This window comes from Kitasatospora sp. MBT66 (assembly GCF_000710405.2).
GTDB lineage: Bacteria > Actinomycetota > Actinomycetes > Streptomycetales > Streptomycetaceae > Kitasatospora > Kitasatospora purpeofusca.
Genome location: NZ_JAIY01000004.1, coordinates 78,195 through 135,865, shown reverse-complemented (window position 1 = coordinate 135,865; position 57,671 = coordinate 78,195). Strand labels below are relative to the sequence as shown.

The 57,671-nt window shown below is 72.3% G+C and carries 49 protein-coding genes and 1 tRNA gene (1 of these 50 only partly in view); 31 read left to right on the top strand and 19 right to left on the bottom strand.

The features are described 5' to 3' along the window. Positions 1-573, bottom strand: partial view of a peptidylprolyl isomerase gene (locus BI06_RS07350; RefSeq protein ID WP_233290061.1) — the 5' portion only. It extends 147 nt beyond the left edge of the window; only the first 573 of its 720 coding nucleotides appear in the window; the start codon lies at positions 571-573; its stop codon lies off the left edge, out of view. 237 nt (positions 574-810) lie between these two features. On the opposite strand from BI06_RS07350, the gene BI06_RS07345 reads away from it, so the two are divergent. Continuing rightward, on the top strand, positions 811-1,740 hold the full coding sequence (locus tag BI06_RS07345) for a DMT family transporter (protein ID WP_051740413.1): 930 nt from the start codon (positions 811-813) through the stop codon (positions 1,738-1,740). Positions 1,741-1,795: 55 nt separating this feature from the next. Here BI06_RS07345 and BI06_RS07340 read toward each other — a convergent pair whose 3' ends face one another. Next, on the bottom strand, positions 1,796-2,410 hold the full coding sequence (locus tag BI06_RS07340) for a hypothetical protein (RefSeq protein WP_233290060.1): 615 nt from the start codon (positions 2,408-2,410) through the stop codon (positions 1,796-1,798). Between the two features lie 188 nt (positions 2,411-2,598). On the opposite strand from BI06_RS07340, the gene BI06_RS07335 reads away from it, so the two are divergent. The 20 genes from BI06_RS07335 (at position 2,599) to BI06_RS07240 (ending at position 26,657) form a co-directional block, all read left to right on the top strand. Beyond that, complete coding sequence (locus tag BI06_RS07335; protein WP_051740411.1) at positions 2,599-3,675, top strand: sensor histidine kinase; 1,077 nt, start codon at positions 2,599-2,601, stop codon at positions 3,673-3,675. Positions 3,676-3,824: 149 nt separating this feature from the next. Further along, positions 3,825-4,547, top strand: coding sequence for a response regulator transcription factor (locus BI06_RS07330; protein ID WP_030393529.1), 723 nt, complete (start codon positions 3,825-3,827; stop codon positions 4,545-4,547). Between the two features lie 598 nt (positions 4,548-5,145). Further along, entirely contained in the window at positions 5,146-5,505 is a 360-nt protein-coding gene (locus BI06_RS07325; protein ID WP_014137597.1) for an NADH-quinone oxidoreductase subunit A, read from the top strand. Between the two features lie 125 nt (positions 5,506-5,630). Next, a complete protein-coding gene (locus tag BI06_RS07320) occupies positions 5,631-6,185 on the top strand; it encodes an NADH-quinone oxidoreductase subunit B family protein (protein WP_030300882.1) in 555 nt (184 codons plus the stop codon). Beyond that, entirely contained in the window at positions 6,182-6,895 is a 714-nt protein-coding gene (locus BI06_RS07315; protein WP_030393528.1) for an NADH-quinone oxidoreductase subunit C, read from the top strand. The genes BI06_RS07320 and BI06_RS07315 overlap by 4 nt, the downstream gene beginning before the upstream one ends. Continuing rightward, a complete protein-coding gene (locus BI06_RS07310) occupies positions 6,895-8,250 on the top strand; it encodes an NADH-quinone oxidoreductase subunit D (protein WP_030393527.1) in 1,356 nt (451 codons plus the stop codon). The genes BI06_RS07315 and BI06_RS07310 overlap by 1 nt, the downstream gene beginning before the upstream one ends. Next, positions 8,247-9,047 carry an NADH-quinone oxidoreductase subunit NuoE gene (gene nuoE, locus BI06_RS07305; protein ID WP_082558352.1) on the top strand — a complete coding sequence of 267 codons (801 nt, stop codon included), beginning with the start codon at positions 8,247-8,249 and terminating at the stop codon, positions 9,045-9,047. Before BI06_RS07310 ends, nuoE begins: the two co-directional genes overlap by 4 nt. After that, a complete protein-coding gene (gene nuoF / locus BI06_RS07300) occupies positions 9,047-10,408 on the top strand; it encodes an NADH-quinone oxidoreductase subunit NuoF (protein ID WP_030393525.1) in 1,362 nt (453 codons plus the stop codon). The genes nuoE and nuoF overlap by 1 nt, the downstream gene beginning before the upstream one ends. Next, on the top strand, positions 10,405-12,906 hold the full coding sequence (locus tag BI06_RS07295; protein ID WP_030393524.1) for an NADH-quinone oxidoreductase subunit G: 2,502 nt from the start codon (positions 10,405-10,407) through the stop codon (positions 12,904-12,906). Before nuoF ends, BI06_RS07295 begins: the two co-directional genes overlap by 4 nt. Further along, positions 12,903-14,279, top strand: coding sequence for an NADH-quinone oxidoreductase subunit NuoH (gene nuoH, locus BI06_RS07290; RefSeq protein WP_030393523.1), 1,377 nt, complete (start codon positions 12,903-12,905; stop codon positions 14,277-14,279). The genes BI06_RS07295 and nuoH overlap by 4 nt, the downstream gene beginning before the upstream one ends. A 6-nt stretch (positions 14,280-14,285) precedes the next feature. Next, the gene (gene nuoI, locus BI06_RS07285; RefSeq protein ID WP_051740409.1) at positions 14,286-14,897 is read left to right on the top strand and encodes an NADH-quinone oxidoreductase subunit NuoI; all 612 of its coding nucleotides are present in this window, start codon (positions 14,286-14,288) and stop codon (positions 14,895-14,897) included. Then, positions 14,894-15,823, top strand: a complete 930-nt coding sequence (locus BI06_RS07280; protein ID WP_369826062.1) for an NADH-quinone oxidoreductase subunit J — start codon at positions 14,894-14,896, stop codon at positions 15,821-15,823. The genes nuoI and BI06_RS07280 overlap by 4 nt, the downstream gene beginning before the upstream one ends. Continuing rightward, entirely contained in the window at positions 15,820-16,119 is a 300-nt protein-coding gene (gene nuoK / locus BI06_RS07275) for an NADH-quinone oxidoreductase subunit NuoK (RefSeq protein ID WP_030300898.1), read from the top strand. The genes BI06_RS07280 and nuoK overlap by 4 nt, the downstream gene beginning before the upstream one ends. A gap of 13 nt (positions 16,120-16,132) precedes the next feature. Beyond that, positions 16,133-18,028 carry an NADH-quinone oxidoreductase subunit L gene (gene nuoL, locus BI06_RS07270; protein WP_043466596.1) on the top strand — a complete coding sequence of 632 codons (1,896 nt, stop codon included), beginning with the start codon at positions 16,133-16,135 and terminating at the stop codon, positions 18,026-18,028. A gap of 37 nt (positions 18,029-18,065) precedes the next feature. Beyond that, on the top strand, positions 18,066-19,715 hold the full coding sequence (locus tag BI06_RS07265) for an NADH-quinone oxidoreductase subunit M (protein WP_030393519.1): 1,650 nt from the start codon (positions 18,066-18,068) through the stop codon (positions 19,713-19,715). Next, the gene (gene nuoN, locus BI06_RS07260) at positions 19,712-21,349 is read left to right on the top strand and encodes an NADH-quinone oxidoreductase subunit NuoN (protein ID WP_030393518.1); all 1,638 of its coding nucleotides are present in this window, start codon (positions 19,712-19,714) and stop codon (positions 21,347-21,349) included. The genes BI06_RS07265 and nuoN overlap by 4 nt, the downstream gene beginning before the upstream one ends. A 257-nt stretch (positions 21,350-21,606) precedes the next feature. Beyond that, positions 21,607-22,617, top strand: a complete 1,011-nt coding sequence (locus BI06_RS07255; protein ID WP_043467323.1) for a polyprenyl synthetase family protein — start codon at positions 21,607-21,609, stop codon at positions 22,615-22,617. 114 nt (positions 22,618-22,731) lie between these two features. Then, complete coding sequence (locus BI06_RS07250; protein ID WP_030393516.1) at positions 22,732-23,394, top strand: response regulator transcription factor; 663 nt, start codon at positions 22,732-22,734, stop codon at positions 23,392-23,394. 234 nt (positions 23,395-23,628) lie between these two features. Next, positions 23,629-25,608: a 2-oxoacid:acceptor oxidoreductase subunit alpha gene (locus BI06_RS07245; RefSeq protein ID WP_043466592.1), complete on the top strand. Its 1,980-nt coding sequence runs from the start codon at positions 23,629-23,631 to the stop codon at positions 25,606-25,608. Continuing rightward, on the top strand, positions 25,605-26,657 hold the full coding sequence (locus BI06_RS07240) for a 2-oxoacid:ferredoxin oxidoreductase subunit beta (RefSeq protein WP_030393514.1): 1,053 nt from the start codon (positions 25,605-25,607) through the stop codon (positions 26,655-26,657). The genes BI06_RS07245 and BI06_RS07240 overlap by 4 nt, the downstream gene beginning before the upstream one ends. A gap of 178 nt (positions 26,658-26,835) precedes the next feature. On the opposite strand, the gene BI06_RS07235 is transcribed toward BI06_RS07240, so the two are convergent. Together BI06_RS07235 and BI06_RS07230 are read right to left on the bottom strand one after the other, a co-directional pair. After that, a complete protein-coding gene (locus BI06_RS07235; RefSeq protein ID WP_043466589.1) occupies positions 26,836-27,222 on the bottom strand; it encodes a VOC family protein in 387 nt (128 codons plus the stop codon). Positions 27,223-27,335: 113 nt separating this feature from the next. Then, positions 27,336-27,536, bottom strand: coding sequence for a DUF6011 domain-containing protein (locus BI06_RS07230; RefSeq protein ID WP_043466587.1), 201 nt, complete (start codon positions 27,534-27,536; stop codon positions 27,336-27,338). A gap of 43 nt (positions 27,537-27,579) precedes the next feature. Between BI06_RS07230 and BI06_RS07225 the strand changes: the two genes are divergently transcribed. Then, the gene (locus tag BI06_RS07225) at positions 27,580-28,347 is read left to right on the top strand and encodes a TetR/AcrR family transcriptional regulator (RefSeq protein ID WP_030393511.1); all 768 of its coding nucleotides are present in this window, start codon (positions 27,580-27,582) and stop codon (positions 28,345-28,347) included. Here the strand turns inward: BI06_RS07225 and BI06_RS07220 are convergent. After that, positions 28,334-28,735: a helix-turn-helix domain-containing protein gene (locus BI06_RS07220; protein WP_107113299.1), complete on the bottom strand. Its 402-nt coding sequence runs from the start codon at positions 28,733-28,735 to the stop codon at positions 28,334-28,336. The two genes, BI06_RS07225 and BI06_RS07220, sit on opposite strands and share 14 nt — an antisense overlap. 139 nt (positions 28,736-28,874) lie before the next feature. On the opposite strand from BI06_RS07220, the gene BI06_RS07215 reads away from it, so the two are divergent. Further along, a complete protein-coding gene (locus BI06_RS07215; RefSeq protein WP_030393509.1) occupies positions 28,875-29,723 on the top strand; it encodes an SDR family oxidoreductase in 849 nt (282 codons plus the stop codon). Positions 29,724-29,894: 171 nt separating this feature from the next. Continuing rightward, positions 29,895-30,929 (top strand): EamA family transporter RarD, encoded by a 1,035-nt coding sequence (gene rarD, locus BI06_RS07210; RefSeq protein ID WP_043466581.1) that lies wholly within the window; start codon positions 29,895-29,897, stop codon positions 30,927-30,929. Here the strand turns inward: rarD and BI06_RS07205 are convergent. Genes BI06_RS07205 through BI06_RS07195 form a run of 3 tightly spaced genes read right to left on the bottom strand, consistent with a single transcriptional unit; the run spans position 30,919 to position 34,131 of the window. Then, on the bottom strand, positions 30,919-31,833 hold the full coding sequence (locus BI06_RS07205; RefSeq protein ID WP_043466578.1) for an ABC transporter permease: 915 nt from the start codon (positions 31,831-31,833) through the stop codon (positions 30,919-30,921). The two genes, rarD and BI06_RS07205, sit on opposite strands and share 11 nt — an antisense overlap. Next, on the bottom strand, positions 31,820-32,803 hold the full coding sequence (locus tag BI06_RS07200; RefSeq protein WP_051740407.1) for an ABC transporter ATP-binding protein: 984 nt from the start codon (positions 32,801-32,803) through the stop codon (positions 31,820-31,822). Before BI06_RS07200 ends, BI06_RS07205 begins: the two co-directional genes overlap by 14 nt. Positions 32,804-32,859: 56 nt before the next feature. Next, positions 32,860-34,131: a hypothetical protein gene (locus BI06_RS07195; RefSeq protein ID WP_051740405.1), complete on the bottom strand. Its 1,272-nt coding sequence runs from the start codon at positions 34,129-34,131 to the stop codon at positions 32,860-32,862. 188 nt (positions 34,132-34,319) lie between these two features. Here BI06_RS07195 and BI06_RS07190 point away from each other — a divergent pair, with 188 nt between their 5' ends. Continuing rightward, entirely contained in the window at positions 34,320-36,908 is a 2,589-nt protein-coding gene (locus tag BI06_RS07190) for a bifunctional FO biosynthesis protein CofGH (protein WP_030393504.1), read from the top strand. A 210-nt stretch (positions 36,909-37,118) separates the two neighbouring features. Then, complete coding sequence (locus BI06_RS07185; RefSeq protein ID WP_030393503.1) at positions 37,119-38,234, top strand: ADP-ribosylglycohydrolase family protein; 1,116 nt, start codon at positions 37,119-37,121, stop codon at positions 38,232-38,234. Between the two features lie 141 nt (positions 38,235-38,375). Here BI06_RS07185 and BI06_RS07180 read toward each other — a convergent pair whose 3' ends face one another. The 3 genes from BI06_RS07180 to BI06_RS07170 all read right to left on the bottom strand — a co-directional run bounded on the left by BI06_RS07180 (position 38,376) and on the right by BI06_RS07170 (position 40,842). Further along, positions 38,376-38,585, bottom strand: coding sequence for a DUF397 domain-containing protein (locus tag BI06_RS07180; RefSeq protein ID WP_030393502.1), 210 nt, complete (start codon positions 38,583-38,585; stop codon positions 38,376-38,378). Then, positions 38,582-39,445, bottom strand: coding sequence for a helix-turn-helix transcriptional regulator (locus BI06_RS07175; RefSeq protein ID WP_030393501.1), 864 nt, complete (start codon positions 39,443-39,445; stop codon positions 38,582-38,584). Before BI06_RS07175 ends, BI06_RS07180 begins: the two co-directional genes overlap by 4 nt. Positions 39,446-40,086: 641 nt before the next feature. Continuing rightward, positions 40,087-40,842, bottom strand: a complete 756-nt coding sequence (locus tag BI06_RS07170; RefSeq protein WP_030393500.1) for a GPP34 family phosphoprotein — start codon at positions 40,840-40,842, stop codon at positions 40,087-40,089. 298 nt (positions 40,843-41,140) lie between these two features. Between BI06_RS07170 and BI06_RS50410 the strand changes: the two genes are divergently transcribed. Further along, positions 41,141-43,492, top strand: coding sequence for a D-alanyl-D-alanine carboxypeptidase (locus tag BI06_RS50410; protein WP_051740402.1), 2,352 nt, complete (start codon positions 41,141-41,143; stop codon positions 43,490-43,492). A gap of 52 nt (positions 43,493-43,544) precedes the next feature. Here the strand turns inward: BI06_RS50410 and BI06_RS07160 are convergent, their stop codons facing one another. Together BI06_RS07160 and BI06_RS07155 are read right to left on the bottom strand one after the other, a co-directional pair. Beyond that, on the bottom strand, positions 43,545-44,483 hold the full coding sequence (locus BI06_RS07160) for a YhjD/YihY/BrkB family envelope integrity protein (protein WP_030393498.1): 939 nt from the start codon (positions 44,481-44,483) through the stop codon (positions 43,545-43,547). Positions 44,484-44,603: 120 nt separating this feature from the next. Beyond that, positions 44,604-46,169: a glycosyltransferase family 39 protein gene (locus tag BI06_RS07155; protein WP_082558349.1), complete on the bottom strand. Its 1,566-nt coding sequence runs from the start codon at positions 46,167-46,169 to the stop codon at positions 44,604-44,606. 199 nt (positions 46,170-46,368) lie between these two features. Here BI06_RS07155 and BI06_RS07150 point away from each other — a divergent pair. Further along, a tRNA-Arg gene (locus BI06_RS07150) sits at positions 46,369-46,441 on the top strand. A 146-nt stretch (positions 46,442-46,587) separates the two neighbouring features. Here BI06_RS07150 and BI06_RS07145 read toward each other — a convergent pair. Then, a complete protein-coding gene (locus BI06_RS07145; protein ID WP_051740395.1) occupies positions 46,588-47,463 on the bottom strand; it encodes a phosphatase PAP2 family protein in 876 nt (291 codons plus the stop codon). Between the two features lie 397 nt (positions 47,464-47,860). Between BI06_RS07145 and BI06_RS07140 the strand changes: the two genes are divergently transcribed. Both BI06_RS07140 and BI06_RS07135 read left to right on the top strand, forming a co-directional pair. Continuing rightward, entirely contained in the window at positions 47,861-48,832 is a 972-nt protein-coding gene (locus BI06_RS07140) for a sigma-70 family RNA polymerase sigma factor (RefSeq protein WP_030393495.1), read from the top strand. A 205-nt stretch (positions 48,833-49,037) separates the two neighbouring features. Further along, a complete protein-coding gene (locus BI06_RS07135; protein ID WP_030393494.1) occupies positions 49,038-49,304 on the top strand; it encodes a hypothetical protein in 267 nt (88 codons plus the stop codon). Between the two features lie 72 nt (positions 49,305-49,376). Here the strand turns inward: BI06_RS07135 and mscL are convergent, their stop codons facing one another. The 4 genes from mscL to BI06_RS07110 all read right to left on the bottom strand — a co-directional run bounded on the left by mscL (position 49,377) and on the right by BI06_RS07110 (position 54,078). Further along, positions 49,377-49,796: a large conductance mechanosensitive channel protein MscL gene (mscL, locus tag BI06_RS07130; RefSeq protein WP_030393493.1), complete on the bottom strand. Its 420-nt coding sequence runs from the start codon at positions 49,794-49,796 to the stop codon at positions 49,377-49,379. A 669-nt stretch (positions 49,797-50,465) separates the two neighbouring features. Then, entirely contained in the window at positions 50,466-50,792 is a 327-nt protein-coding gene (locus tag BI06_RS07120) for an FmdB family zinc ribbon protein (protein ID WP_030393492.1), read from the bottom strand. A gap of 115 nt (positions 50,793-50,907) precedes the next feature. Beyond that, positions 50,908-52,248, bottom strand: a complete 1,341-nt coding sequence (locus BI06_RS07115; protein ID WP_051740670.1) for an MFS transporter — start codon at positions 52,246-52,248, stop codon at positions 50,908-50,910. 339 nt (positions 52,249-52,587) lie between these two features. Beyond that, positions 52,588-54,078 carry a potassium/proton antiporter gene (locus tag BI06_RS07110; RefSeq protein WP_030393490.1) on the bottom strand — a complete coding sequence of 497 codons (1,491 nt, stop codon included), beginning with the start codon at positions 54,076-54,078 and terminating at the stop codon, positions 52,588-52,590. Positions 54,079-54,399: 321 nt separating this feature from the next. Between BI06_RS07110 and BI06_RS07105 the strand changes: the two genes are divergently transcribed. After that, the gene (locus BI06_RS07105) at positions 54,400-57,120 is read left to right on the top strand and encodes a penicillin acylase family protein (RefSeq protein ID WP_030393489.1); all 2,721 of its coding nucleotides are present in this window, start codon (positions 54,400-54,402) and stop codon (positions 57,118-57,120) included. A gap of 163 nt (positions 57,121-57,283) precedes the next feature. Here the strand turns inward: BI06_RS07105 and BI06_RS07100 are convergent. Next, positions 57,284-57,671: 5-formyltetrahydrofolate cyclo-ligase (locus tag BI06_RS07100; protein ID WP_043466572.1), on the bottom strand; the 388-nt coding region annotated here is incomplete at its 5' end.

Genomic DNA, 57,671 nt, shown 5'->3' with positions numbered 1-57,671 from the left:
GGGGGAGAGCTTGGTGTCCTTCCAGACGAAGAAGAACTGGCTGCCATTGGTGTTGGGGCCCGCGTTGGCCATCGCGACCGTGCCGGCCGGGTAGGTCGCGCCCTCCAGGTTCTCGTCCGGGAAGGAGTAGCCGGGGCCGCCGCTGCCGGTGCCGGTCGGGTCGCCGCACTGCAGGACGAAGATCCGCTGGGTGGTCAGCCGGTGGCAGTGGCTGCGGTCGAAGTAGTCACGCTCGGCAAGGAAGCGGAAGGAGAAGGTCGTGCAGGGCGCCTTGTCGGTGAGGGCCTGGAAGGTGATCGACCCCTGGGAGGTCTTCAGGGTCGCGCTGTAGGGCTTGGCGGCCTTCTTGGCGTCGAAGACCGGGATGCCCTTGAAGTTGTCGGCGGGAACCGCCGGGCTGTAGGTGCAGGTGGTGCCGGCCGCGCCGATTCCGGCCCCGGTCGACGGGGTGTCCGCGACGGCGGTGCCGGTGCTCACCACGATCGGCAGAACGGTGGCTGCGGCGATCAACGCCCAGTGCTTCCGGGTCACTTGGCTGGCCTTCCGGTCCGTGGGGGACAACTGCATTGTCATGGCGACATCATCCACGCCGGGGTGGAGATCCGGTAGGGGTCGGTGGGAAGGGTTCGGTGGGCGGGGTTCGACAGGCAGGGTGCGGCAGGAGCGACGTGGCAGGCGGGAGTCGAAAACCGTTGATCGGGAACGGTGCGGTGCGCGAGGATGACGGGCGCCTGCTCAACTCCGGGATCCGTCCGACGACGTGCGCGACTCTCGTGTGCCGCCTCCGTTCGCTTCGAGAGGGTCCCGCCCATGCGCGCATCGTCCTCCGTCCTTCTGCGTGACCTGCCGGTACTGCTGGTGGCGGTGGTGTGGGGGTCGAGCTTCCTGGCCGTGCAGCGGGTGGCCGAACCGGACACAGTGGTGGCGATGCTGGTCCTGAGGTTCGGCCTGGTCCTCCCCGTGCTCGGACTGTTCGCCTGGCGGGCGCTGCGGCGGCTGCGGCGTGCCGAGTGGCTGGGCGGGGCCGCCCTGGGGCTGGTGCTCGGCGCGATCTTCCTCCTGGAGACCTTCGGCGCGGTGCACACCTCGGCGACCAACGCGGGCCTGATCATCAGTCTCACGATCGTCTTCACCCCGCTCGCGGAGAGCGCGCTCGCCCGGACGCCGCTGCCGCGCCCCTTCCTCGCGGCAGCCGGTCTGGCGGTGGTGGGCATCGCGCTGCTGACCGGCGAGGGCGGGCTGCGGGCCCCGTCGGCCGGGGACCTGCTGGTGCTGGGTGCCGCCGTCGTGCGGACGATCAATGTGCTGGCCACCGCCCGCGTCCGGGCGATCCGGGAGACCGACACGCTGGCCGTCACCTGGGTCCAACTGGCGACCGCGACGCTGGTGTTCGCCGTTGTCGCGCCGTTCGTCGGCCCGCTGCCCTGGACGGTCGCGGCCACCTACGGGCCGGCCCAGTGGGGCTGGCTGCTCCACCTGACGCTGCTCTGCACGCTGTTCGCGTTCTTCGTACAGATGTGGGCCGTCCGCACCACCTCTCCCTCCAGGGTCAGCCTGCTGCTGGGCACCGAGCCGCTGTGGGCGGCGGTGTTCGGCATCACCCTGGCCGGCAACCACCTCGGACCGCTCGCCCTGCTGGGCGGCGCCCTCGTCCTGGTCGGCACCGAGTGGGGCCGCCGGACCGCCTCGGCACCGCGCCGTGCGGTGGAGCCGGTGGAGCCGGTGTCCGTCCCGGTGTGACCGCGGGCCGGTCCTCCGGTGCGGGCGATCCTGCCCCCGGCCGTCGTCGGCCCGGTCACCTGCGCCGCCCCAGGGTGCGGCGGGCGTAGGCGAAGGTGACCGCGGCGACCAGCGGGCCCCAGGCGACCATGGGCAGGTAGCAGAGGGTCATGACCACCGCGGCGAGGCCCTGAGGGGCCTCGGGATCGCTCAACTGGTCGGCCCAGCCGCCGAAGAGCGCGCTCGTCCCGATGTAGGTCAGCACGGCCGAGCCGATCGCGGCGGGGACGATCGCGGCGAGCGGCCGGACGGCGCGGCCGCCGATCAGCGGGATCCAGGACGGGACCACCTCGCCCCAGGGCCGGACGAGCCCCAGGGTGAGGAAGGCCAGGAACTCGGCCAGCCCGCTCAGCGTGACGAGGTACGCGGTGCCCCAGCCGGGGGTGTTGTGCTCGAACACCGCGGCCAGCTCCCCGCTGAAGCCGACCGGGATGCCGACGCCGAGGGCGAGCCGCCAGAGCCCGGACGGCACGGTGGTCCAGACGGTGGCCCTGGCGGCCAGCTCGGCCCAGCGGGGGGTGCCGTCCGGGCGGACGGCGCGCTTGCGGGCGGCCCGGGGAGTGGTGGTGGCGGTCGTGCCCGGGGCGACTCCGACGCCTGCGACGGGCGCGGTGGGTGCGGTGGTGGACATGGTGGCCGACTCCTTCCCGGCCGGCCCTCGTGGCCGGTCCGACGGGATCAAGACTGGCCGTCGGACCGGGGTCGCCATCAGTGCCGATCGGGCTGTCTTGGCTGCTCGAATCGGGTGCGGAAATGTGCCGATCGGCACAGGCGGAGGCCTCCGACGATCCGTAGGCTGCTCGCAGGAAGGAGGCGATGATGAGTCAGATGCTGGCGTTGGCCGCCCCGGCGGCGGTTCTCTGCGGGTGGTTCCTGCGGTCCCGGTACGGGATCGCGGCGGTGTGCCTGGCGGCCGCCGTGGTGTCGATCGGGGCCACGATCGGCGCCTGGGCCGCCGGCCGCTGGGCCGAGTCGGAGCGCTGGACGGGCCTGGTCGGCATGCTCGAACTCGCCTCCCTGCTGGCGCTGGTGGTCCTGACCCTGCGGGCCGAGGGCGGTCGGCGCGGAGCCGTCGCGGTCTGGACGATCGGCGGCGCGGTCGCGCTCTGGCCGTCCCGGTTCCAGGACGCGTCCGGAGCGGTGGGCGCGCTGACCCTCTTCGGCTTCGGTTCGGTCCTCACGTTGCCGCCGGTCCTGATCGGGCTCTACCTGCGCGGGCTGGACGAGAGCCGACGGCGCTCGGTGGCCGCGGCCAGACGCGCCCAGCGACTGGAACTCGCCCACGACCTGCACGACTTCGTCGCCCATGACGTCAGCGGCATGGTCGCCCAGGCGCAGGCGGGCACCGTACTTGCGGCCTTCGACCCGGTGCGGGCCGCAGCTCTGTTCGAGCGGATAGAGCAGGCCGGGTTGCAGGCCCTGGCCTCGCTCGACCGGACGGTCCACCTGCTGCGCAGCGAGGACGGGGACGGGGACGGCCCGGAGCGTGGCCCGCAGCCCGGCCTGGCCGAACTGGCCGAGCTCACCGAGCGGTTCACAGGCTCGGGCGAGGTGGTGGTGAGACTGGACGCTCCGGCCGAGGAGCCGACGGTTCCCCGGGAGGTGGCGGCCACCGCTTACCGGATCGTGGTCGAGGCCCTGACCAATGTGCGGCGGCATGCTCCCGCCGCCCGTGTGGTCGACGTCCGGGTGCGGAGCGAGGGGCGGCGGTTGACGGTACGGGTCCGGGACGACGGCGGTGGGGTCTCGCCGCCGTCCGGGTCGAGGCGGGGCGGGGGCGGCAGTGGACTGGCAGGTCTCTCCGCCCGGGTGGAGGCGCTGGGCGGCACGCTGAGTGCCGGCCGCGAGGGCAGCGGTTGGCAGGTGGCGGTCACCATGCCCTTGAAGATCGGGTAGCGGCTCCGGGGTCGGGGCTCCGGGGCGGAGCGAGACCCGCACCGCCTCGGGCGGGAGAGGCACCACCACGACGGTGCAACGGACAGGTGGGACAGGAACGGCAGGCGAGGGACAGAGGCCCTGCCGGGGAACGGAAGGAGGTTCGGCCGATGAGCATCCGGGTGCTCCTTGCCGACGACGACGAGGCGATCCGCAGCGCGTACCGGATCATCCTCGACGCACAGCCCGACATCGAGGTGGTCGACGAGGCCGCGGACGGTGAAGTGGCGGTCGCCCTGGCCGAGCGGCTGCGTCCGGACGTGATCCTCGCCGATATCCGGATGCCCAGGCTGGACGGCCTGGAGCTGACCCGGCGGCTGGGCGGGGAGTTCCGGGTGGTTGTGGTGACCACCTTCGATCTGGACGAATACGTGCACGAGGCGCTCCGCGCCGGGGCGGCGGGCTTTCTGCTCAAGCGCTCGGGGCCCGCGCTGCTCGCGGAGGCGGTCCGGGCCGCCGTGGCGGGGGACGCGTTGATCAGCCCGCAGATCACCGTCCGCCTGCTCCGCCAACTCTCCGGAGTCGGAAGCGGGAGCGGCATCGGAGGAGGTATCAGAAGCAGCAGCACCGGTGGTGCCGCAGGCCAGGGGGCACGGCGCCCCCTGGGCGGACGGATCGCGGAGAGCGAGCGGATCGGCCCGGTCGAGGAACTCACCGCACGCGAGAAGGAGATCGCGCGGCTGGTCGCGGACGGCGCCACCAACGGCGAGATCGCGGAGCAACTGTTCATCAGCGCGGGCACGGTGAAGAACCACCTGGCCTCGGTCCAGCGGAAGCTCGGCGCGCGCAACCGGGTCGGTATCGCCGCCTGGGCCTGGGAGAGCGGAGCCTGAGTCGCTCCGTCCCGTCGGGGTACCGCCGGGACGCACCCAGCCCCACCGTCGGCAGACGGCCCGAACCACCGCCGGACCAAGGCGTCCCGACCCACCACCGAGAGGCGCTCCGGCCCACCACCGAGAGGCGCCCCGGCCCACTGCCGGGAGACGCTCCGGCCTGCGCTCGGCGCGCTTGTGAACGAAGGGTCAAGCGGGCGTTCGCGGGGCCGCCACCCCTGAGGGTGAGCCGCCATAACACGTCAACATGACGCCCGGAAATTTGCCTTCCGCTAGACGAAGTTGATATAGGACCACGCCCCTGACCAGCCGCTTCGCAGATAAATGCGACTGCTTGTGACCATTTGACTTCTTTGTGTTGACAACTCTCGTCATGCTCACCTTCATCATGATTCACAAGGTGGCGGAGATCACAAAGATCGTCTTGAACTGCGTGTCGCAGATCACAAGCCGACGGGCATAGGATGCGCTCGTTCCAGGCTTTGTGAACTGCCTCACATGGGGTGGATTCCGGGAACTGGAACGCCGGGTTCACCACAGTGTGACCCGACGGTTCCGATCTGCAGTCAAGGACGACTGGACGGAGGGAGCGGGGGCTATGAATGCCTACGCGCCGATCCTCGTACTCGGTGCCATCGCGGCGGCGTTCGCGGTCGGCTCCGTCGTGATGGCCTCACTGACCGGGCCCAAGCGGTACAACCGGGCCAAGTTGGAGGCGTACGAGTGCGGCATCGAGCCGACCCCGCAGCCCGTGGGCGGCGGTCGGTTCCCGATCAAGTACTACCTGACGGCGATGCTCTTCATCGTCTTCGACATCGAGATCGTCTTTCTCTATCCGTGGGCGGTGAGTTTCGACGCCCTGGGGATCTTCGGACTGGTCGAGATGCTCCTGTTCATCGCCACTGTCTTCGTCGCCTACGCCTACGTCTGGCGTCGCGGCGGCCTGGAGTGGGACTGAGCCGGGGGAGGGGCCGGGTACCGGGCGTCCGTCGGACCTTGTGAACGGGCGGACAAGCCCGGACCAGCGGACAGGCCCGAACGGGTGGGCGAACCACAGGACTTGAGGGCATTGAGAGGGATCTGATGGGAATCGAGGAGAAGCTGCCGAGCGGCTTTCTACTCACGACCGTGGAGACAGCGGCCGGCTGGGTACGCAAGGCGTCGCTCTTCCCGGCCACCTTCGGGCTGGCCTGCTGCGCGATCGAGATGATGACCACCGGCGCGGGCCGCTACGACCTGGCGCGCTTCGGCATGGAGGTGTTCCGGGGCTCGCCCCGGCAGGCCGATCTGATGATCGTGGCGGGCCGGGTGAGCCAGAAGATGGCCCCGGTACTGCGCCAGGTCTACGACCAGATGGCCAACCCGAAGTGGGTCATCTCGATGGGCGTCTGCGCCTCCTCGGGTGGGATGTTCAACAACTACGCGATCGTGCAGGGCGTCGACCACATCGTCCCGGTGGACATCTACCTGCCCGGCTGCCCGCCGCGCCCGGAGATGCTGATGGACGCGATCCTGAAGCTGCACGACAAGATCCAGCACGAGCCGCTCGGCGTGAACAAGCGCCGTGCCGAGGAGTTGGGCGAGGCGCTCGCGCTGCAGGCCACCCCGGTGAGCGAGATGCGGGGGCTGCTGCGATGAACGAGCAGGTACCCGAGACCCGCCGCGAGGAGCCGCGCCGGGAGATCCCGGTCGAGGTGGTCGGTCGCCGGCAGGGCATGTTCGGCGCCCAGGGCAGCGGCGACACCTCCGGCTTCGGCGGCCTGGTCGCCCCGGTCGTCCTGCCCGGAGCCACCGAGCGCCCGTACGGCGGCTGGTTCGACGAGGTCGCCGACGAGTTGGAGGGTGCCCTGGAGGAACAGGGCCTCGACCCGGCCGAGGTGATCGAGAAGACCGTCGTCGACCGCGCCGAGCTCACCTTCCGGATCGCCCGCGAGCACCTCCTCCGCACCGCGCGCACCCTGCGCGACGACCCGGCGCTGCGGTTCGAGCTCTGCCTCGGCGTGAGCGGTGTGCACTACCCGGGCGACAAGGGCCGCGAACTGCACGCGGTCTACCACCTGCGCTCGATCACCCACGGCCGGCTGATCCGGCTGGAGGTCACCGCGCCGGACGCGGATCCGCGCATCCCGTCCGTGGTGAGCGTCTATCCCACCAACGACTGGCACGAGCGCGAGGCCTACGACTTCTTCGGCCTGGTCTTCGAGGGGCACCCGGCCCTCACCCGGATCATGATGCCGGACGACTGGCTGGGACACCCGCAGCGCAAGGACTACCCGCTCGGCGGCATCCCCGTCGAGTACAAGGGCGCCCAGATCCCGGCGCCCGACCAGCGGAGGTCGTACAGCTGATGAACACCCAGCACTACGAGGAGACGAACCAGGGCGGCGCGGCCGAGGCAGGCGCCCGGGAAACCACCGAGGGCCGGGTCTTCACGGTCACCGGCGGCGACTGGGGCGAGGTAGTCGACGCCGTGGCCCGGGCCGACGACGAGCGCATCATCGTCAACATGGGCCCCCAGCACCCCTCCACCCACGGGGTGTTGCGGCTGATCCTGGAGATCGACGGCGAGACGGTGACGGAGGCCCGCTGCGGCATCGGCTACCTCCACACCGGCATCGAGAAGAACATGGAGTTCCGCAGCTGGGTCCAGGGCACCACCTTCGTGACCCGCATGGACTACCTGACCCCGCTGTTCAACGAGACCGCCTACTGCCTGGCGGTCGAGAAGCTGCTCGGCATCACCGACGACATCCCGGAGCGCGCCGACGTCATCCGGGTGCTGATGATGGAGCTCAACCGGATCTCCTCCCACCTGGTCTGCCTGGCCACCGGCGGCATGGAGATCGGCTCCACCACCCTGATGATCTACGGCTTCCGCGACCGCGAGCTGATCCTGGACGTGTTCGAGCTGGTCACCGGTCTGCGGATGAACCACGCCTACGTCCGCCCCGGCGGCCTCGCCCAGGACCTCCCGCCCGGCGCGGTCGACCAGATCCGCGAGGCCGTGAAGACCATCCGCTCGCGGATGCACGAGTACGACAAACTCGCCACCGGCAACCCGGTGTTCAAGGCCCGTCTGGTCGACGTCGGCTTCCTCGACCTGCCCGGCTGCCTCGCCCTCGGTGCCACCGGTCCCATCCTGCGCGCCACCGGCCTGCCGCACGACCTGCGCAAGACCGACCCGTACTGCGGCTACGAGAACTACGACTTCGAGGTCGCGGTCGCGGACGGCGCCGACTCCTACGGCCGCTTCCTGATCCGGCTGGAGGAGATGAAGCAGTCCCTGCGGATCGTCGAGCAGTGCCTGGACCGGCTGCGCCCCGGTCCGGTCATGGTGGCGGACAAGAAGATCGCCTGGCCGGCCCAACTCGCGGTCGGCCCGGACGGCATGGGCAACTCCCTCGACCACATCCGGAAGATCATGGGCACCTCGATGGAGGCCCTGATCCACCACTTCAAGCTGGTCACCGAGGGCTTCCGGGTCCCGGTCGGCCAGGCCTACGCGGCGGTCGAGTCGCCCAAGGGCGAGCTGGGCGTGCACGTGGTCAGCGACGGCGGGACCCGCCCGTACCGGGTCCACTTCCGGGACCCGTCGTTCACCAATCTGCAGACGATGGCGGCGATGTGCGAGGGCGGCCAGGTGGCCGACGTCATCGTCTCGGTGGCCGGGATCGACCCGGTGATGGGAGGCGTGGACCGGTGACAGATGTCCAACTGGGGATGCCGGCGCTGCCGGCCAGGCCGTACCCCGAGGAGGTGCGCGCCCGGCTGGCCGCCGACGCCGCCGAGCTGATCGGCCGCTACCCGGTGGCCCGGTCCGCGCTGCTGCCGCTGCTGCACCTGGTGCAGGCCGAGGAGGGCTTCGTCAGCCCGACCGGCATCCGGTTCTGCGCCGAGCAACTGGACCTCACCACCGCCGAGGTCACCGCCGTCGCCACCTTCTACACCATGTACCGGCGCCGGCCCGCGGGCGAGTACCACGTCGGGGTCTGCACCAACACCCTGTGCGCGGTGCTCGGCGGCGACCAGATCTTCGCCGAGCTCCAGGAGCACCTCGGGATCGCGAACAACGAGACCACCGAGGACGGCCGGATCTCGATCGAGCACATCGAGTGCAACGCCGCCTGCGACTACGCGCCGGTGGTGATGGTCAACTGGGAGTTCTTCGACAACCAGACGCCGGAGAGCGCCAAGCTGCTGGTCGACGACCTGCGCGCGGGCCGTGAGGCCGTCCCCACCCGTGGCGCCCGGCTCTGCTCCTTCAAGGACTCCGCCCGGATCCTGGCCGGCTTCCCCGACGAGCGCCCCGGCGCCGTCGACGAGTCGGGCGCGGGCGGCGCGGCCTCGCTGGCCGGTCTGCGGCTGGCCCGCGGCGAGGCCCTGCCCGGCACCGGCGGCACCCGCGTCGTCTCCCCCCGCCACGAGGACCCCCGCCACGAGGGTGCACGCCACGAGGGCGGGTCCGCCGAAGGCACCGGCCAGGAAGGGACTGAAGCGTGATGACTTCCGCCGAGCCGGCCGAGAAGCTGCTCACCCCCGTGCTGTCGGCGTTCTGGGACGACAACCGCCCCTGGACGCTCGCCACCTACCGACGCCACGCCGGCTACGAGGGACTCAAGGCCGCCCTCGCGATGCCCCCGGACGACGTGATCGCCCTGGTCAAGGACTCCGGTCTGCGCGGTCGCGGCGGCGCCGGCTTCCCCACCGGCCTGAAGTGGCAGTTCATCCCGCAGAACGACGGCAAGCCGCACTACCTGGTGGTCAACGCGGACGAGTCCGAGCCGGGCACCTGCAAGGACATCCCGCTGCTGTTCGCCAACCCGCACTCGCTGATCGAGGGCATGATCATCGCGTCCTACGCGATCCGCTGCGACCACGCCTTCATCTATCTGCGCGGCGAGGTCGTCCCGGTGCTGCGCCGGCTCCAGGCCGCCGTCGCCGAGGCCTACGAGGCGGGGCTGCTCGGCCGGAACATCCTCGGCTCCGGACTCGACCTGGACATCACCGTCCACGCCGGCGCCGGCGCCTACATCTGCGGCGAGGAGACGGCGCTGCTGGACTCGCTGGAGGGACGCCGGGGCCAGCCCAGGCTGCGCCCGCCGTTCCCGGCCATCGCCGGTCTCTACGCCTGCCCGACCGTGGTGAACAACGTCGAGTCGATCGCCTCGGTGCCGCCGATCCTGGCCCGCGGCAAGGAGTGGTTCAAGGGCCTGGGCACCGAGAAGTCCCCCGGCTTCACGCTCTACTCGCTCTCCGGCCACGTCACCAACCCCGGTCAGTACGAGGCCCCGCTCGGCATCACCCTGCGCCAGCTGCTCGACATCAGCGGCGGCATCCGGGCCGGCCACCAGCTCAAGTTCTGGACCCCGGGCGGCTCCTCCACCCCGATGTTCACCGACGAGCACCTCGACGTCCCGCTGGACTACGAGGGCGTCGGCGCGGCCGGCTCGATGCTCGGCACCAAGGCCCTGCAGATCTTCGACGAGACGACCTGCGTGGTCCGCGCCGTCACCCGCTGGACCGAGTTCTACGCCCACGAGTCCTGCGGCAAGTGCACCCCCTGCCGCGAGGGCACCTACTGGCTGGTCCAGCTGCTCAAGCGGATCGAGGCCGGCCAGGGCGTCGAGGGCGACCTCGAGAAGCTCCTCGACATCGCCGACAACATCAACGGCAAGTCCTTCTGCGCCCTGGGCGACGGCGCGGCCAGCCCGATCGTCTCCTCGCTCCAGTACTTCCGGGCCGAGTACGAGCAGCACCTCGCCGAGCGCCGCTGCCCGTTCGACCCGGCCGCCTCCACCGTCTGGGCCGACGGCCCCCGCCCCGGCCACCAGTCCGCCACCGAAAGGGAGGTGCACGCGTGACGATCACAGAGCCATCCACCTCCACGGGCGACAAGGCCGCGGTCGAGCTGGTCACGCTCACCATCGACGGCGTCGAAGTGCAGGTCCCCAAGGGGACCCTGGTGATCAGGGCCGCCGAGCAGATCGGCACCCAGATCCCGCGCTTCTGCGACCACCCGCTGCTCGACCCGGCCGGCGCCTGCCGGCAGTGCATCGTCGAGATCGAGGGCCAGCGCAAGCCGGTCGCCTCCTGCACCATCCCGGTCGCCGAGGGCATGGTGGTGCGCACCCACCTCAGCTCGCCGGTCGCCGAGAAGGCCCAGCGCGGTGTGATGGAGCTGCTGCTGATCAACCACCCGCTGGACTGCCCGGTCTGCGACAAGGGCGGCGAGTGCCCGCTGCAGAACCAGGCGATGTCCACCGGTGACACGGACTCCCGCTTCGAGGGGATGAAGCGTACCTACGAGAAGCCGGTGCCGATCAGCAGCCAGGTGCTGCTGGACCGCGAGCGCTGCGTGCTCTGCGCCCGCTGCACCCGGTTCTCCCAGCAGATCGCCGGGGACCCGTTCATCGACCTGGTCGAGCGCGGAGCCCTCCAGCAGGTCGGCACCGGCGAGGGCGACGACTTCGAGTCGTACTTCTCCGGCAACACCATCCAGATCTGCCCGGTCGGCGCGCTCACCTCGGCGGCTTATCGTTTCCGCTCCCGCCCGTTCGACCTGACCTCCTCGCCGAGCGTCTGCGAGCACTGCTCCTCCGGCTGCGCCCAGCGCACCGACCACCGCCGCGGCAAGGTGCTGCGCCGGCTGGCCGGTGAGGACCCGGCGGTCAACGAGGAGTGGAACTGCGACAAGGGCCGGTTCGCCTTCCGCTACGCCCAGCAGCGGGACCGGCTCACCACCCCGCTGGTCCGGCGGGACGGCGAACTCGTCGCCGCCTCCTGGCCGGAGGCGCTGGCCCGGGCCGCCGAGGGGCTGCGCGGGACCCGCGCCGGAGTGCTCACCGGCGGCCGGGTCACGGTCGAGGACGCCTACGCGTACGCCAAGTTCGCCCGGGTGGTGCTCGGCACCAACGACGTGGACTTCAGGTCCCGCCCGCACAGCGGCGAGGAGGCCGACTTCCTGGCCGCCGCCGTCGCAGGCCAGGGCGTCGACATCGGTGGCAGCCCCTTCGGCTACGAGGAGCTGGAGGCCGCCCCGGCGGTCCTGCTGCTGGCCCTGGAGCCCGAGGAGGAGTCGCCGATCGTCTTCCTGCGGCTGCGCAAGGCCAACCGGGGCCACGGCCTCAGGGTCTTCTCGATCGCTCCGCACGCCTCCCGGGGCCTGGCCAAGCTGCACGGATCGCTGCTGCCGGCCGCCCCCGGCACCGAGGCCGAGTGGCTGGCCGCGCTCGCCGCCGACGAGCCGCTCAACGACGACGCCGGCCGCGCCGCCGAACTGCTCCGCACCCCCGGCGCGGTGATCCTGGTCGGCGAGCGGGCGGCCGCGGCCCCCGGCGCGCTCACCGCCGCACTGCGGCTGTCGCACGCCACCGGCGCCCGGCTGGCCTGGATCCCCCGCCGGGCCGGTGAACGCGGCGCGGTCGAGGCCGGCGCCCTGCCCGGCCTGCTGCCCGGCGGCCGTCCGGTCGCCGCACCGGCCGCCCGGGCCGAGGCCGCCGCCGCCTGGGGCGTGGCCGAACTCCCCGCCCGACTGGGCCGGGACACCGAGCAGATCCTCGCCGCCGCCGTCAGCGGCGACCTGGACGCGCTGCTGGTCGGCGGGGTCGACCCGGAGGACCTGCCGGACCCGGCCCTGGCCGAGGAGGCACTGGCCGCGGTGCCGTTCGTGCTCTCGCTGGAGCTGCGCCCGTCCGCCGTCACGGCCCACGCCGACGTGGTGCTGCCGGTGGCCGCGGTCGCCGAGAAGGCCGGCACCTTCCTTGACTGGGAGGGCCGGGTGCGGATGTTCGAGGCCGCGCTCAAGCCGGACCAGCAGATGGGCCGTCACCTGCACCCGGACCTGCGGGTGCTGAACATGCTCGCGGACGCCCTGGGCCACCGGCTCGGCCTGCCCGACGTCCGCGCCGCCCGGCAGGAGCTGGACCGGTTCCTGCCCTGGACGGGCGACCGCCCGGCCGCGCCGTCCGCCCACCCCGGCCTGCTGCCCCGCCCGGCCACCGGCCAGGCGGTCCTGGCCGGCTGGCGGCTGCTGCTCGACCGGGGCTCGCTCCAGCAGGGCGACCCGCACCTGGCCGGCACCCGGCACCCGGCGGTCGCCCGGGTCTCGCCGACCACCGCCGCCGAGATCGGCGCCGCGACCGCGACCGCGCTGCGGCTGACCGGCCCGGCCGGCTCGCTCACCCTGCCGCTGGAGATCGCCAAGGAGATGCCGGACCGCACGGTCTGGATCCCGCTCAACTCCACGCCGGGCGGCGCCTACCGGACGCTCGGCACCACCGTCGGCCACCTGGTCACCATCGCCGCCGCCGAGGCCACCGCGCCGGCCGGGACGGCCGGGCCCGAGGAGGAGGAGAAGTGACCCCGACCCCGCACCCGCTCGCCGGACACGGCCCGGCCGCGCTGGCCGAGCTCGCCGCGAACGAGACGCTCGGCTTCTTCGGCCGGGACCCGTGGTGGCTGGTCCTGCTGAAGGCGGTGTTCTGCTTCGGCTTCCTGGTCGGCACGGTCCTCGTGGCGATCGTCTGGGAGCGCAAGGTGGTGGCCTGGATGCAGCTGCGCATCGGGCCCAACCGGCACGGCCCGTGGGGCCTGCTGCAGTCGCTCGCCGACGGCGTGAAGCTGGCGCTCAAGGAAGACCTGGTGGTCACCGGCGCCGACAAGGTCGTCTACATCCTGGCCCCGATCGTCTGCGCCATCCCGGCGTTCATGGCCTTCGCGGTGATCCCCTTCGGCCCGGCCGGCGACGAGATCTCGATCTTCGGCACCCGGACGCCGATGCAGCTGACCGACTTCCCGGTGGCGCTGCTCTACATCCTGGCCACCGCCTCGGTCGGCATCTACGGCATCGTGCTGGCGGGCTGGTCCTCCGGCTCGACCTACCCGCTGCTCGGCGGGATCCGCTCCTCTGCCCAGATGATCAGCTACGAGATCGCGATGGGCCTGTCCTTCGCGGCGGTCTTCATCTACTCCGGCTCGATGTCCACCTCGGAGATCGTCTCCTCGCAGCAGCCCACCTGGTTCGCGGTCCTGCTGCCGGTGTCGTTCATCGTCTACATCGTCGCGATGGTCGGTGAGACCAACCGCGCGCCGTTCGACCTCCCGGAGGCCGAGGGCGAGCTGGTCGGCGGCTTCAACACCGAGTACTCCTCGCTGAAGTTCGCGATGTTCATGCTGGCCGAGTACGTCAACATGGTCACCGTCTCGGCGGTCGCCTCGACCCTGTTCCTGGGCGGGTGGCGGGCCCCGTGGCCGGTCTCCACGTTCTGGGAGGGCGCCAACCACGGCTGGTGGCCGCTGCTCTGGATCACTCTCAAGATCCAGCTGCTGCTGTTCTTCTTCATCTGGCTGCGCGGCACCCTGCCCCGGTTCCGCTACGACCAGTTCATGAAGCTCGGCTGGAAGGTGCTGATCCCGGTCTCGCTGGCCTGGCTGGTCATGGTGGCCAGCGTCCGGGCCCTGCGCAACGAGGGCTACGGCTTCGGCGAGGTGGTGCTGTACGTCGGTGCCCCGGTCGGCGCGCTGCTGCTGCTCGGCCTGCTGCGGGACGTCCTGAAGCGCAAGCCGGAGCCCGGGTCCGAGGCGCCGCAGGGGGAGTTCGACCCGATGGCCGGCGGCTACCCGGTGCCCCCGCTGCCCGGCCAGCAGCTCCCGCCGGTCCCGCGCCGGCGCAGCCGCGCCCCGAAGCAACTGCAGGACGCCCTCAACGGGGCCGACCATTCCGAAGGGAGCTGAACCGAGATGTCGTCCGACCAGAACGCCCGGAACGACCGGTCCGAACGGGCCGACAAGCCGTCCATCCTCGGACCGGCCGCCGGCTTCGGCGTGACCTTCAAGGCCATGTTCAAGAAGCGGCTCACCGAGCAGTACCCGGAGCAGAAGAAGCCCACCGCCCCGCGTTTCCACGGCCGCCACCAGCTGAACCGGCACCCGGACGGCCTGGAGAAGTGCGTCGGCTGCGAGCTGTGCGCCTGGGCCTGCCCGGCCGACGCGATCTACGTCGAGGGCGCGGACAACCGCGAGGACGAGCGCTACTCGCCCGGTGAGCGGTACGGGGCGGTCTACCAGATCAACTACGCCCGCTGCATCCTGTGCGGGCTCTGCATCGAGGCCTGCCCGACCCGCGCGCTCACCATGACCAACGAGTACGAGCTCGCGGACTCCTCCCGCCAGGACCTCATCTTCACCAAGGAGCAGCTGCTGGTCGGCCTCTCCGAGGGCATGGTCGACAGCCCGCACTCGATCTTCCCCGGCGCCGACGAGGGCGCCTACTACCGGGGCGAGATCACCGCGGCGGCGCCGGGCACGGTCCGTCAGGAGCCGACCGAGCGGGAGAAGGAGGCCCAGTCGTGAGCGCCGCCACCTCGCTGAACCTCGCGGCCGTGACGGGCGCGACCTCCACCGGTGAGGCCGTCCAGTTCTGGGTGCTCGCGGTGATCGCCGTCGGCGGCGCGCTCGGGACGCTGCTGATGCGCAAGGCGGTGCACAGCGCGCTCTGCCTGGCCGCCACCATGCTCGCCCTGGCGGTCTGTTACATGGCCCAGGGCGCGGTGTTCCTGGGTGTGGTGCAGATCGTGGTCTACACCGGCGCGATCATGATGCTCTTCCTGTTCGTGGTGATGCTGGTCGGCGTGACCAGCGCGGACTCGCTGAAGGAGCAGCTGAAGGGCCAGCGGTTCGCCGCCGCGCTCTGCGGCCTCGGCTTCGGCGTGCTGATGGTCGCCGGGATCGCCAACGCCAAGCTGGACAGCTTCGCCGGTCTCGGCGAGGCCAACGCCGAGGGCAATGTCCAGGGCCTGGCCCGACTGATCTTCACCAAGTACGTGTGGGCCTTCGAGGTCACCGGGGCGCTGCTGATCACGGCCGCGATCGGGGCCATGGTGCTGACCCACCGCGAGCACGTGAAGGCCCCGAAGACCCAGCGCGAGCTGGCCGCCCAGCGGGTCGCCGACAACATCCAGGTGCCGCCGCTGCCCGCGCCCGGCATCTACGCCCGGCACAACGCGGTGGACATCCCGGCGCTGCTGCCGGACGGCTCGATCGCCGAGGACTCGGTGATGGCGACCCTGCGCGAGCGCGGCCAGATCCGCGACGTCAGCCAGGAGATGCTGGCCCGGATGGCCGAGCTGGAGTCCACCACCGCCGACTGGCTGGGCCGCCCGCCGTCCGAGCGCCCGCCGGTGACCGGCCCGCGCAAGGCCCTGGAGCCGGTGGCCGCCAACCACCCGGCGCCGGCGAACCGCCCGGCGTCCGACCACGACGAGGAGGGGGCGGAGTGAATCCGGTCAACTACCTCTATCTCTCCGCCCTGCTGTTCACCATCGGCGCCTCCGGCGTGCTGATCCGGCGGAACGCGATCGTCCTGTTCATGTGCGTCGAGCTGATGCTGAACGCCTCCAACCTGGCGCTGGTCACCTTCTCCCGGATGCACGGGAACCTCGACGGCCAGATCATCGCGTTCTTCACCATGGTGGTGGCGGCGGCCGAGGTCGTGGTCGGCCTCGCGATCATCGTCTCGATCTTCCGGACCAGGCATTCCGCTTCGGTCGACGACAGCAACCTGATGAAGCTGTAGGCGGAGGACCTCGGTGAACTCTCTCATTCCCCTGCTGGTCGCGGCCCCGCTGGCCGGTGCCGTCCTGCTGCTGCTCGGCGGCCGGGCCTTCGACCGCCTGGGCCACTGGCTGGCCACCGCGCTCGCCGCGCTCTCCTTCGGCTTCGGCCTCGCGCTGTTCTCGGACATGCTGGGCCGGGACGCGGAGGACCGCACCCTGACCCAGCACCTGTTCAGCTGGATCCCGGTGAACGGCTTCCAGGCCGACATCTCCTTCCAGCTCGACCAGCTCTCGATGACCTTCGTCCTGCTGATCACCGGCGTGGGCACCCTGATCCACCTCTACTCGGTGGGCTACATGGCGCACGACGAGCGCCGGCGCCGTTTCTTCGCCTATCTGAACCTCTTCCTGGCGGCCATGCTGCTGCTGGTGGTGGCCGACAACTACCTGCTGCTGTACTTCGGCTGGGAGGGCGTGGGCCTCGCCTCCTACCTGCTGATCGGCTTCTGGCAGCACAAGCCGACCGCCGCCACCGCCGCCAAGAAGGCGTTCATCGTCAACCGCGTCGGCGACATGGGCCTGTCCATCGCGATCATGCTGATGTTCGTCGAGTTCGGCTCCTTCGCCTTCGAGCCGGTGTTCGGCGCCGCGGGCAGCGCCAGCGAGGGCAAGCTGACCGCGATCGGCCTGATGCTGCTGCTCGCCGCCTGCGGCAAGTCCGCGCAGGTGCCGCTGCAGTCCTGGCTCGGGGACGCGATGGAGGGCCCGACCCCGGTCTCCGCGCTGATCCACGCGGCCACCATGGTCACCGCCGGCGTCTACCTGATCACCCGCTCCGGGGCGATCTTCAACCTGGCGCCGGACGCCCAGACCGCCGTGGTGGTGGTCGGCGCGGTCACCCTGCTCTTCGGTGCGATCGTCGGTTGCGCCAAGGACGACATCAAGAAGGCGCTGGCCGGCTCGACCATGTCGCAGATCGGCTACATGATCCTCGCGGCCGGCCTCGGCCCGATCGGGTACGCCTTCGCCATCATGCACCTGGTGACCCACGGCTTCTTCAAGGCCGGGCTGTTCCTCGGTGCCGGGTCGGTCATGCACGGCATGAACGACGAGGTGAACATGCGTCACTACGGCGGCCTGCGGAAGTACATGCCGGTCACCTTCGTCACCTTCGGCCTCGGCTACCTGGCCATCATCGGCTTCCCCGGCCTGTCCGGCTTCTTCTCCAAGGACAAGATCATCGAGGCGGCCTTCGCCAAGGGCGGCACCGAGGGCTGGATCCTCGGCCTGTGCACCCTGGTCGGCGCCGCCGTCACCGCGTTCTACATGACCCGGGTGATGATCCTGACCTTCTTCGGCGAGAAGCGCTGGCAGCCGGACGCCGAGGGCCACGACCCGCACCCGCACGAGTCGCCGAAGACCATGACCGTCCCGATGATCGTGCTGGCCTTCGGCTCGGTCTTCGCCGGCGGGCTGTTCGCCTTCCACGAGTCCTTCCTCACCTGGCTGGAGCCGGTCACCGGGCACGAGGAGGGCAACTCCCCGCTCACCCCGCTGGTGGTCACCCTGCTCACCACCGCCTGCATGCTGGCCGGCGTCGCGCTCTCGTACCTCATGTACGGCCGCTCCGCCGTCCCGGTGGTGCCGCCGTACGGCTCCCCGCTCACCCGGGCCGCCCGCCGTGACCTCCTCCAGGACGACTTCAACCACGCCGTCCTGGTCCGCCCCGGTTCGGCGCTGGCCGCGGCGCTGGTCTACTTCGACAGCCGCGGCCTGGACGGTTTCGTCAACGGCCTGGCGGCCACCATCGGCGGCGTCTCCAGCCGGCTGCGGCGGATCCAGAACGGCTACGTCCGCACGTACGCGCTCTCCATGTTCGGCGGCACGCTGGTGCTGGTCGCCACGACTCTCCTGATGAGGTCCGTCTGATGCACCCGGATTACACACATCGAGGGGAGGCCGAGGCATGAGCGTCCTCCTCACCGCCACCTGCGCCGTCCCGGCGGTCGGTGCGGTGGTCACCGCCGCCCTGCCCGCCGGGTCCACCGAGGCGCGGCGGCGGAACACCAAGATCGTGGCGACGGTCTTCTCCGTCGCCACCCTGGCCCTGGCCGGCGCGGTGGCCGCGCGGTTCGACCCGGACGGCGCCCGCTACCAGCTGACCGAGTCCTACAGCTGGATCCGCTCCTTCGGCATCACCTTCGCGCTCGGGGTGGACGGCATCGGCGCCGTCCTCGCCCTGCTCACCGCCGTCCTGGTCCCGGTCGTGCTGCTCGCCTCCTGGCACGACGCGGACCCGGCCGTCGCACCGCCGGAGGGGTCGTTCGAGAACCGGCGGCGCACCCAGGCGTTCTTCGCTCTGGTGCTGGCGGTGGAGGCGATGGTGATCGTCTCCTTCTACGCCACCGACGTCTTCCTCTTCTACGTCTTCTTCGAAGCCATGCTGATCCCGATGTACTTCCTCATCGGCGGCTTCGGCGACCGGGCGGGCGGCCCCGAGTCCGCCCGCCAGCGCTCCTACGCGGCGGTCAAGTTCCTGCTCTACAACCTGCTCGGCGGCTTGGTCATGCTGGCCGCCGTGATCGGCCTGTACGTGATCGCGCAGGACCAGGGCCTGGGCACCTTCGACCTGCAGACGCTCACCGCGGCGGTCGCCGACGGCCGGCTGCAGATCGGCGGCACCGCGGAGAAGGCGCTGTTCCTCGGCTTCTTCTTCGCCTTCGCGGTCAAGGCCCCGCTCTGGCCGCTGCACACCTGGCTGCCGAACGCGATGGGCGAGGCCACCGCCGGCACCGCCGTGCTGATCACCGCCGTGGTGGACAAGGTCGGCACCTTCGCGATGCTGCGCTTCTGCCTCGGGCTGTTCCCGGACGCCTCGAAGACCTTCGCCCCGGCGATCCTGGTCCTCTCCCTGATCGGGATCGTCTACGGCGCGCTGCTGGCCATCGGCCAGAAGGACATCAAGCGGCTGGTCGCCTACGCCTCGATCTCGCACTTCGGCTTCATCATCATGGGCATCTTCGCGATGACCAGCCAGGGCCAGAGCGGTGCCACCCTCTACATGGTCAACCACGGCATCTCCACCGCCGCGTGGATGCTGGTGGCCGGGTTCCTGATCTCCCGCCGCGGCTCCCGGCTGATCGCCGACTACGGCGGCGTGCAGAAGGTCGCCCCGGTGCTCGCCGGGACCTTCCTGATCGGCGGGCTGGCGACGCTCTCGCTGCCCGGCCTGGCGCCCTTCGTCAGCGAGTTCCTGGTCCTGGTCGGCACCTTCAGCCGGTACCCCGCGGTCGGCATCGTCGCCACCTTCGGCATCGTGCTCGCCGCGCTGTACGCCCTGCTGCTCTACCAGCGCACCATGACCGGCCCGGTCAAGGAGGAGGTGCGCGGCATGCCGGACCTCAAGGTCCGCGAACTCGCCGTGGTCGCCCCGCTGGTGGCACTGACCGTGCTGCTCGGTGTCTACCCGAAGCCGCTCACCGACCTCGTCAACCCGTCGGTGAACGCCACCCTCTCGCAGGTGCACCAGACCGACCCGACACCGGCGCACCCGGTGTCCGCCGACCACGGGACCGCCCAGGACGGGACCGCCCGCTCAGGAGGTGAGCACAAGTGAGCAGCACCGGATGGCTCGCCGCCGCCGGCGGCAGCACCCAGAGCATCCCCGCGCCGCACATCGAGTACGGCCAGCTGTCGCCGATGCTGGTGGTGTTCGGCGCCGCGGTGGTCGGCATCCTGCTGGAGGCCTTCCTGCCCCGGCGGCTTCGGCACTGGGCCCAGGTGGTGACCGCCCTGGTCGGCCTGGCCGGCGCCTTCGTCGCCGTCCTGGTGCTCGCCGTGCAGGGCTACGGCACCACCAAGGTCGGGGCGATCGCGATGGGCGCGGTCGCCCTGGACGGCCCGACGCTGTTCCTCCAGGGCGTGATCCTGCTGGTCGCGGTGGTCGCGGTGCTGACCTACGCCGAGCGCCGGCTGGAGCCCAAGGCCGGCGGCGAGCCGGCCGACGCCTTCGCCGCCCAGGCGTCCGCCACCCCCGGCGGCGAGCAGGAGCGCAGCGCGATCCGGGCCGGCTTCACCACCAGTGAGGTCTTCCCGCTCACCATGTTCGCGGTCGGCGGCATGCTGCTGTTCCCCGCCGCCAACGACCTGCTGACCATGTTCGTGGCGCTGGAGGTCTTCTCCCTCCCGCTCTACCTGCTCTGCGCGCTGGCCCGGCGCCGCCGGCTGCTCTCCCAGGAGGCGGCGGTCAAGTACTTCCTGCTCGGTGCCTTCGCCTCGGCGTTCTTCCTGTTCGGCACCGCGCTGCTGTACGGCTACGCGGGCACGGTGCGGCTCGGCGAGGTCGCCGAGGTCATCTCCGGGAACGCGCTGCTCACCCCGGCGCTGGTCTCCTCGACCCAGAACGACGCCCTGCTGCTGGTGGGCCTGGCGATGCTGACGGTCGGTCTGCTCTTCAAGGTCGGCGCTGTGCCGTTCCACTCCTGGACCCCGGACGTCTACCAGGGCGCGCCGACCCCGGTCACCGGCTTCATGGCGGCGGCGACCAAGGTGGCCGCGTTCGGCGCGGTGCTGCGGCTGTTCTACGTGGCCTTCCCGGCGCTGCGGCTGGACTGGCGGCCGGTGCTCTGGGGTGTGGCGATCCTCACCATGGTGGTCGGCGCGGTCCTGGCCGTCACCCAGCAGGACGTGAAGCGGCTGCTCGCCTACTCCTCGATCGCGCACGCCGGGTTCATCCTCACCGGTGTGATCGCCAGCAACCGGCAGGGCGTCGGCTCGGTGCTGTTCTACCTGCTGGCGTACTCCTTCGTGACCCTCGGCGCCTTCGCCGTGGTCACCCTGGTGCGCGACTCCAAGGGCGAGGCCACCCACCTGTCCAGCTGGGCCGGCCTCGGCCGGCGCTCCCCGCTGGTCGCGGCGGTGTTCGCGCTCTTCCTGCTGGCCTTCGCGGGCATCCCGCTGACCTCGGGGTTCACCGGCAAGTTCGCGGTGTTCCAGGCCGCGGCGGCGGGCGGCGCCACTCCGCTGGTGATCGTGGGTGTGCTCAGCTCGGCGGTGGCGGCTTTCTTCTACATCAGGGTCATCGTGCTGATGTTCTTCTCCGACCCGCAGCCGGGCGGCCCGACCGTCGCCGTCCCGAGCGCCTTCACGGCGACCGCGATCGGTATCGGCGTGCTGGTCACGATCGGGCTCGGACTGCTGCCGCAGTACTTCCTCGATCTCGCCTCGAAGGCAGTGTTCTTCGTCGGCTGACCGTCCGCCGACGGCCCGGCCGAACGCCCCGGCGGCGGTCCGGTCCGACCGCTCCGACGACCGTCCGGGTCGCGCCCCGTGCGCGGCCCGGACGCTTCGTTCGGGCATCCCCGCTGGCCAGCGGGGACGCCCCGCGCATGACAGAGCCGCACGCCCGTGCAGTGATCCACTCGTGACCGGATACCCTGCCTGTATGGCCAGCGGCGGCACTCAGGGACCGGGCCGCTAGATCGACCAGGGACAGAGGAGTGGTCTTCGTGACCGTCGTGGGACCCTTTGGGCTCAGCGTGCAGGACCGCGATCTGACCCGTGACGTCCAGGCCGGGATGGACGCGGTGGAGATCGCGCTCGCCGAGGCCGTCAAGAGCGACGTCCCCTTCATCACCGTCACCGCCAGCCATCTGATGGCCGCGGGCGGGAAGCGCTTCCGTCCGCTGCTGGTGCTGCTGTCCGCCCAGTTCGGCGATCCCGGCGCGACCGGCGTGATCCCGGCCGCCGTCGTGGTCGAGCTCACCCACCTCGCCACGCTCTACCACGACGACGTCATGGACGAGGCCCCGGTGAGACGCGGCGCCCCCAGCGCCAACTCGCGCTGGGACAACTCGGTCGCCATCCTGACCGGCGACTTCCTCTTCTCCCGCGCCTCCCAGGTGCTGGCCGACCTCGGCCCGGAGGCCGTCCGGCTGCAGGCCGACGCGTTCGAGCGGCTGGTCACCGGCCAGATCCTGGAGACCGCCGGCCCCGGCCCGGACGACGACCCGCTCGACCACTACCTGGGCGTGCTGGCCGGCAAGACCGGATCGCTGATCGCCGTCTCCTGCCGGATAGGAGCACTGGCGGCCGGCGCCGAGCCGTGGATGATCGACATCCTGAGCTCCTTCGGCGAGCGGATCGGCATCGCGTTCCAGCTGGCCGACGACGTGCTCGACATCGCCAGCGACGGCCACGAGTCCGGCAAGACCCCCGGCACCGACCTGCGCGAGGGCATCGAGACCCTGCCGACCCTGCTGCTGCGGCAGATGCCGGCCGACCCGTCCGACCCCGCCGACGCCCGGCTGCGCGAGCTGCTGCACCAGGACCTCGCCGACGACGAGCTGCACGCCGAGGCCCTGCGGCTGCTGCGCCGCCACCCGGCGCTGGAGCACGCCCGCCGGGAGACCCTGCGCCACGCCGAGGAGGCCCGCGCGATGCTGGACCCGCTCCCGGACGGGCCGGCCAAGGACGCGCTCCAGGCGCTCTGCGACACGGTGGCCATCCGCACCATGTGACGCCCGCGGGCGGGCGGTGCGAATCGCCGTCCGGCGTCCCGGCGGCCACCCGGATGGGGGAGACTGACACCCGTCAGCACCGTGTCCCCAGCTCCGCCCATCCGGAAGGCCGCCATGCTTCGCGTCGTCATCGCCGAGGACTCCGTACTGCTGCGGGAGGGGCTGACCCGGCTGCTCACCGACCGGGGCCTGGAGGTCGTGGCCGGCGTCGCGGACGGTGACGCGCTGATCAAGACCATCCACGACCTGGCCGCCGAGGACGCGCTGCCCGACGTGGTGGTTTCGGACGTGCGGATGCCCCCCACCCACACCGACGAGGGCCTGCGGGCCTGCGTCACGCTCCGTGGCCGCTATCCGCAGCTCGGCGTGCTGGTGCTTTCGCAGTTCGTCGAGGAGCGCTACGCCTCCGAACTACTGGCCGGATCCACCCGGGGCGTCGGTTACCTGCTGAAGGACCGGGTCGCCGAGGTGCGCGAGTTCGTGGACGCGGTGGTCCGGGTCGCCGAGGGCGGCACCGCGCTGGACCCGGAGGTCGTCCAGCAGCTGCTCAGCCGCAGCCGCAAGGGCGATGTGCTGGCCGGGCTGACCCCGCGCGAGCGCGAGGTGCTGGGGCTGATGGCGGAGGGCCGGACCAACACCGCGGTGGCCAAGCAGCTGGTGGTCTCGGAGGGCGCGGTGGAGAAGCACGTCAGCAACATCTTCCTCAAGCTGGGCCTGGAACAGAGCCGCGGTGACCACCGACGGGTTCTCGCCGTGCTGACTTATCTGAATTCCTGACCGGCTCGCCGACGGGTCGCCCGCAGCCTGTATTCGTATTCGAACCAACCTTCCCCGGTCGGGTACGGTTCCGGTCGTCCACGGCGTTGTTTATGGGTGCGGCGGTGATTTTCCGCCGCATCGGGGAGTTCCGTCCAAGGCAATCCTTACCCGCATAGGATGCGAGAGGTGCACCAGGCGGACGGGGCACACGGCTCACGCCCGCGGCTGGTGCCCACGAGGAGGTCCGCGGCAGTGACCAGTCAGGTCGATCAGTCAGAAGCAGTGGACGGCTCGGACGGCGACGAGGGCGGGTCCGGGCCCGGCGGGGGCCGCTCCGGCCCTGCCGTGCCGGTCGGTCCGCAGCACCGTGGCGCCAAACCGATCCGCAGGCTGGACCGGGTGATCATCAGATTCGCCGGCGACTCCGGCGACGGCATGCAGCTCACCGGTGACCGCTTCACCTCGGAGACGGCGTCCTTCGGCAACGACCTCTCCACCCTGCCCAACTTCCCGGCCGAGATCCGCGCTCCCGCCGGAACGCTGCCGGGTGTCTCGTCCTTCCAACTCCACTTCGCCGACCACGACATCCTGACCCCGGGGGACGCGCCCAACGTCCTGGTGGCGATGAACCCCGCGGCCCTCAAGGCCAACCTGCCCGACCTCCCGCGCGGCGCGTCGATCATCGTCAACACCGACGAGTTCACCAAGCGCGCGCTGGCCAAGGTCGGCTACGGCGCGGACCCGCTGGGGGACGGTTCGCTGGAGGGCTACCACCTGCACAAGGTGCCGCTCACCACGCTGACCCTGGAGGCCCTCAAGGAGAGCGGCCTGGCCCGCAAGGACGCCGAGCGGGCGAAGAACATGTTCGCGCTGGGCCTGCTGTCCTGGATGTACCACCGTCCGACCCACGGCACCGAGGCGTTCCTGCGCACCAAGTTCGCCAAGAAGCCGCAGATCGCCGAGGCCAACATCAGCGCCTTCCGGGCGGGCTGGAACTTCGGCGAGACCACCGAGACCTTCGCGGTCTCCTACGAGGTGCCGCCGGCCAAGCTGCCGCCGGGCCGCTACCGCAACATCTCCGGCAACCTGGCGCTGTCCTACGGCCTGATCTCCGCCTCCCGGCGCTCGGGACTGCCGCTCTACCTGGGCTCCTACCCGATCACCCCGGCCTCGGACATCCTGCACGAGCTGAGCCGGCACAAGAACTTCGGCGTGCGCACCTTCCAGGCCGAGGACGAGATCGCCGGCATCGGCGCGGCCCTGGGCGCGGCCTTCGGCGGCGCGCTCGGCGTGACCACCACCTCCGGCCCGGGCGTGGCCCTGAAGAGCGAGACGATCGGGCTCGCCGTCTCGCTCGAACTCCCGCTGCTGGTGGTGGACATCCAGCGCGGCGGCCCGTCCACCGGCCTGCCGACCAAGACCGAGCAGGCCGACCTGCTGCAGGCGATGTTCGGGCGCAACGGCGAGGCCCCGGTGCCGATCGTGGCCCCGGCCACCCCGGCCGAGTGCTTCGACGCGGCACTGGAGGCGGCCCGGATCGCGGTCACCTACCGCACCCCGGTCTTCCTGCTCTCGGACGGCTACCTGGCCAACGGATCGGAGCCCTGGCGGATCCCGGAGGTGGACGAACTGCCCGCCATCGAGCCGGACTTCGCCACCGGGCCGAACCGCGAGGACGGCGCCTTCTGGCCGTACCTGCGCGATCCGCAGACGCTCGCCCGCCCGTGGGCGGTGCCCGGCACGCCCGGCCTGGAGCACCGGATCGGCGGCATCGAGAAGCAGGACGGCACCGGCAACATCTCCTACGACCCGGCCAACCACGACTTCATGGTCCGCACCCGGCAGGCCAAGGTGGACGGCATCGAGGTACCGGACCTGGAGGTCGACGACCCCAGCGGCGAGGCCCGGGTCCTGGTGCTCGGCTGGGGTTCGACCTACGGCCCGATCACCGCGGCGGTCCGCCGGGTCCGGGCGGACGGCGGCGAGGTCGCCCAGACGCACCTGCGCAACCTCAACCCCTTCCCGGCCAACCTCGGCACGGTGCTGCGGAGTTACGACAAGGTCATCGTGCCCGAGATGAACCTCGGCCAGCTGGCGCTGCTGCTGCGGGCCAAGTACCTGGTGGACGCGCAGTCCTACAACCAGGTACGCGGACTGCCCTTCAAGGCGGCGCAGTTGGCGGACGTGCTGTGGGCGGCGATCGGAAACCTGGACGAGGAGGACAACCGATGAGCGAGCAGTTCCCCTCCTTGAAGCTGGTCCCGAAGGCCGAGGCGCCGCAGAGCGCCAAGGAGTTCAAGACCGACCAGGAGGTCCGCTGGTGCCCCGGCTGCGGTGACTACGCGATCCTGGCCGCGGTACAGGCCTTCATGCCGGAGCTGGGGATCAGACGGGAGAACACCGTCTTCGTCTCCGGTATCGGCTGCTCCTCCCGTTTCCCGTACTACATGAACACCTATGGAGTGCACTCGATCCACGGCCGGGCCCCGGCGATCGCCACCGGGCTGGCCTCCTCCCGGCGCGACCTCAGCGTCTGGGTGGTGACCGGCGACGGCGACGCGCTGTCGATCGGCGGGAACCATCTGATCCACGCGCTGCGCCGGAATGTGAATCTGAAGATCCTGCTGTTCAACAACCGTATCTACGGCCTGACCAAGGGGCAGTACTCGCCGACGAGCGAGATCGGCAAGATCACCAAGTCCACCCCGATGGGATCGCTGGACGCCCCGTTCAACCCGCTCTCGCTGGCCATCGGCGCGGAGGCCACCTTCGTCGCCCGGACCATCGACTCCGACCGCCAGCACCTCCAGTCGGTGCTGCGGGCGGCGGCCGAGCACGAGGGCACGGCGCTGGTCGAGATCTACCAGAACTGCAACATCTTCAACGACGGCGCCTTCGAGGTGCTCAAGGAGCCCGGCACCCGGGACGAGGCGCTGATCCGGCTGGAGCACGGCCGGCCTATCCGGTTCGGGACGGACCTGGCCCGGGGCGTCTTCCGCGGCGCCGACGGCGAACTGACCGTCGGCGAGGTCACCGCCGACAACGAGTCGGCGGTCCTGGTCCACGACGCCCACGCGGCCGGCCCGGCGACGGCGTTCGCGCTGTCCCGGATCGCCGACGCGGACACCCTGCACCACACCCCGATCGGGGTGCTGCGCCAGGTCCGGCGGCCGGTGTACGACGAACTGATGGCCGACCAGCTGGACACCGCCGTCGCCGACCGGGGCGAGGGCGACCTGGCCGCGCTGCTCGCGGGCGGCGACACCTGGTCGGTCGACTGACCCGGACCGACTGACCGGCCGACTGACCGGCCGACTGACCAGCCGACCGGCTGACCGACTGACTGGCCAGCCGACCGGCCGAACGAACGAACAGGCGAACGACGGTGCCCCCGGCCATTCCCGGCCGGGGGCGCCGCCGTTCACGGTGCTCCAGATGCTGTCGGTGTTGTCAGTGCTGTCAGTGCTGCTGCTCCGCCCACTCCACGAGCTGGACCACGACCCCGTTCGGGTCGGTGACCTGGAACAGCCGCTCGCCCCACGGCTCCTCGCGCAGCGGCATGGTGATCTCCACCCCGGCGGCCCGCAGTCGGGCCTCCTCGGCGGCCACGTCGCCGACCACGAAGGCGAGGATCAGCCCGGCGGCGACCTCGTCGCGGTACTCCTCGGGCAGGACCTCGGTCCCGCGCCGCAGGAAGACCACGTTCACCCCGGCACTCCCGTGCCCGAGCGAGACGAACCCGTCCGCCGCCATCTGCTCGGTGAACCCGAAGTGCTCCCGCAGGAACGAAGCGGACGCCTCGACGTCCTCGACGGTGAGTGAAACGGCGGAGGAAGTGATCTGCATGCCTGATGGCCCTCTCGTCGACTGTTATCCCGTACGAAGTACACTATACATAGTACGGAGAATGTGGCTACAGTGATGCCGGTCACAGTCGCGGTCGTTCTCGAAGAGTGCGGCTAGTCCAGCCCGGGCAGGGTGTCCTGCTCGACCTCGTGCCGGGCGACCCGCTCGGCCGGGTCCCGGCACTCGGGGCCGAGCCGCAGGATGCGCGACTCCGGGTCGTGCAGCGGGCGGTGGCAGCGGCGGCAGGTGACCCGGGGGCGGACGGCCTCGCGGGTGTCGGTGCCCGGCAACGGGTCGGGGTCGGCGGTGGTCATGGCTCCGACCGTACCGGCGGGCCCGGCGTGAAAGGATCGGTCCATGGCCAGTGACCGCAGCAGTTCCGGGGACCCGGCGCGCACGCTCGCGCTGCTCTGGGGTGTGTCGGCGGAGGAGAAGCCCGGCCGGCGCGGGCCCCGCCAGGCGAAGTCCCCGGCGGAGATCGCCGCCGCCGCGATCGCGATCGCGGACGCCGAGGGGATGGACGCCGTGACCATGCGGCGGGTCGCCCAGGCACTCGGCGTCTCACCGATGGCGCTGTACACCTATGTGCCCGGCAAGGCCGAACTGGTCGACCTGATGCTGGACACCGCCTACGCGGACATGCCCCGCACCGCGCCCGACGGGGACGGCTGGCGGGCCCGGGTCGCCGCCGTCGCCGAGGACAACCGCGCACTCCACCGCGCCCACCCGTGGACCGCCGTCGTCGCCACCGGCCGCCCGCCACTGGGGCCGGGCCTGATGGCCAAGTACGAGTACGAGCTGCGCGCCTTCGAGGACTCCGGCCTGTCCGACCTCGACCTGGACGCCGCGCTCACCCATGTGCTCGGCTTCGTCCAGACCTGCGCCCGGATGGCCGCCGACCGACGCGCCGCGCGGCAGGACAGCGCGATGACCGACGCCCAGTGGTGGGAGGCCAACGCCGAGCTGCTCGCCCGGGTCCTCGACCCCGAGCGCTACCCGGTCGCGGCCCGGGTCGGCGCCGCCGCCGGCGAAGCGCACGGCGCCGCGTACGACCCCGACCACGCCTACACCTTCGGCCTGGCCCGGGTGCTGGACGGACTGGCGGAGCTGGTCAGGGGCGGGTAGCCCGTCCGTCGTACTCCTCGCGCGCGTCAATGACGGCGCACATGCTGGCCTCCACCCAGTGGGCGAGCGCCGACACGTACTCGGCGGCCTTCAGGCCCAGCGGGGTGAGGCTGTAGTCGACCCGGGGCGGGATCACCGGGTGCGCCTCGCGGAGCACGAAGCCGTCCCGCTCCAGGGTCTGCAGGGTCTGCGCGAGCATCTTCTCGCTGACGCCCGACACCCGGCGGCGCAGCTCGCTGAAGCGGTACCCGCGCTCCCGCAGGGCGACCAGCACCAGCACCCCCCAGCGGCTGGTGACGTGCTCCAGCACGCCCCGGGACGGACACATGCGGTCGTAGATGTCGGGCGCCCGGTCGAGCAGTGGCGAGCCCTGTGTCATTACCTCCATGTCAGTACCCTACTTCAAAGTGCGTACTATCCAGAAGTTAGTGCCGTCCCTAGGGTGAGTATCGAAGTCGACGCGGCTTCGGAGCAGGACACCGCGCCGCGGCTTCGAAGCCGTCGCCACACCCAAGAGGAGCAGGGACATGTACGTCGTCACCGGAGCCACCGGACAGCTCGGCCGCCTGGTCGTGGAGGGGCTGCTGGCAGCCGTTCCGGCGAACGAGATCGCGGTGGTGGTGCGTTCCGCCGCCAAGGCCGAGGAGTGGGAGAAGCAGGGCGTGCGCGTCCACGAGGCGGACTACAACCGCCCCGAGACGCTCGCCGGGGTCTTCGCCGCCGGCGACCGGGTGCTGCTCATCTCCGGCAACGAGTTCGGCCGCCGGGCGGCCCAGCACGGTGCGGTGATCGACGCGGCGAAGGCCGCCGGGGTCGCGCTGCTCGCGTACACCAGCATCCTGGGCACGGCCACCTTCGGGCTGGCCGACGAGCACCGGGCGACCGAGGAGGTGCTGCTCGGCTCCGGCCTGCCGCACGCCCTGCTGCGCAACGGCTGGTACACCGAGAACTACCTCGGTGACGCCGCCGGCACGGTCGAGCGCGGTGCGGTGGTCGGCAGTGCGAACGACGGCCGGGTGGCCACCGCCCCCCGCCGCGACTACGCCGACGCCGCGGTCGCCGTCCTGGTCGGCGAGGGCCACGAGAACAAGGTCTACGAGCTGAGCGGCGACGCCGCCTGGGGCCTGTCCGAGCTGGCCGCCGAGCTGGCGCAGGCCTCGGGCCGTCCGGTCGAGCACCGGAACGTCACCCCGGCCGAGCACCGCGAGGTGCTGATCGGCGCGGGCATGCCGGAGGGCTACGCCGATGTGTTCGTGGACGTGGACGCCGGTATCGCGCGCGGCGAGCTGGCCACCGCTCCCGGCGACCTGTCCCGGCTGATCGGCCGCCCGACCGTGCCGCTGGCCGACACCGTCCGGGCCGTCCTGGGCGCCTGATCCCCGGACGCCCGATCCCGGCCCCCCGCCACCTCCGGCCCCACCCCCGACGGACCGTCGCGGGTGGGGCCGGAGGCATGTCATGACCAAAAACCGAATACGGAGATGACAGGCGCGGTCGCGCCCGCTACCGTCGGCTCGACACTCGCGCGCGCGGAGGGCAGACGGTCCATGCCAGACACGACCCAGCAGGAGGCCGGACGCGGCCTCTGGAGCGGATTCGCCGCCTACGGCATATGGGGGCTCTTCCCCCTGTTCTGGCCGCTGCTGGAGCCCGGCGCCGCCGACGACATCCTGGCCAACCGGATGGTCTGGTCCCTGGTCGCGGTGGTCCTGCTGCTGGTCGCCCAGCGGCACTGGGGCTGGATCCGCCCGCTGCTCCGCCAGCCCCGCCGGCTCGCCATGCTGGGCGCCGCCGCCACGGTGATCTCGATCAACTGGGGCGTCTACATCTGGGGCGTCAACACCGGGCACGTGGTGGAGACCAGCCTCGGCTACTTCATCAACCCGCTGGTCACCATCGCCTTCGGCGTGCTGGTGCTCAAGGAGCGGCTGCGCCGGGCCCAGTGGGTGGCGGTCGGGATCGGCGCGCTCGCGGTGGCGGTGCTGGCAATCGGCTACGGGCGGCCGCCGTGGATCGCGCTCACCCTGGCGTTCTCCTTCGCCACCTACGGGCTGCTGAAGAAGAAGGTCGGGCTGAGCGGGCTGGAGAGCCTGGCCGCCGAGAGCGCCTTCATGTTCCCCTTCGCCCTCGGTTACCTGGTCTACCTGGAGGTCGCCGGCCGCGGCACCTTCGGCCACACCGCGGCCGGCGAGTACGGCTGGGGCCACACCGGACTGCTGATGCTCAGCGGGGTGATCACCGCCGTCCCGCTGCTCCTCTTCGGCACGGCGGCCGTCCGGGTGCCGCTGAGCGTGCTCGGGCTGCTCCAGTACCTGGCGCCGGTGTTCCAGTTCCTGATCGGCATCGCGGTCTTCCACGAGTCGATGCCGCCCGCCCGCTGGGCCGGCTTCGCCCTGGTGTGGGCCGCGCTCGTGGTGCTCACCTGGGACGCGCTGCGGCGGGTCCGGGCCGACCGCACCCGGACCGCCGCCGCTGCTGCCGCTGCCGCCGCCGCCACTGCCAATGCCGCCGCCACTGCCACCGCAGCGACCGGGGCCGCCGCGGTGGCCGGGACGGCCGACGCCGTGCCGGTCAGGCCGTGATGTCCCGCGCGGTGAACCGCGACCAGGACGCCGAGCCGAACACCGCCACATAGGCGGCCTGCAGCCCGAGGTTCTTCAGCACCCCGTCCCACTCCATCGGCGCCCGCAGCAGATCGCCGAAGGTGAGCCAGTGGTGGGTGAAGAGGAACGGCTGGATCGCGTGCAGCTGCGGGAAGCTGTCCAGGATCTGCACCGTGATCACCAGGCCGACCGTCGCCGCCATCGCCGCGATGCCGCTGCCGGTGAGGGTGGAGATGAACAGCCCGATCGCCACCAGCCCGGCCAGCGACGCGGCCACCACCGCGGCCACCAGGACCGCCCGCAGCAGCGCCGACCCCAGGCCGATGGTCTCGCCGGAGATCAGCGTGACATCGCCGACCGGGAACAGCGCCGCCCCGGCGATGACCGCCGCCGTGGCGACGGTGACCGTCGCCGCCAGGCAGAACACCAGCCCGGCGGTGAACTTGGCGGCCAGCAGCCTGGTCCGCCCGGCCGGCGCCACCAGCAGGTAGCGCAGGGTGCCGGTGGCCGCCTCGCCGGCCACCGAGTCCCCGGCGACCACACCGACCGTCATCGGCAGGAACACCGGCAGCGCCACCGCGAGGGCCGTGAACACGAGGAACAGGCCGTTCTGGGTGACCTGGGCGATGAACGCCGGGCCCTCGCCGCCGCGCGGCCCGTCCGTCTCGATCCGGACCACCACACCGATCAGGACCGGCAGCAGGGCCAGGATCCCCAGCAGCACGACGGTCCGCAGCCGGCGGAAGGTCAGCACCAGCTCGTTGCGGAACAGCGCCAGGAACCCGGCCGCCGTCTGCGGGCGCCGTCCGCGCGCCGCAGCCGCAGCCGTGGTCACGGCCGTCGCCGCGACCGCCTCGGCCGGCACCGCCTCAGCCCGCGACATCGAAGCCCTCCCCGGTCAGCGCCACGAAGGCGTCCTCCAATGTGCCCCGCTCCACGCCGAAGCCGTGGACCCGGACCTCCGCCGCGACCAGCGCCGCGCAGAGCCCGGGCAGCGCGTCCTCGGCGAGCGCGCCCAGTTCGCCGTCCACCCGGTTCTCGGCGATCCGGAGCTCGGTGACCTTGTGCGCGAGCAGCACCTCGCCCGCCCGGTGGGTGTCCGGCGTCCGTACCACCAGCCGGCCCCGGGCCCGGGCGGCCAGCTCGGCGACGGTGCCCTGCACCAGCAGCCTGCCGCGCGACATCACGGCGGCATGGGTGCAGACCTGCTCGATCTCGTCCAGCAGGTGCGAGGAGAGGAAGACCGTGGTGCCCTCGGCCGCGACCTCGCGGATCAGGGCCCGGATCTCCCGCATGCCCTGCGGGTCCAGGCCGTTGGTGGGCTCGTCCAGGACGAGCAGCTCGCGCGGCTGGAGCAGCGCCGAGGCCAGGCCGAGCCGCTGCTTCATGCCCAGCGAGTAGGCGCGGGCCTTCTTGCCGGCCGCGGCGGTCAGCCCGACCCGGTCCAGGGCCTCGGAGACCCGCCGCTCCCGGGTCCGCGGGTCGGCGGTCGGGTCGGCGGCGTCGAACCGGCCCAGGTTGTCCCGGCCGGAGAGGAAGCCGTACAGGGCGGGCCCCTCGATCAGCGCGCCGACCCGGGGCAGCACCGAGGACACCGACTGCGGCATCGGCTCGCCGAGCACCGAGGCGACCCCGGAGGTCGGGGCGATCAGCCCCATCAGCATCCGGATCGTGGTGGTCTTGCCGGAGCCGTTCGGCCCGAGGAAGCCGAAGACGGAGCCCCGGGGGACGCTCAGGTCCAGCCCGTCCACGGCGAGCTGGCCGCCGCGGAACCGCTTGGTCAGGCCCCGGGTGCTGATCACGTCGTCGGACCGGTGGGAGCTCGAAGCGGCACGGGGGGCCGGGCGCGTCAACGCGCCCGGCCCCCCGGCCGGCTCCGTAACGTCCCCCGTTACGGAAGCCTGGGCCACTACTTCACCCCGGCCGCACTCTGCAGCACCGGCAGCGTCACCGCGCCCGCGAAGACCCGGCCGTCGTCGGTGACGAGCACGTTCAGCACCTTGGTGCTGATCAGCGAGCCGCCGGCGACGGGCTTGCCGAGCGACTTGACCAGCGCGAGCGGGTTCTGCAGCTTGCCGCCGCCGCCCGGGCCGTGCCCGCCCTTGCCGCGCGGACCCTTGCCCTCGGCCGGGACGAACACGTCGTTGCCGGGCAGCTTGGCGGAGAGCACCGCCGTCCAGCCCTCGCCGATCACGTTCACACCCTCGGCGGCGGCCTTGGCCTCCTCCGGGGTCACCTCGGCCCGCGGCGCGGCGTCGGCCTTGCGCTCCGTCACCTTGGCGCCCTTGGGGACGGTGAACTCGAAGGTCTTCGCGGACGGCGCCGCGAAGGAGACATCGGTGAAGTGGACGTCCAGCACGGTGCTGCCGTCCGTCCCCTTGACCACGACCGACAGCGGCACGCCGTTGTCGGCGGCCACCGCGATCCGGACCTCGCCGATCGTCGAACCGGAGCCGGTCGGCTTCACGCTCAGCCGGTAGGCCTTCTGCCCGGCCACGTTCACGGTGCCGTCCACGGTGACCGTGGTGGTGCCCGCGCTCGCGCCCAGGAACTGCTGGGCCGCCTCCTGCGGGGTGGTCGGCACCCCGGTCAGCGGACCCTTGCCCGGGTGGCCGTCCGCCTTGGCGTCCGGCCGGGCCCCGGTCAGGTGCACGGCCTCGTTGCTGCTGCTGTCCCAGGTCCACACCTGGTCGCCGTTGCGGATCATCTCGTAGCCGGCCAGCTGCTCCAGCAGGCCGATCCGCTGCCGGTCGGGCCCGTCCACCGCGACCCGCAGCCGGTGCTCGCCACCGAGCAGGCCGGTCAGCTTCGCCGTCGGGTCGGCGCCCGAGGACTTGCCCCCGGAACCGCCGCCCGGCGCGCCGCCGGCGAGGCCGCCGGCCGCGGCACCCAGCAGTTGGCTCGGCACACCGAGGTCGGCCGAGAGCGACACCGTGCCGGTCAGCGTCTCCGCCTGGGAGCCGAGCACCTTCGCCGCCACCTGCTCCGCCGTCAGCGCGGGCAGCTCCGGCGGCGAGGAGTCCGCCAGCGCCGGTACCAGCCCCACCCCGGCGGCGATCGCTGCCGTGACCGCCAGCGGCACCGCGACGCGCACCAGCGTGCGTCGGCGGGACCGGTAGGGAGCCCCGTCCTGCCACTCGTCCGCCGGGCCGCTGCCCGCGGTCGCCCTGTCGTCCGTCATCCGTCCAACCCCTCCGTCAGTGACCGACTGTCCCTGGGTATCCATTAGACGGTGCCGCGTCGCCCGCGTCATCGCCCTGCAGGGTTGGATACGGGTCGATCTCGCGACGCAGCCGACCCTGATTCCCCCTCAGGGTCGTCTCCTCCGAACGTACGAGGAACGTACGTGAACTGGCGTAGGGTCGCGGCATGGACGCATCCAACACTCCGACCGCCAACGCGATGCGCCGCGCCCTGCGCCGCGCCCGGGACGGTGTCGCGCTGGACGCGACCGAGGCGGCGGTACTGCTCCGGGCCAGGGGCGAGGACCTGCGCGACCTCTGCGCCTCCGCCGCCCGGGTCCGCGACGCCGGGCTCGAAGCGGCCGGCCGCCCCGGCGTCATCACCTACTCCAAGAGCGTGTTCATCCCGCTCACCCGGCTCTGCCGGGACAAGTGCCACTACTGCACCTTCGTGACCGTCCCCGGCAAGCTCCGCCGGGCCGGCCACGGGATGTACATGTCCCCGGACGAGGTGCTGGACGTCGCCCGCAGGGGCGCCGCGCTCGGTTGCAAGGAAGCGCTCATCACCCTCGGCGACAAGCCCGAGGACCGCTGGCCCGAGGCCCGTGAGTGGCTGGACGCGCACGGCTACGACGACACGATCGCCTACGTCCGCGCCATGTCGATCCGCATCCTGGAGGAGACCGGGCTGCTCCCGCACCTCAACCCCGGGGTGCTGAGCTGGACCGACTTCCAGCGGCTCAAGCCGGTCTCCGCCTCGATGGGGATGATGCTGGAGACCACCGCCACCCGGCTCTGGAGCGAGCCCGGCGGCCCGCACCACGGCTCGCCCGACAAGGAGCCGGCCGTCCGGCTCCGGGTGCTGGAGGACGCCGGCCGCAGCTCGGTGCCGTTCACCAGCGGCCTGCTGATCGGCATCGGCGAGACGTACGAGGAGCGCGCCGAGTCGCTGTTCGCGCTGCGCCGGGTCTCCCGGGCCTACCACGGCATCCAGGAACTGATCCTGCAGAACTTCCGTGCCAAGCCGGACACCGCGATGCGCGGCATGCCGGACGCGGAGCTGGACGAGCTGGTCGCCACCGTCGCGGTGGCCCGGCACATCATGGGCCCCTCCGCCTGTCTGCAGGCCCCGCCGAACCTGGTGGACGGCGAGTACGAGCGGCTGATCGCGGCCGGCGTCGACGACTGGGGCGGCGTCTCCCCGCTGACGCCCGACCACGTCAACCCGGAGCGCCCCTGGCCGCAGATCGACCAGCTGGCCGAGCGTTCGGCGGCGGCCGGCTTCGAGCTGCGCGAGCGGCTCGCCGTCTACCCCGAGTACGTCCGGCACGGCGAGCCCTGGCTGGACCCGCGGGTGCTGCCGCACGTCCGGGCGCTGGCCGACCCGGAGACCGGACTGGCCCGCCCGGACGCGGTGGTCACCGGACACCCCTGGCAGGAGCCGGAGGACCTGCCGGAGTCCTACGGCCGCACCGATCTGCACAGCACCATCGACACCGAGGGCCGGACCGGCGACCGGCGGGCCGACTTCGAGGACGTCTACGGCGACTGGGAGGTGCTGCGGGAGCAGGCCGCCTCGGCCGTCCCCGGCCCGACCGGGGCCCCGGAGCGGCTGGACGACGAGGTCAGGGCCGCGCTCGCGGTGGCGGCCGACGACCCGACCCGGCTCACCGACGCGCAGGCGCTGGCGCTGTTCCAGGCGGACGGCCCGGCCCTGGACGCGCTGTGCCGGATCGCCGACGCGGTCCGCCGGGACGCGGTCGGTGACGAGGTCACCTACTGCGTCACCCGGAACATCAACTTCACCAACGTCTGCTACACCGGCTGCCGGTTCTGCGCCTTCGCCCAGCGCCGCACCGACGCCGACGCCTACAGCCTCTCGCTGGAGCAGGTCGCCGACCGGGCCGCGCAGGCCTGGGAGGTCGGCGCCACCGAGGTCTGCATGCAGGGCGGCATCCACCCGGACCTGCCCGGCACCGCCTACTTCGACATCGCCCGTGCGGTGAAGGAGCGGGTCCCGGGGATCCATGTGCACGCCTTCTCGCCGATGGAGGTGGTCAACGGCGCGACCCGGACCGGTCTGTCGATCCGGGACTGGCTGCAGCGGGCCAAGGAGTCCGGTCTGGACACCATCCCGGGCACGGCCGCCGAGATCCTGGACGACGAGGTCCGCTGGGTGCTCACCAAGGGCAAGCTGCCGGCCGCGACCTGGGTGGAGGTCGTCAGCACCGCGCACGAGCTGGGCATCCGCTCCTCCTCCACGATGATGTACGGGCATGTGGACACCCCCGCGCACTGGGTGGGCCACCTGCGGCTGCTCGCGGAGATCCAGCAGCGCACCGGGGGCTTCACCGAGTTCGTGACGCTGCCGTTCATCCACACCAACGCCCCGGTCTACCTGGCCGGGATCGCCCGGCCGGGACCGACCGCGCGGGACAACCGGGCGGTGATCGCGATGGCCCGGCTGCTGCTCCACCCGCACATCCCCAACATCCAGACCAGCTGGGTGAAGCTGGGCGCCGAGGGCGCGGCGGAGATGCTCCGCTCGGGCGCCAACGACCTCGGCGGCACGCTGATGGAGGAGACCATCTCGCGGATGGCCGGTTCGGCGTACGGCAGCTACAAGTCGGTCCGGGACCTCCAGGCGATCGCCGAGGCGGTCGGGCGGCCGCACCGGCAGCGGACCACGACCTACGGGGAGGTGCCGGCCGAGCGGCTGGCCGCCGCGCTGGCCTCGGACGGGCACCTGCCCGACCTGCTGCCGCTGGTCGACTGAGCCCGTCCGGCCGCCGGGCCCCGGCGGACGGCGGCCCGGCCCGGACCGGGTGAAACCCGGGGAGTCCGGCGGGTGGTGGAACATCCGGTGGTGATCCGGTGGAGCGGGAACCCTGCCGGGCTGTTCGGGCATTCGAATACAGTGCGAGGGCGCGCGACCGGCCGTGCGTCGCGTGTCCCTCCCGCTCCCGGACGAAAGGCGCTTGCCGTGATGCCACTGTGGTCCCGCGCCCAGCAGCAGGACTTCCGCAGCCGGGTGCGGGGATGCCTGCTCGGCGGAGCGATCGGTGACGCACTCGGCGCGGGCGTGGAGTTCGAGTCCCTGGAGAAGATCCGTGCCGCGCACGGCCCGCTCGGCGTCACCGGGTACGTCCCCGCGTACGGGCGGCTGGGAGCGGTCACCGACGACACCCAGATGGTGCTGTTCACCCTCGACGGGCTGATACGCGCCCACATCCGCCGGGACACCGGCAGCTGGCACCCGCCCACCGACGTCCACCGCGCCTATCTGCGCTGGGCCGTCACCCAGCGGGACTGGGGCCCGGACGAGCGCCGGGACGACCTCGGCTGGCTCGGCCGGGAGGAGTGGCTGTACGCGCAGCGGGCGCCGGGCCAGGCCTGCCTCTCCGGCCTCTCCGGGCCGGACGCCGAGCGGCTGGGCACCCTGGAGGCGCCGAAGAACCCGCACTCCAAGGGCTGCGGCACGGTGATGCGGGCGGCGCCGTTCGGGCTGCTGACCACCTGGGAGCCGGGCCTGGTGTTCCAGCTGGCGGTGGAGTGCTCGGTGCTGACCCACGGCCACCCCACCGGCTACCTCTCGGCCGGGGCGCTGGCGGTGATCGTCCAGACGGTGGCGCGGGGCGGCACCCTGGAGGAGGGCGTGCACCTGGCGCTCGCGCTGCTGTCGGAGCGGCCGGCGCACGAGGAGACCACGGCGGCGCTGCGGGCCGCGCTGGACGCGGTGCGGGCGGGGGAGCCGTCCGCCGAGCGGGTCGAGGCGCTGGGGGAGGGCTGGGTCGCCGAGGAGGCGCTGGCGATCGGGGTGTACTGCGCGCTGGTCGCGCACGACGTCCGGTCCGGGCTGCTGCTGGCGGTGAACCACTCGGGGGACAGCGACTCCACCGGCGCGGTCTGCGGCAACCTGCTCGGGGTGCTGCACGGTGACACCGCGCTGCCGCCCGGCCTGGTGGCGGGTCTCGAGGGGCGCGGGGCGCTGCTCGAGCTGGCCGACGACTTCGTGCTGGAGCTGATGCACGGGCCCGAGCTGCACAGCCGCGACACCGCGGAGGGCGCGGCCTGGGCGGCCCGCTACCCGGTGCTCGGCTGATCCTCCGTCCGTCGGGCCGGGGAGTGCTTGTCGGGGGCATGCCTCCGGGTGCCGAGATGCCCGTAGCGGTGGCCGCCGCCCCGGGGGAGAGGCGACGGACACCGCTACGGGCACCTGGGCCGGGAACCGGCACGAGGTCGATCAGAGGCTGCCGAACGCTCCGGCGCCCGCCGCGGCGGCGAACGCGTTCCAGGCCTCGGGGGAGAAACTCAGCTGCGGTCCCTCCGGGTCCTTGGAGTCACGGACGGCCACCCGGTCGGCGGCCGGCACCCTGATCTCCACACACGCGCCGTTGCCGCCGCTGTGACTGCTCTTGCGCCAGCTCGTCCTGTTCTCGATGGTGGTGCTCATCGGTGGTATCCCTCTTCGATGTCGGCTATCAGTGAGCGGGTCTCCGCCACCCCGAGCGCGGCCGCCCGCAGGTGGTCGTAGAGACTGGTATAGCGGCGCACGTCGGCCTCCTTCTCCAGGTAGAGATCGCTCGTCACCCCTTCGAAGTAGACAACCGTCGAATCGGCTGACTCCGGGAACTCCAGCAGGGAGAATGTCCCGGTCATTCCGGGGTGGGCACCGTGCGAGAACGGTATGACCTGGATCGTGATGTTGGGGCGCTGGCTCAGCTCCAGCATGTGCTTCAGCTGGTGGGCCATCACCTCCTTGCTGCCGACCTCCCGGCGCAGCACCGCCTCGTCTATCACCGTCCACAGGCTGCCCAGCGGGTTCTCGCCGTTGACCCGGTCCTGGCGCTTCATCCGGACCTGCACCCGGCGCTGGACGGAGAGGGCGTCGGTGTCCGGCTGGGTGCCCTCGACCACGGCCTGGGCGTACTGCTCGGTCTGCAGCAGCCCGGGCACGAAGGAGGACTCGTAGGCGCGGATCGAGGAGGCCTCGGCCTCCAGCCCGATGTAGACGCTGTACGGGGTGGGCATGTCGTTGAAGTCGTGCCACCAGCCGCGCTGCCGGGACTCCCGGGCCATCTCCATCAGGCTGGCCCGCATCGCCTCGTCGGTGACGCTGTAGACGTCGCACAGGTCGCGGACGTCGCGCTGGCTGATGCTGCGGCGGCCGTTCTCCAGGCGGCTGATCTTCGACTGGGAGACCATCAGCCGGCCGGCGACCTCCTCCGCGGTCATCCCCGCCGCGTCCCGGAGCTTGCGCAGCTCCGAGCCGAGGCGTCGACGACGCACCGTGGGATTGATGTTCGCGGACACGTCGACCTCCGGTCGGACCTCTGGTGATCGTTGGAACGGAAGTCCTCGGAACACGGTGGAAATCTGGATCAACCCCCTGACGTTCTGCAGCATGTCACCCCGGGTCAGGTCGGCGCCGGGAAATCACTGGAGCGCAGTAGAACAGATCATCGGAAAAGCGCTTCGGTGAGACAGCGGACGCCTCCAGGTGGTAGAGGCGCCGCGGCCCGGTCCGGTGGTGGGGCGACGGCGTGACGGATGCGGTGCGGACGCGGCCCGGGGGCCGCGCAGGTGCTGGTGGCACGTGCGGGGGCGGTATGCGGCCGGGGGTCCGGGTGGGGGGCGGACCGACTCGGGGGACGGCGGAGGGGCGGTCGCCCGGCGACTTCCGTCGCGGGCAACCGCCCCTTCTCACTGCCTGGTGATGCCGGTTGCTCGGCGCCTCTGCGGGGCGTGAGCGGTTCGGCGTGCGCTGCCGTTCGCGCTGGTGCGCGCTCGGCGCACGGGGTGGTTCGGGTGCCCGCGGGACCGCGGGCCGAGCTGGGGGCCCGGACGAGGATCCGGACGGTGGTCCGGACCCGGGTCCTGGCGAGGGCCCCGATGCGGCCCTCGGTGCGGTCCCCGGTGCGGCCCTCGGCGGGCGTCCGGCCTCGGCGGGAGCCTCAGCGGACGCCGACGCGGGATGCCGCGACCCGGCCTCCGCCGCTGCCGCGCCCGGCCGCCGAGCGCTGACCGGCCCGGCCTCCCGAGCCCGACGGCGCCGCAGTTGCCTGGGCGGAACGGTTCTGCTGGCTCGGCAGGCCGTTCTGCACGTCCATCACGGCGTGCGCGACCATCCCGCCCAGCGGGTCGTAGCGGATCAGATCGCGCAACCGGGACCGCGAGGACCGGCCCTCGTTGCCCGGGTAGAGGTGCTTGCCCAGACCGACCGAGTGCGCCAGGGCGGCGAGCGCGGCCGTCCGCGGGTCCGGCGGCACGCCGGTGCGGATCGCGGTGTCCAGTCGCTGCTTGATCGCGGCGTTGGTGCAGTCGTCCGACGCCTGGTAGCGGATCGTCGGCAGCACCCCGCACACCTGACCGGGCACGGCGGTCACCATGCCGCAGCGCTCCAGGTGTGCCAGGTAGGTCTGCCGCAGCCCCAGCCGGGGCCCGCCGATCCAGTGCGTGGCGCGGACCGGGCTGCCGCGTCGTCGCAGCAGCTCGAGCGCGTGGTCGAGTGTCGGGTCACCGGTCGGCCGTGGCAGCACCACGGCGATCCGGTCACCTTCAGGAACGATCCGTCCGGCCAGGGACAGCTCGACCAGCTGTGCCCCGGCGAGTCCGAGGTCGAGGGTCTGCGGCTGCGCAGTGGTGCCCGTGGCCGGGTCCAAAGCGAGCAGCAAGAGTTCCTCGGGAACAGTTCTGCGGCTCTTGCCCATCCAAGCCTCCCCGCGTGGATGGGAAACAGCGTGACGCCTCTCACACGGGCTTGTCGAGTACGCCTCCGAATCGTGACCTTGCGATCGACCGGGGGAACCGCCCGTGGCGGGCCCGGCGTCTGACCGTTGAACAGGCCGCGGTGCGGCCGTGCCACGGTAATAACCGCCGGTCGGGCGGGGTGTGGGCGACCGGATCGGTCGCCGGTGGCGGAGACTGTACAGGTACACGGGGCGGGGTACCGGCTTCCCGAAATCGGGTCGGCCGGTGCCCCGCCGGGCGTTGAGGAGGCTGGGTTACGTGGGCGAGTCCCCCGACAGGGTGCTGCGGGACGGCGATCGGGCGCGGGAGCGGGACGGCGGAACGGCCGGGCCCGCCGCGGCCGAGGAGGCGGCCGCGCCGACGGTGGACCGGGCGGCGGACGCGGTGGCGGACGGGGCGGTGGAGCCGGAACCGGGCACCGCCGCCGAGCCCGCGGACACCGTCGACGCCCCGTCCGCCACCCCGTCCGCCGACTCGGGCGATGCCCCGTCCGGTGGGTCGGACGGCGCCCCGGACCTCGCCGACGGCGGATCGGGCCGGCCGGCCAAGCCCGCCACGGTGCAGCTGCGCGTCCGGGATTCGGACACCCGGACGACCGCGCTGCGGATGCCCGTGGACCAGGCGACCACCGCGCTGCGGATGCCGTCGGACGACGCGACCACGGCGCTGCGCCTGTCGTCCGACGACGCCACCACCGCACTTCGCCTGCCGAAGGAGCCGGGCCGGCCGTCCGGGGCCACCGCGATCGGTTCGGCCGAGCGGGCGGAGAAGGCCGACGGGGCCGGGTCCGGCACGCCGGAACGCCCGACCGGCGCCGACCCCCGTCTCGCCATTCGGACGGCGCCGACGACGGCGGCCGGGTCCGCCGGCGCGGCCGGTCGCACCGAGGCCGAGGCCGAGGCCGAGTCCGAGTCCGAGGCGGAACCCGCCGGGAGCGACGCGGACACCGACGGGCAGCCGGCGTCCCCCTCCCCGTCCCCGGCGACCGAGCCGACCGAGTCGACAGAGCCGACCGACTCGACCGAGCCGACAGAGCCGACAGGGCCGACCGAGTCGGCCGCCGCGGCCGCGCGGGCCGAGAAGTTCGAGAAGCGGGAAGACGCCGAACGCACCCGGATGCTGCGCCTCCCCGCCGCCGCGGGCACCGTCCCGAAGCCTCCCGCCCCGAAGCCGCCGCCCGAGCCCGAGCCCGATCCGGTGCCCGAGCCCGAGCCCGGGCCGACCCCGGAGCCGCGCCCCGCCCCGGCCCCCGCGCCGCCGCCCGCCCCCGAACCGCTGCCCCTGCCCGAACCGGCGCCACTGCCCGAGCCCGAACCCGCACCGCTGCCCTTCCCGGAGTCCACCTCCGAGGCGATGGACGTACTGGCCACGCTCAACGGCCGGCCGGTCTCGCCGCTGCGCCGCGCGCTCAAGCGGATCACCATCTGGACGGTCTTCCTCGCCGTCGTCCTCGGCGCGGTGGTCACCGCCCAGCTGCTCCGCCCGCTGCCGGACACCAAGGTGCGGATGACCGCCGCCGGCGGCTTCGGCTTCCCCGGCGACCCGCTCGACCTGGCCTGGCCCGCCAAGGGCCAGTCGGCCGCCGGGGTGGTCGGGGTCGGCAGCCTGGGCAGCTCGGGCCCGGAGACCCCGGCCTCGATCGCCAGCGTCACCAAGGTCATGAACGCCTACCTCATCCTTCAGGCGCACCCGCTGAAGAAGGGCGAGGGCGGTCCGAAGATCACCGTCGACAAGCAGGCCGCCCAGGAGTCCGGCAACGTCGACGAGTCCCGGGTCACCCTGACCGAGGGGCAGCAGCTCAGCCAGTACCAGGCGCTGGAGCTGCTGATGCTGCCCTCCGCCAACAACGTCGCCCGGCTGCTGGCGCGCTGGGACGCCGGGTCGGAGGAGGCGTTCGTGAAGAAGATGAACGACACCGCCGCCGCGTTCGGCATGACCAACACCACCTACACCGACCCGGCCGGCTTCAACGCCGAGACCAGGAGCACGGCCAAGGACCAGCTGAAGCTGGCCGAGCAGGTGATGCAGGACGAGATCTTCCGGCAGATCGTGTCGACCCCGGACACCACCTTCAACAACCAGAAGATCTCCAACACCAACACGCTGATCTCGCCCAAGAACGGCATCATCGGCGTCAAGACCGGCTCCAGCACCCCGGCCGGCGGCTGCCTGATGTGGGCCGCGTTCAAGGACGTCGCCGGTGCGCGGCGGCTGATCCTCGGTGTCACCCTGGGTCAGCCGGCGACCACCGCCGAGCCCAGCATCCTCAAGGTGGTGCAGAGCGTCAGCGCCAAGCAGATCCAGGCGGCCCAGAACGGGCTCACCGGTCAGACCCTGGCCAAGCAGGGCGACGTGGTCGGCCGGATCGACGACGGCCTCGGCGGTTCCGTCCCGGTCGTCGCCGCGCAGGACCTCTCGGTGGCCGGCTTCCCCGGGATCACCGGCACCCTGGTGCTGGACCCGCAGAAGGTCGGGCACCGGGTGACGGCCGGGACCCAGGTCGGTGTGCTGCGGTCGGGTGAGGGTGCCAACAAGGTCGAGGTGCCGGTCGTGCTGAAGTCCGACCTCGCCCCGCCGTCCATCCTGTCCCGGCTGACCCGGGCCCTCTGAGGCCCGTCGGCCCGGGCACACCCGCTGGGCCGGCCGGCGGGGCGGGACGCGCTCAGGCGCGCCGTCCGCCCCACCGGCCCGGCTCGGTGCGCGAGCCCAGGAACTCGGCGACGACCTCCTCCTCGGCCACCACCCGGCCCAGCGCGATCGCCAGCGTCACCCCGGTGAAAACCACGATCAGCCAGGACAGCGAGGTGAACACCACGCCGTAGGGGCCGAACTGGCCGATGCTGCGGGTCATCGCGTTCGGCAGGTAGACCCGCGAGGCCACCCCGACCCCGACCACCGCCACCCCGCAGAGCACCGCCCCCGGCAGCAGCGGCAGCCAGCGCACCCGGTTGCCCAGCAACAGGTGCTGGGTCCACCACCAGAGCGCCGTCGCCCCCAGGAAGGTCAGTGGGACGCCGAGCCAGGCGCCCAGGCCGAAGCCCTCCCGGACCGGGGTCTGGCACACCAGGCAGACCAGCCAGACCATCAGCCAGACCAGCCAGCGCCAGGCCGCCACCCTGGTGCCCGACTTGGGCAGCTCCCAGCAGCGCTCGCAGACCCGCTGCATGGCCCGGCTGAGCGCCGTCGCCGAGAGCAGGGTCACCAGCGCGCCGATCACCCCGAAGCTGGTGTCGTCCTGGTGGCCGGTCCCGAGCAGCTGCTGGACGGACTGCGCGGCCGCGCCCTGGAGCCCCAGCTCCTTGCGCAGCGAGTGCACCAGCCCGTCCCGGATGGCGGCGGGGGTGAACACCGAGATCACGAACAGCGCGGGCAGGGCACTCAGGAAGGCCTGTGCGGCCAGCCGGGTCGCGCAGTCCAGCAGGTTCACCCGGAACAGCTGGCGCAGGGCGCGGCCCACCAGCGGGACCTGCTGGGGCAGCTCGCGCGCCGAACCGGCCAGGGCCGTCGACCGCTGCTTCCACCGGTCCGTACGCCGGGGCGCCGGACCTTCCGGCCGAGGGGTCCGCCGCTCGGGAGGCTGCTCGCTCGGCTGCTCGCTCACGGACGGTCCTCCCGACCTGGTCGCCGTGATCCATGGTCGCCCGGGCCCCGGCGCGCCGCATCCGGGCCGCCCCGCGCCCCGCGGATCTGCGGCCCGGCCGGCCGGTGCCGCGGGAGGGGGTCAGCGGCCGGCGCCGGCCCCCTCCAGCAGCGCGAGCGTCATCCCGCCCAGCGGCGTCACCTGCTGCGGCGGGCCGAACCGGCCCCGCAGGGCGGCCGCCTCGCCCTCGGGCACCTCGGCGAGCGGATCGGTGGTGTCGCCCAGCACGACCAGCCAGGTGCGGGTCCCGGACCCGGTGCAGTCGGCGGGCTTCGGGCACGGTATCGGGAAGAGGTCCCCGGCCGGGACGGCCCCGCTCGCCACGAACAGGGGATACGGCCGTATCCCGTCCGGCAGGTAGTAGGAGACACCGGGGCCGACCATCGACCAGGCCTGCCCGCCGATCGGCACGGCCAGTCCGTCCCCGGGCCGGTAGCCGGCCGTGATCAGCCGGGCCACCTCCTGGTACGGCTCCTTGGACTGCGCGTGCGAGCCGGGGTAGCGCACCAGCGACTGCCGGGGCAGCGCCGTCACCCCGGTCACCGCCACCACACCGACCGCGAGCACCAGCCCCGCCGCCCGCAGCTCCGGCCTGGTCCGGCCGGGCTTGGCCGCGGCCGTCACCGCCGCGTACACGGCGCCGACCCCGCAGCCGGCCAGCGCCGCCCAGGCCGGGACCGTGAACAGCAGGTACCGGTCGAGGAAGTACGAGGTGGTGCCGCGCGAGAGCACCCAGACCGCCAGCACCGGCAGCACCGCGAGCAGCAGCAGCCGCAGCGCCGGACCGCGCCGCCCGGGCAGCACCAGGGCCAGCACCGTCAGCACCAGGAAGACGTCGAACACCCGGGCCGAGCCGAACAGCGGCTCGCCGAAGTGCCACAGCTGGTCCACGCTCGGCCGGGCGAGCCAGCCCAGCTGCCGCTCCGACTGCTGGCGGCCGAGCAGCGCGACCGGCAGCACCGCCACGACCAGGGCGGTGATCACCGCCGCCAGGCGGACGAGCAGCCGCCGCAGGTCCGGGCCGCGGGCCCCCCACAGGTGGGGCGCGACCAGCGCCGCCTGCCCGGCCAGGGCGCTCAGGGAGACCAGGTGCGCGGCGCCGGCCACGGCCATCGCCAGGCCGTAGGCGATCCACCGCCACGGCGTCGACCGGTCCAGCGCGCGCAGCAGGAACCAGGTCGCGGCCGCGACGGCGCAGGTCACCAGCGCGTAGGAGCGGGCCTCCTGCGCGTACCGGGAGACCAGTGGCACGGTCGCGAAGAGCAGTCCGGCGCAGGTGCCCGCGACGCGGCCGCCGAACAGGCGTGCGGCGACCAGCGCGGTGAACGCGGCCGCGCCCGCCATGGCCAGTACCGAGGGCAGCCGCAGCACCGTGACCGAGTCGCCGAACAGCGTGATCCAGCCGTGCAGCAGGACGTAGTAGGTGCCGTTGCTGGCGTCGACGTGCTGCAGCATCCGCAGCAGTTCACCGAGCGGGCGGACGGCGGACGTCCAGGTCGCCACCTCGTCCCGCCACAGGGTGGGGGTCCCCAGCCGGTAGCCGCCGACCACCAGCATCGCCAGCGCCGGGACCAGCCAGGTGGCCGGTCCGGCCACCCGTGCCGCCCGGCGGACGGATCTCCCGTACCACCGCTCGTCCGTCACCATCTGCCGCCCCCGCCTCTGTCCACCGGCCGGACGGCCCGGGGCCGAGGGCCGCCGAGTCCCGTCCTCCCAGGCTATCCGGCGGCCCCTCCGCAGGTCGGGCCACCCCCGGCCCCGCTGACCCGCCGTCGGCCCGTCCGTCCGGGCCCGTCCCCGCCCAACCCTCCCCGGCGATCCGCTAGGCTGTCAGCGGTCTTCCCCCGCCTCAGTAGCTCAGGGGATAGAGCACGGCTCTCCTAAAGCCGGTGTCGCAGGTTCGAATCCTGCCTGGGGCACAGCGCCGGTTCCGGCGGACGACGTAGTACGCGGGCCCCCTCGGTCACGACCGAGGGGGCCCGCGGCGTTCCGGTGAGCGGTTGTCAGCCCGGTGGATCGTCGGCCCGGTCCCGTCGGCGCGGTGGATCGGCGGCGCGGAAGGTCCTCAGCGCAGGAGGCCGTCGGGGCGGTCGGGGACGGGGTCGGCGGCGGGTCCGGCGACGGGGGCATTGTCGGAGGGGGCGTCCGGGAGGTCGTCCGCGGGATCGTCCGAGGGGTCGGTGTCGCGGGGCGGGCGGGCGGAGGAGACGAGCACCCGCTGGACGCGGGGGCGGGTGCGCCAGTCCACCCGGCGGAAGTCGCGGGCGAGGGCGCCGGGGCGGGCGAGTTCGACGAGGACGGTGACGGCGCCGAGGACGATTCCGGCGGCGAGCCAGCCGGCCAGGACGTCGGTGGTCCAGTGGACACCGAGGAAGACCCGGGAGGCGCCGATCGCGAGGACGGTCAGTGCGGCGGTCGTGCAGGCGGTGGTCCGGCCGGCGCGGCGGGCCCGGGGCCAGAGCAGGCCGACCAGCACCGCGCAGGTGATCACGGAGGCCATCGCGTGCCCGGAGGGGAAGGAGGGACCGTCGGCGTGCGCGACCGGGTCGGAGAAGGCCGGCCGGTGGCGGCCGAAGGAGAGCTTCAGCACCCACTGGCCGCCCCAGCCGATCAGGGTCTGGGCCGCCACCCAGCCGGCCAGCGTCCGGGCGCCGATCAGCCAGAGCCAGAGCGCGACGGCGCCGAGGACGCTGCGCATCGTGATCGTCCCGCCGATGTCGGAGAACATCTGCACCGAGGCGGTCCACACGGTGTGATCGGCCGCGTAGCGGTGCAGATCGCCGGTGAGCTCGCGGTCGAACCGGGCGAGCGGGCCCCAGCCGGTCTGCACCAGGGCCGCGAGGGCGGCGAACAGTCCGGCGCAACAGACCGCGAGTGCCGCGTGCCGGAGCAGGTGGCGATCACGCGCGGTGATGGTGGGCGAGCTGTTGGTCAGGTGCATGGCTGACACCTTCCCAGCCGCCTGCGCCGAGCGTGCGCTGCGGTGATAGCGATTTGGCATCTTTTGTGCGGAGAACCTGCGTGCGCCGGTGCGGGAGCGCGGGTCCGCGCGGGAACGCGCCCGGCGCCGGCGGGGTTGTGCCTGGCGGGGGCCGTGCGCGGGGTGCGCCGAAACGGTCCCGGAACGGCACCCGCGGTGCTCGCGCTGTCACCCTCCGTTCGGAATCGGGGATAAATCTCGCAGGATACTGCATCCCTGGAAGAATCTGAGCGACTTGGGAATGTTGTCCGGAATCTGTTCGTTGGATCGTTACGTGTGAGCCCCTCGGGGCCCGCACATCGTGCCCTCCTGGGGGCAGGCAGCCCAGACCTCGGCAACACCAGCAAAGGGAGCAAGCATGGCCACCCGTGCCGTCGTTCGCGACAGGGCCGACCGGACTCGCGCGGCCCGCCCGACCAACTTCGAGGCCGACCGTGACCTGGTCGGCATGTATCTCGACGAGATCGCCAGGACGCCCCTGCTCGATGCCGCCGAGGAGGTCGAGCTCTCGCTGCGGATCGAGGCCGGCGTGTACGCCCAGCATCTGCTGGACGAGGGCGGGCTCCCCGAGGGCGTCCAGCGCGAGGAGCTGGAGGCGATAGCCGAGGACGCCGAGCGCGCCAAGGACGTCTTCATCCGGTCGAACCTCCGTCTCGTGGTCGCCGTCGCCCGGCGCTACCCGCGCAGCGGCCTGCCCCTGCTGGACCTCATCCAGGAGGGCAACGCGGGCCTGGTCCGCGCGGTGGAGAAGTTCGACTACGCCAAGGGCTTCAAGTTCTCCACCTACGCGACGTGGTGGATCCGCCAGGCCATCACCCGGTCGATCGCCGACCAGTCGCGCACCATCCGGCTGCCCGTCCACCTGGTCGAGGAGCTGGGCCGGATCCGGCGGGTGCAGCGGGAGAAGTCGAAGGAGCTGGGCCGTGAGCCCGAGCCGGCCGAGATCGCGGCCGAGCTGGACACCACCGAGACCCGGATCAAGGACGTGCTGGACTGGGCGCGCGACCCGGTCAGTCTGAACATGTCGGTCGACGACGAGGGCGAGACCCAGTTCGGCGACCTGGTCGAGGACACCGGGGCGACGTCCCCCGAGGACGCCGTGATGGTCATGCTCCGCCGTGAGGAGCTGGACGGCCTGATCGGGCGGCTGGACGACCGGACGGCATCGATCATCCGCTCCCGCTACGGGATGGAGGACGGCCGCGAGCGCACCCTCACCGAGGTGGGCAAGCAGCACGGGCTGACCCGTGAGCGGATCCGCCAGATCGAGAAGCACGCGCTGGCGGAGCTGAAGAAGATCGCCGACCATGCGGGCTTCGAGGCCGCGTAGCGGAGGTCTACGGAGACGTGGGGCGCGCGGGGCGGCGCGGCCGGAGGTGGGTACGGGGGCGGGGACGGCCCGGTGGGCCCGGTGCGGAGCGGTCCGCGCCGGGCCAACCTTCGTCCCCGGGCCGCTCCGGGGCCTTCTAGGCTTGGTGGGCAGGGGCGGGCGACGGCGGACAGCGGCGGGGACGGCGAGAGCGGTGGAGGAGACGATGGCGAAGGACGCGACGGACGGCCGACCGGGCACGCAGCCCGGTACCGGGCCAGGGGCGGGGAGCGGGCCGGCACAGGCCGCCCCCAAGGCACAGCCGGGTGCGGACGCGGCGGCGAAGGCCCGGCTGATCTTCGGGGACCCGCTGGACCGGCAGTCCCGGGACGACACCGACACCGGGTGGGGCGAGCGCCCCGGGGCCGGGGAGAGCGGTGGACGGGGGCTGGACTGGTACCTGAGCCAGCGCCCGCCGCACCACGGGGACTGATCCGAGGGGGAGGGGCCGCCGGGCCCCGGGCGGGACGGGGCGTGGCGCGGCGGGGTTCGGACGGGCCAGGGGTCAGGCGGCCCGGGTGACCAGGGCGTCGCGGATCTCGGTGAGCAGCAGGACCTCCTTGGCCTCGGCCTCCGCCTGGACCTCGGCCAGGGTCTTGCGCCGGGCGGTGAACCTGGTCATCGGCAGGATGAGGCAGAAGTAGACGACGGCGGCGGTGATCAGGAACTGCAGGGCCGCGCTGAGCACGCTGCCCCAGAGGATGAGGATTCCGGACGTCACCTCACCGGCGGCGGTCACCTCGCAGGGCCCCTTGATGCAGGAGCTGTAGGACGCGAGGTCCTTGGCCCCGAACGCGCCGACGATCGGATTGATGACGCCTTTGACGAAGGCGTTGACGATGCTGGTGAAAGCCGCACCGATGACTACGGCGACGGCCAGGTCGACGACGTTTCCGCGCAGCAGGAATTCCTTGAAGCCCTTCATGCCGCGTGAACGACGAAGTCGTTCCTCGGTTACGGGTGATTTCCTCCCCCCTCCGCCGGACAACCCGTTCGGCCGACCGGCGGTGCCGATTCCGGCGTCCGCGGGTCCGCCCAGGCCGGTCCGAGGGCGAGTGCGGCCGCCATCGCGAAGAGCAGCACGGCCGGCACCCGGGGGCCGGCTGCCAGCAGCTGTCGGAGCCGGCCGCGCAGACCGGCCCGGCCTCCGATCGGCGGGAAGGAGGGCACCGGCTGCCGGGGCGGAACGGTCGGCGCGGGCAGCGGCGGGATCGGCAGCGGACGGGGCGACAGGGCGGGCGAAGCGGTACGCACGGGTACCTCCACGGGTCGGGTTCGGGGCTGGCGGTGCCCACTCTGGGCCGCCCGCGCGACCGCCGGAACTCCCTTTTCCGTACCTGTGGAAAACCCGGCCCTGTGGACAACGGGACCCACCCGCGGGGGTGAACCGACCCGCCCGGCGCTGACAGAACCCGCCCCCGGGACACCCGCCCCCGGGACACCCGCCCCCGAAAGCCCTGCCCCCGAAACGCCCCAGCCCCGAAACGCCCGCCCCCGGGACACCCGCCGCAGAACGCGCGAAAGGCCCGCCGCACCCGTGGAGAACGGGAACGGCGGGCCGTCCGAGAAGCTGCTGCCGCGACCCGGCAGAAGGTCAGCCGGCCGCCGGAGCGGGGCTGGCCGCGGGGGCCGAGGACCCCGACGAACCCGAGGAGCCCGACGAGGACGAGCCCGACGAGGAGCCCGAGGCCGACGTCGACGAAGAGGACGACGACGAGCCGGATCCCACCGAGCTGCTGGAGGAGGAGCGGCTGTCGGTCCGGTAGAAGCCGGAGCCCTTGAAGACGACACCCACCGCCGAGAAGACCTTGCGGAGCCGTCCCTGGCAGTCGGGGCACGTGGTCAGCGGCTCGTCGGTGAACTTCTGCACCGCCTCCAGGCCGTTGCCGCACTCGGTGCACTGGTACTGGTACGTGGGCACTTGTCTTCCTCCTGGCACTCTCGCCTGATGAGTGCTAACGATCCTCAATGATGCGGCATTCCGGAGGATCAGTCCAGCGACTCGAATGTGAGATGAGTCGGTTCTGGCCCCGGGGTCAGCCCTTGACGGCCCCCACCAGCCCGGCGGGCGCACCGCGCTCCACCGAGCCGGCGACCACCGTGCTGCGGGTTCCGGCCGGTACCAGCAGCCCCCGCAGCGAGAGCAGGGCGATCAGGCCGAGACCGGCACCGGCGACCGGCACCAGGAAGCCGACCGTCGGGCCCTGCGCGTCGATCAGCCGCCCGGCCGCCGTCGCGCCGGTCGCCAGGCCCAGGCCGATGGCGCCGGTCAGCCAGGTGAAGGCCTCGGTCTTGGCGCCGTCCTCGACCAGCGTCTCGACCAGGGTGTAGCCGCTGATCAGGGTGGGCGCGATGGCCAGGCCGCAGACCAGCCCGGCGACCGACAGCGCGACCAGGTTCGGCATCGCCCACAGGGTCGAGCAGCCCAGCACCAGCAGGCCGTAGCTCATGACCATCCGCTGCTGGACCGACCGCCGCCAGGCGACCATGCCGTACAGCACGCCGGCCAGCATCGAGCCGCCGGCGAAGATGCCGTAGACGGTGCCCGCGGCGCCCGGCCGGCCGACCGAGTCGGCGAAGGCGTTCACCGAGACCTGCAGGCCGCCGAAGACGGCGCCCACGCCCAGGAAGGTGGCGGCCAGCAGCCGGACGCCGGGGGAGGCGAGGGCCGAGGCCTGCCGGACGCCGGGCTCGCGCACCACCCGGGCGGGCGCGGTGCGCCGCTGGGCCGCGAAGGCCAGACCGCCGACCAGGGTCAGCGCGGCCTCGGCGATCAGCCCGGTCGAGGGGTTGACCGAGGTGGCCACGGCGGCGGCCAGGATCGGGCCGACGACGAAGGTGAACTCGTCGGTCACGGACTCGAAGGCGAAGGCGGTGCTCACCTTGGCGGCGGAGGAGGCGGAGGCGCCCTCGGCGGTGAAGGTGGAGATCCAGCGGGCGCGCACCATCGCGCCGATCTGCGGGACGCTCGCACCGGCCGGGGCGGCGGCCAGGAACAGGCTCCAGGCCGGCGCGTGCCCGAGGGCGAGCGCGATCAGCGCGCCGACCGAGGCCGCGTGCACCAGGACGGTCGGGACGAGCACGGCGGCCTGGCCGTACCGGTCCGCGAGCCGCCCGGTCTGCGGGCCGATCAGCGCCTGGGCGACGGCGGCGACCGCCGCGACCGTGCTGGCGGTGCCGTAGGAGCCGTGGGTGTCCTTGACCAGCAGCAGGATTCCCATGCTGAGCATCGCGTAGGGCAGCCGCGCGAGGAGCGCGGGGGTCAGGAACGTCCAGGCCCCGGGAGTGCGCAGCAGGGCCCCGTAGCCGACCCGGGCCGGCGCGGTGTCCGCGCTGCCCGTGCTGCCGGCGTCGCCCGTGGCGTCAGCCTCGGCCATGGCATTCTCGGCGTCCTCGACGCTCTCGACCGTTCGGCGGGCCGTCACGGTCGGTCCTTCCTGCTGCCTGGTAGCGCGGCAGGGCATGGGGTGGCCCCGACGGCGCCGAGAGTCGTCCTCTCGCGCGTCGACCGGGGTAGTTACCGGGCCGGTCCGGCGGTGGGCCGGGTCCGGGCCGCGGCCGCCGAGCGGTCGCGCCAACTCTGCTTCAGGCAGATGCTGGGGTGTGGTGTGTCAGCAAACAATGGTTATACGCGCGTAGATGTCGCGCTCGACTCGACACTACAGGACGGATCCAAAGTTGTCCTGTTAAGTCAAGGTGAACTCCGCGCGAGACCTTCAGGTCCCACGTCCGTGCAGCCAGTCGGCCAGCTTGCCGCCCTTGTCCACGGCCCGCAGCCGCCGCTCGGCCGCCTCGCCCACCGCGTCGGTGGTGACGACCAGCAGCTCGTCCCCGCCGCGCAGCACGGTCGCCTTGTCGGGCACGAAGCTGCTCCCCTCCCGCACCACCAGGGTGACCGCCGCCCCGGTCGGCAGCCGCAGCTCGCCGATCTCCACGCCGGACATCCGGGAGTCCGGCGCCAGCGCGACCGACAGCAGGTGCCCGTGCAGCTTCTCCAGCGGCGCCGACTCGATGCCGAGGTCCTGCCCCATCGAGCCGTCGCCGATCCGCAGGCCCTTGGCGACCCAGGGCAGGGTCGGCCCCTGGAGCAGGGTGAAGACCACGACCAGGATGAAGACGATGTTGAAGACGTCCTGGGCCATCGGCGCGCCGGCCACCATCGGGATGGTGGCCAGCACGATGGGCACCGCCCCGCGCAGGCCGGCCCAGCTGAGCAGGGCCTGCTCGCGCAGCGGCAGCCGGAACGGGGTGAGTGTGAGCACCACCGAGAGCGGCCGGGCGACGAAGACCAGCACCGCGCCGATCACCAGCGCCGGCACCACGGCCGAGCCCATCGACTCGGGGGCGCAGAGCAGGCCGAGCAGCACGAACATGCCGATCTGCCCGATCCAGGCCAGGCCGTCGGCGAAGCCCCGGACGGCCGGGCCGTGCGGCAGCTTGGCGTTGCCGAGGATCACCGCGGTGACGTAGACGGCGAGGAAGCCGGAGCCGTGCAGCAGCGCGCCGCCGGCGTAGGCGAGCACGGTGAGGGCCAGCACCGCGATCGGGTAGAGGCCGGAGGACGGCAGGGCGACGCGCTTGACGCCGTACGCGCCGAGCTTGCCGATCGCGAGGCCGACCGCCAGGCCGATCGCCAGCTCGGCGAGGATCGTGCCGATCAGGACGTACCACGGGTCCGGCTCGCCGACGGCGGCGAAGGCGACGACCAGGATGACCACCGGCGCGTCGTTGAAGCCGGACTCGGCCTCCAGCAGACCGGTCAGCCGGCGCGGCAGCGGCACCGTCCGCAGTACCGAGAAGACGGCCGCGGCGTCCGTGGACGAGACGATCGCGCCGAGCAGCAGTGAGGTGCGCCAGTCCAGGCCGACCAGCCAGTGGGCCCCGGCCGCGGTGACGAAGACGCTGATCGCGACGCCGACGGTGGCGAGCACGGTGGCGGCCCCCATGACGGGTCTGGCCTCGCGCCAGTTGGTCTTGAGGCCGCCCTCGGCCAGGATCACCACCAGGGCCGCGTAGCCGAGGACCTGGGTGAGCTCGGCGTTGTCGAAGGAGATGCCGAGGCCGTTCTGGCCGAGCGCCACCCCGATGCCGAGGTAGATCAGCAGGCTGGGCAGGCCGGATTTGGTGGACACGCGCACGGCGACCACCGCGATCAGCAGGATCACGGAGAACTCGAGCAGCAGCTGGTTCAGGTGGTCGACATTCACGCAGGGGCACCTCGGACGTGGCGGGGGCGGACGGGGTCCCGACAGGGGTGGCGACCTGGGGTGCCAATTACTCCCCTTGCGGATCGTTACTCAGTCTAACATTTTGCCATATCTTTAGGTTCATTGGCCACGCGTTCCCTCGAGCCCGCGCTTCCGGCCTGTTCCCGGCCTCCTTCCGACCGCCTTCTGACCTCCTCCGATCCCACCGTGAGCGTCCCCCGTGCACGGCCGCCAGCCGAGTCGGCCTAATGTGGTGCCCTGTCACGGCCCCGTGCCCTTGACATGTCCGCCCGCCCCCCAGTGAGGACCGCAAGGACCCAGATGCCCCGCTCGAAAAAGTTCCGGCGCGCCCGTCTGATCGTGATCGTGCTGGTCGTACTGCTGGTGGCCGGCGCCGGCTACGGCGGCTACCGGGGGGTGGCCGCGGTCCGCGCGTCCTTCCCGGAGGTCGACGGCAGCGTCAAGGTGGCGGGCATGAGCGCGCCGGTCGACGTGAAGCGGGACGCCAACGGCATCCCCCAGCTCTACGCCGACAGCTCCGAGGACCTCTTCCGCGCCCAGGGCTACGTCCAGGCCCAGGACCGGTTCTGGGAGATGGACGTCCGGCGGCACATCACCGCGGGCCGGCTCTCCGAGATGTTCGGCGACAGCCAGGTCGACACCGATTCCATGATCCGCACCATGGGCTGGCGCCAGGTGGCCCAGAAGGAGTTCGACACCCTTCTCAACGCCGACACCAAGAAGAACCTCCAGGCCTACGCGGAGGGGGTCAACTCCTGGCTCGCCGAGCACCCGGGCGGCTCCGCCGCCTCGGTGGAGTACGGCGTGCTCGGTGTCGTCAACGGCGACTACAAGCCCGAGCAGTGGACCCCGGTCGACTCGGTGGCCTGGCTCAAGGCGATGGCCTGGGACCTCTCCGGGAACCTCCAGGAGGAGATCGACCGCTCGCTGCTCGCCCAGGACTTCAGCCCGGAGAAGATCGCCGAGCTGTACCCGGACTACCCGTACGCGCGCAACGGCACGATCGTGAAGACCGGCACCGTCAACGGCACCTCCTACAAGCCGGCCGACGGCTCCGCCCCGGCCGCCCAGGGGACCGCCGCCGGCACCGCCCAGGGCGCCGCCGCCACCTCGGCGCTGCTCAAGGGCGTCACCGACCGGATCGACGCGCTGCCCGAGCTGCTCGGCCGCAACGGCCAGGGCATCGGCTCCAACTCCTGGGTGGTGGCCGGCAGCCACACCACCACCGGCAAGCCGCTGCTGGCCAACGACCCGCACCTCGGCCCCGGCCTGCCCTCGGTCTGGTACCAGATGGGCCTGCACTGCCGGACGGTCTCGCCGACCTGCCAGTACGACGTCTCCGGCTTCACCTTCGCCGGCATGCCCGGTGTGGTCATCGGCCACAACAAGGACATCGCCTGGGGCTTCACCAACCTCGGCGCCGACGTCACCGACCTCTTCCTGGAGAAGGTGACCGGCCCCGAGACCTACCTGGTCGACGGCAAGGAGAAGAAGTTCGAGCTCCGCAAGGAGACCATCAAGGTCGCCGGGGGCGAGGACCGCACCATCACCGTCCGCACCACCGAGACCGGCGCCCCGCTGATCTCCGACCCGAGCACCGAGCAGCAGAACGTCGGCAAGTACGCGCCCAACGGCGCCTCCGCCCCGGACCGGGGCACCGGCGGCTACGGCGTCGCCCTGCAGTGGACCGCGCTGATCCCGGGCCGCACCATGGACGCCGTCTTCGCGCTCGACCGGGCCAAGAACTGGGACGACTTCCAGAAGGCCGCCGCCGACTTCACCGTCCCGTCGCAGAACCTCGTCTACGCCGACGCCAAGAACATCGGCTACCAGGCCCCGGGCTACATCCCGGTGCGCGGCAAGGGCGACGGCCGCTACCCGGCGCCGGGCTGGGACTCCGCCTACCAGTGGAAGAAGGACCCGGTCCCGTTCAGCGCCATGCCCTGGAGCCTCAACCCGAGCAGCGGCTACATCGTCACCGCCAACCAGGCCGTGGTCGACCCGAGCTACAAGCCCGCGCTGACCACCGACTGGGAGTACGGCACCCGAGCCAAGGAGATCACCGACCAGCTGGAGGCCCGGCTGAAGAACAACGGCAAGATCTCGCCGGACGACATGCAGGACATGCAGCTCGACAACACCAGCATCCTGGCCAAGACCCTGGTCCCGATGCTGCTCAAGGTCGAGGTCGACGACCCCTACGTGCGCGAGGCGCAGGACCTGCTGAAGGACTGGAACTTCCACCAGGACGCCGACTCGGCCGCCGCCGCCTACTACAACGGCGTCTGGCGCCAGCTGCTCACCCTCGCCTTCGGCCAGAAGTTCCCGGCCGACCTGCGGGCCGAGGAGAACTGCCTGCTGGTCCGCCAGCAGATCGACCCGACCAGGCCGGACAGCAAGTCGAAGATCGTCACCGAGTGCGGCACCCGTGACCCGGCCAAGGCCCAGCCGGACGGCGGCGACCGCTGGAACGAGGTCGTCCGGCAGCAGCTGGAGAAGCCCGACAGCGGCTGGTGGACGTACATCGACTCCCAGCACAAGGAGCAGAAGGGCCTGGACAACCTGCTGCGCGAGGCGATGACCAACGCCCGCCAGGAGCTCACCTCGCTGCTCACCAAGGACATCACCACCTGGAGCTGGGGCCGGCTGCACAAGCTGGAGCTGCGGGAGCGCACCATGGGCTCGGACAGCTCCTCGATCGCCTCGGGTGTCGTCCACCAGCTGCTCAACCGGGGTCCCTACCGGCTCTCCGGCGGTTCGGCGGCGGTCGACGCGGCGGGCTGGAACGCGGCCGCCGGGTACCAGGTCGACTGGATCCCCTCGATGCGCATGGTGGTCGACCTCAACGACCTCGACGCCTCGCGCTGGATCATCGTCGGCGGTGCCTCCGGTCACGCCTTCCACGAGAACTACAACGACCAGACCGACCTCTGGCTCAAGGGCAAGCTGCTGAGCTGGTCCTTCTCGCCGGACGCGGTCGAGCGGGCGACCAAGCACAAGCTGACGCTGACCGCGGGCTGAGGCCCGCCCGCCGCGTCGAAGCCCCGCGCCCCCGGATCCGTCCGGGGGCGCGGGGCTTTCTGCTGCGCCCTCTGCTGCGGCCTCTACTGCGCCCTCTGCTGGGCCCTCTGCTGGGCCTTCTGCCGCGCCCGAGCCCGCCCGTCGCCCCGGTCGCGGCCGGACCTCACCCCAGCCGGTGGGCACCGGAGGGGGTCAGCGCGAGGTCCACCGGCCGGTCGTGCGGCTCGGCCGGCACCCGCTCCAGCAGCTCGTGCTCGTACAGCAGCACCGCCAGCACCGGCCGCGCCCCGGCCCGCTCCAGCCGGGCCAGCACCCGGTCGTACGAGCCGCCGCCGCGCCCCAGCCGCAGCCCCCGCCGGTCCACCGCCAGCCCCGGCAGCAGCACCAGCCCGGCCCCGGTCACCGCCTCGGGGCCGAGCCGCCCGCCGACCGGCTCCAGCAGGCCGCGCCCGGCCGGGGCCAGCGCCGACGGCCCCGCGTACTCCGCCCAGTCCAGGTCGTTGTCGGCCAGCAGCACCGGGAGCAGCACCCGCAGCCCGCGCGCCCGCAGC

Excerpts from the sequence above, each read along its gene's own strand:
- BI06_RS07180 (WP_030393502.1), bottom strand. The coding sequence starts at position 38,585 with ATGAGCACCACCATCGAGAACAGGACGAGCTGGCGCAAGAGCAGTCAC.
- BI06_RS07315 (WP_030393528.1), top strand. The coding sequence starts at position 6,182 with ATGAACGAGCAGGTACCCGAGACCCGCCGCGAGGAGCCGCGCCGGGAG.
- BI06_RS07330 (WP_030393529.1), top strand. The coding sequence starts at position 3,825 with ATGAGCATCCGGGTGCTCCTTGCCGACGACGACGAGGCGATCCGCAGC.
- BI06_RS07185 (WP_030393503.1), top strand. The coding sequence starts at position 37,119 with ATGCCACTGTGGTCCCGCGCCCAGCAGCAGGACTTCCGCAGCCGGGTG.
- BI06_RS07345 (WP_051740413.1), top strand. The coding sequence starts at position 811 with ATGCGCGCATCGTCCTCCGTCCTTCTGCGTGACCTGCCGGTACTGCTG.
- BI06_RS07140 (WP_030393495.1), top strand. The coding sequence starts at position 47,861 with ATGGCCACCCGTGCCGTCGTTCGCGACAGGGCCGACCGGACTCGCGCG.
- rarD (WP_043466581.1), top strand. The coding sequence starts at position 29,895 with ATGCCAGACACGACCCAGCAGGAGGCCGGACGCGGCCTCTGGAGCGGA.
- BI06_RS07340 (WP_233290060.1), bottom strand. The coding sequence starts at position 2,410 with ATGTCCACCACCGCACCCACCGCGCCCGTCGCAGGCGTCGGAGTCGCC.
- BI06_RS07155 (WP_082558349.1), bottom strand. The coding sequence starts at position 46,169 with ATGGTGACGGACGAGCGGTGGTACGGGAGATCCGTCCGCCGGGCGGCA.
- BI06_RS07145 (WP_051740395.1), bottom strand. The coding sequence starts at position 47,463 with ATGCACCTGACCAACAGCTCGCCCACCATCACCGCGCGTGATCGCCAC.
- BI06_RS07320 (WP_030300882.1), top strand. The coding sequence starts at position 5,631 with ATGGGAATCGAGGAGAAGCTGCCGAGCGGCTTTCTACTCACGACCGTG.
- mscL (WP_030393493.1), bottom strand. The coding sequence starts at position 49,796 with ATGAAGGGCTTCAAGGAATTCCTGCTGCGCGGAAACGTCGTCGACCTG.
- BI06_RS07205 (WP_043466578.1), bottom strand. The coding sequence starts at position 31,833 with ATGTCGCGGGCTGAGGCGGTGCCGGCCGAGGCGGTCGCGGCGACGGCC.
- BI06_RS07190 (WP_030393504.1), top strand. The coding sequence starts at position 34,320 with ATGGACGCATCCAACACTCCGACCGCCAACGCGATGCGCCGCGCCCTG.
- BI06_RS07215 (WP_030393509.1), top strand. The coding sequence starts at position 28,875 with ATGTACGTCGTCACCGGAGCCACCGGACAGCTCGGCCGCCTGGTCGTG.
- BI06_RS07135 (WP_030393494.1), top strand. The coding sequence starts at position 49,038 with ATGGCGAAGGACGCGACGGACGGCCGACCGGGCACGCAGCCCGGTACC.
- BI06_RS07170 (WP_030393500.1), bottom strand. The coding sequence starts at position 40,842 with ATGGGCAAGAGCCGCAGAACTGTTCCCGAGGAACTCTTGCTGCTCGCT.
- BI06_RS07230 (WP_043466587.1), bottom strand. The coding sequence starts at position 27,536 with ATGACCACCGCCGACCCCGACCCGTTGCCGGGCACCGACACCCGCGAG.
- BI06_RS07195 (WP_051740405.1), bottom strand. The coding sequence starts at position 34,131 with ATGACGGACGACAGGGCGACCGCGGGCAGCGGCCCGGCGGACGAGTGG.
- nuoI (WP_051740409.1), top strand. The coding sequence starts at position 14,286 with ATGTCGTCCGACCAGAACGCCCGGAACGACCGGTCCGAACGGGCCGAC.
- BI06_RS07250 (WP_030393516.1), top strand. The coding sequence starts at position 22,732 with ATGCTTCGCGTCGTCATCGCCGAGGACTCCGTACTGCTGCGGGAGGGG.
- nuoF (WP_030393525.1), top strand. The coding sequence starts at position 9,047 with ATGACTTCCGCCGAGCCGGCCGAGAAGCTGCTCACCCCCGTGCTGTCG.
- BI06_RS07225 (WP_030393511.1), top strand. The coding sequence starts at position 27,580 with ATGGCCAGTGACCGCAGCAGTTCCGGGGACCCGGCGCGCACGCTCGCG.
- BI06_RS07265 (WP_030393519.1), top strand. The coding sequence starts at position 18,066 with ATGAGCGTCCTCCTCACCGCCACCTGCGCCGTCCCGGCGGTCGGTGCG.
- BI06_RS07310 (WP_030393527.1), top strand. The coding sequence starts at position 6,895 with ATGAACACCCAGCACTACGAGGAGACGAACCAGGGCGGCGCGGCCGAG.
- BI06_RS07240 (WP_030393514.1), top strand. The coding sequence starts at position 25,605 with ATGAGCGAGCAGTTCCCCTCCTTGAAGCTGGTCCCGAAGGCCGAGGCG.
- BI06_RS07325 (WP_014137597.1), top strand. The coding sequence starts at position 5,146 with ATGAATGCCTACGCGCCGATCCTCGTACTCGGTGCCATCGCGGCGGCG.
- BI06_RS07235 (WP_043466589.1), bottom strand. The coding sequence starts at position 27,222 with ATGCAGATCACTTCCTCCGCCGTTTCACTCACCGTCGAGGACGTCGAG.
- BI06_RS07105 (WP_030393489.1), top strand. The coding sequence starts at position 54,400 with ATGCCCCGCTCGAAAAAGTTCCGGCGCGCCCGTCTGATCGTGATCGTG.
- BI06_RS07335 (WP_051740411.1), top strand. The coding sequence starts at position 2,599 with ATGAGTCAGATGCTGGCGTTGGCCGCCCCGGCGGCGGTTCTCTGCGGG.
- BI06_RS07115 (WP_051740670.1), bottom strand. The coding sequence starts at position 52,248 with ATGGCCGAGGCTGACGCCACGGGCGACGCCGGCAGCACGGGCAGCGCG.
- BI06_RS07220 (WP_107113299.1), bottom strand. The coding sequence starts at position 28,735 with ATGGAGGTAATGACACAGGGCTCGCCACTGCTCGACCGGGCGCCCGAC.